Below are 57,671 nucleotides of genomic sequence, written 5' to 3'. Positions count from 1 at the left end.
AAAAATCAAAAAAATTATATTTGATAAACCTTATACGTTAAAATGAAAACAATTTATATTGTTCGTCACGCAAAATCTTCGTGGGAATATGAAGGGATTAAAGATATTGATCGACCTTTAAAAAAGCGCGGTATTAATGATGCTTATCTTGTTTCTGAAGCTTTAAGGAAGAAGATTGATACACCTTCTGTATTTGTTTCCAGTTGTGCGAACCGCGCATTGCATACGGCAATGATTTTCAGTTACACTTTTGATTATCCTCTGGCTTACCTTAAAATAAATAAATCTCTCTACAATTTTAGCGATGGTTATTTGATTAAAACCGTTAAAGCTTTGGACGATAGTTTTAACAGTGCCATCATTTTTAGTCACGATCACGGTATAAGTGATTTTGTGAATAAATTTGGCGACAAAGAGTTGGATCATGTACCAACTTGCGGCGTAGTAGGGATCAGTTTCAAAACAGATCATTGGAAAAATATCAAAAAAGGAAAAACTATTCTCACAGAATTTCCTAAATTTTATAAATCCAATTAAATGTTCATCAGGAAATATGGGGCGATCGATATTGGATCAAATGGTGTCCGCTTGCTCATTTCTAACATCATTGAATTCGACGAAAACCAAACTGAATTCAAAAAATCTGCGCTCATCCGCGTACCTATTCGTTTAGGTGAAGATGTCTTTAATACAGGTAAAATATCTGAAAAAAACATCCAAAGAATGTCAGACGCTATGAACTCATTTAGATTGATCATGCGTGTTTATGGCGTAGAAAAATTTAAAGCCTGTGCTACTTCCGCCATGCGAGAAGCAAAAAACAGCAAAAGTGCTGTGAAGAGAATTTTTGAAAACTCACAAATAAAAATTGAAGTAATAGACGGCCAAAAAGAAGCAGAAATTATTTCATATACAGAATTACACACCCTCTTAAAAAGCAATCGGTCTTATCTTTATGTGGACGTAGGAGGTGGTAGTACAGAGTTTACTTTTTTCTCAAAAGGAAAAAAAATAAACGCTAGATCTTTTCCCTTAGGTACAGTCAGGATTTTAGATGGAAAAGTAGATCAAAATACTTGGTCTGAGGCCGAAGATTGGATCAAAGAGAATAGTTCTTCACTTAAAAACTTATCACTTATAGGCTCAGGGGGAAATATCAACAAACTTTATAAAATGTCTGGAAAACTTCCAGGCAAATATTTAGATATCAAATATTTAGAAAATTATTACAATTTTTTATCTAACATGACCTATGAGGAAAGAATCAGTAAATTAGACCTCAATCCTGACAGGGCAGATGTCATCGTACCCGCGGCAAAAATATATCTCAATGCCTTGCAATGGTGCCAGGCTACCAAAATTTACGTGCCTAAATTTGGATTATCTGATGGCATTATCAGAGGATTATATGCCAATAAACTGAGTTGATCATTAACTCAGTGGTTTATTTAATGCTTTCAATACATCAGAATCTCTCTTGTATACATCTCGAATAAAAATCACTTTATTATTTTCATCTACAGAGGCTGTCCAATACAAAATATAAATATCTATTGGTTTATCTAATTTTATTCTCGTTGTCTTGCGTGATTTAATGACTTCGTCAATTTTTTCCTGAGTCCAGCCCTTATCTCCTAACAAGTTCAAAAATAAACCCCACTTATCATCTAATCTAATGCATCCGTGACTAAAGGCTCTATCTTGTTTTTCAAATAAACTCCTGGACGGAGTATCGTGAAGATAAATTGCATATTTGTTCGGAAACATAAATTTCACTTCTCCTAAAGCATTGTGAGCGCCCGGTTGTTGAACCAAAGTAAATGGAAAATTGCCTTTTGAATATTGATTGAGATCCAAGTTAGCCGGATTAACCAAATGACCACCTTTATCATAAATCAAAATGTTTTGGGAAGCTAAATAATTTGGATTATTTTTCATTTTAGGTAGAGTCTCATTCGTAGCAATAGAATACGGTATTGTCCATGTTGGATTGAGATCTACAAACTCCATTTCATCTTTAAAAACAGGGGATTTGTGTTGGTTTTTACCAACGATAACGCGAGAATAAAATACGCTTTTCCCATTGGTAATTCTGCGAAGATAGAAACCAGCAACATTTACAACCAAAAAATCATCGTTTAAGTCATGCAGCACCCAGCGAGATCTTTCTAAATTTACCCTAATTTGATCAATTCTATTTTCAACAGACACATTCATTTCAGCCAGCACACCTTTTCCTACAACACCATCCTGGGTCAAGCTAAATCTTTCTTGAAATTTCTTTACTGCATTTTCCAATTCGTCATCAAAAAGGTCTAAATTTCCTTTTGAATTATTTAAATCACCCGTTGCAGCTAAATAATTCCTCAACTCAAGCACACGTTCACCGCTCATTCCCTTCTTTAAAGTTTCACCTTCTGACATTTTTGGCCATCCTCCTCTCAGGGCTAAATTTTTATATTCTCTTAATGCAGCCTTTAACTCGTGGTATAAATACGTTTGAGGCTTTAAACTTTCCAATAACTTACTTATGTTCTTATTATGCAAAGTAACTGCTATTAAGCTATCAGGACTGTAGGGTAATGGGTTTCTTTCAACATTCCATTCATAATCAAGATCGGATTGATCTACTTTTCCAGAGTTTAAATGTGCTCCCAATTGAATGAACGCATCCGAAAAAATCAAATCTAGCTCTGCCTTTTTCTGCTCCTCGAGTTTGCTGTAATTCAATGCTGCCAACGTTTCAATCTCTTTGAGATGATAGTCCTCTGGATTTAAACCCTCATCGTCTGAAGCTCTGATATTATTCAATAGGCTTTCTCGATTCTCTTCCTCGGTCCACATTAACCGGTATTCCTGACCATTGTAAAAGGTAGGAATAACTCGTTTTGAAATCAAATTGGTTCCATTTGAAAGTACAATTGAACTGCCTTCTTGCTCTAAAATTGCTCTTAATGCAGCGCTTTCTTGAGCCGAGAGACAAATGGAACTCAACAGAAACAAAATTGCAATGTAAAAGCGAAATATATAAAAGTGTTTCATAGGTATGGTTTTTCTCTGTTTGGTCCTAATCAAAAATAGCTAAATCCTTTCTTCATATCTATTTTCAAAAGGGTCTCATAGATTAATTTAATAACATTTTCAACATCGTCTTTGTGTACCATCTCAACTGTCGTATGCATATAGCGCAAAGGCAATGAAATCAGTGCCGAAGGCACTCCACCGTTAGAATAGGCAAATGCGTCTGTATCTGTTCCAGTCCATCTGGATGCTGCCAAACGCTGAAAGGGAATCTTATTCTTCTCTGCCACAGAAAGAATTAATTCTCTTACATTATTCTGTACAGAAGGGGCATAAGAAATGACTGGACCTTTTCCTGATTTAATTTCACCTTCTTTTTTCTTATCAATCATCGGTGTGGTTGTATCATGACAAACATCTGTTACGATGGCCAAATTGGGCTTTATCGTTTCTGTAATCATTTCTGCCCCTTTCAAACCAATTTCTTCCTGCACTGCATTGGTAATATACAAGCCAAAATCGAGTTTCTTTTTGTTCTCATGCAACAATCTCGCAACTTCTGCAATCATAAAACCTCCCATTCTATTGTCTAACGCCCGACAAACAAAATTATGCCCATTCAAAATCATAAATTCATCCGGATAGGTAATAACACAACCCACATGAACTCCTAATTTTTCTACTTCTTCTTTTTTCTGACAACCAACATCAATAAAAATATTATCGATCTTAGGCATTTCTTCTTTGTCTTTCGTACGCGTATGAATCGCAGGCCAACCAAAAATCCCTTTCACGATTCCTTTTTTCGTATGAATATTCACGCGTTTGGATGGCGCGATGATATGATCACTACCTCCATTTCTTATCACATAAATCAATCCATCCTCAGTTATGTAATTCACATACCAAGAAATCTCATCCGCATGGCCTTCTATCACAACTTTATAGGAAGCATCAGGATTTATGACCCCTACACAGTTTCCATAATGATCTGTGATAAACTCATCAACATAAGGTTTTAAATAATTCATCCAAATTTTTTGTCCTTCAGATTCATATCCGGTCGGCGATGCATTATTTAAATATTTCTCTAAAAAATCCATAGATTTTTTCTTGAAGACAGTCGGTTTTGCCATGTGTGATATTTTTTAGCTAAAATAAGAATATTCACATAACTTTAGTAGTTATACTTGTTCATATTCGTAATTTTGTGGCCTGAAACACCTTATGTTTTCATGAAAAAAATTGTTTTGAGTCTTTTTATTTTTTTTCCTGTTCTTCTATTTGCGCAGGAAGGAAGAACAATACTTCCACAGGATTTGTATCGTGTTGAAAATGATTCGGTCACTATTGATCTGGATGAAGTTATCGTGCTGAAAAACAGAAATTTTAATGACACAAAAGAAAAAAAATACTACTACTGGTATTATAAAAAAGTTCAAAAAGCCTATCCATATGCGGTTTTAGCTTCAGATAAAATTAATGAATTGAATGAAGAGATTGCGAAGTTACCCAATAACCGCAAACGAAGAAAGTTTATTCGAAAGAAGCAGGAATTCTTTGAAAACGAGTTCGCCGATGAGCTAAAAACACTTACGAGAACTGAAGGAAGAATTTTGATCAAACTCATTCATAGGCAAACCGGAGTAAGTTTTTACGATTTAATTAAAGATTACCGCAGCGATTGGAAAGCCTTTTGGTACAATTCTTCTGCTAAATTTTTTAAACTCAATTTAAAATCTGAATATCATCCCGAAAGTGACGCGCTGGATTTTATTATTGAAGACATTTTAAATCGTTCATTTTCAAATGGTTCTTTAGAGAGACGCGAAGCTAAAATACCTATAGACTATTTTCAACTCAATGAAAATTGGGCTTCGTTAAATTTTTACGATGAAATCAATGCCTATATAGAAAAGTACAAGTAGATCAATGGTCTGACTCTACATGTACATTTTTATCTTGATCATTCATAAAGTTTTCAAAATCTTTTAATGAATCTTGTATGGCTTTATCGATAACCTTCTTATTTGTGTTGTATTTTAAATCTGCTCCTTTCTTTTCCGGAAATTGTTCGATGATTAATGTTGAAGAAGGAAATGCAAATTCGACCCCCAAGGCTTTTGCCAATCTTACAATGGCCATATGTAATCGATGCTTAGAAGACTGTTCTTCTCCCCAATCCAGTTGTTTAAAATATACATTGACCAATATCAAAAGTGACGAATCGGCGAAGCCCGTAAATTCCACATTGTAAGATTCATCACGGGTATCAGGATGAGCCTTGACAATTTCACGAACACCATTCACAAAACCTTGTATCAACTCAGGTGGTGTATCATAACGTATACCTAATTCTGTCTGATATCTTCTATAAATTCTCAAACCTTTATTATTAATTTCTACTTCCGCAACTTTACTGTTTGGAATCTGAAACACAGAAGTGTCTGCCGCTCTAATGACTGTAGATCTCAAACCCACCTTTTCAACTGTTCCAATCACCGATCCAATCTCGACCCAATCCCCAATATGGAAGGGTTTATCGAGAAAAATGACAAAAGTTCCAATTAAGTTCTTCACCGAATCCTGAGCAGCGAAGGCTACAGCAATACCACCAATCGATGCACCGGCGAGAACCGTGGCCGGATCAACACCAAAAAGCGTAAGTAAATGCAAGAAGCCAACCAGGATTATAAAACTATTCAAGACCTTAATAACAATCGGTGATAATTGTTCCTGAAGGCGGTTATCTGTGATGAAATTTTTACTGTTATAATACCAAACCACAAATTTCAACAAATTGATACTAAAAAATACCCAAAAAACAGTCTCGGCAATATTTAAAAATAGGAACAAGGTATTGTTAATCCTAAGCAATTGTAAAGAAGGCAGAATCCTTTTTAAATATTCTATAATGATTATAAAAATAAGGGGTCGTCTTATCCTTTTTAAATTATCTATCACTTCGGGATTTGCCTGACTTTTAAAGACTAATCTATTCAACAACTTGAATATCAAATTCATAAGAAATCTAAGCAAATAGAAAATAAGAATACATATACCAATTATACCTATTAAAACGATAGGTTTCCATAAGGGAACCCCTTTAAAACTCTTTGAAAATATCTCAGGAAACCCCCTTTCCAAATAGGTAAAATCATACTTGAATATGGTACTGTACAATTTATCGACATTCTCTGTTGTTTCATCAGAATACACCCATTTATTACCGGATTTAACCAGATATACCAAGGGCAATTCCTTTTGATTAGGATAATATTTCTGTTCAATTTTCACAAAACCACTCAAAGGATCTTTTATGGTGTCTTTGAAGTTTGGATCAGTTGGTATTTTTGAGAATTGCAACATGATTCCCTTTCCGTCGTATATCTTTTTTAGTTTAATCGCCAGTTCTATGGCGTCTCCCTTTTCCTTTTTTGCGATAACCAAGGCAGCCTTTTCCGGTTCATAAGTGTCCTGCTGCAGAAAATACATATGCGTATATAAGGCAGAATTCGGATTGCTTAAGTCTGGTTGAAATTTTGTCTGAGCAAAATTAAAAACAGGCACAAACAGAAATAGAAAAATCAACTTTCTCATAAAATATGCTTTGAAAAACAAAAGTAATAATTAGCGCTCGTAAAAGTATGTGATAAATCCCTATCTTCTTTTAGTCGAATGTTTTTTGCCTTGAAAAATACTTTTATAACCTTCTTCTGTCTTATTTTTTGGATTATTTTTTGCTTTGTTCTTTTTTTGAGTGTTTCTCAACACATCCGCAGGTAATAACTTTTCTAACAGATCATTCCTGTTCACCTTTTGCAGGGTGTTTCTAATCCAATCCCGATTTTCCTTTTTGTACCAAAAAAAGAACTGATGTTGCTCTTTCTTATCGCGACTAGTCTTTGGTGTATAGACTTTTTTAAGCGTATATGGATGGTATCCACTGTAGTAAATTACGGTTGCCACTGTCATAGGTGTTGGCGTAAACCCCTGAACCTGTTCTAGTTGAAAACCCATGTCTTTTGTCTCTGCCGCTAAATTGGCCATGTCTTCAAGTTCACAAGCTGGGTGACTTGAAATAAAATAAGGTATCAATTGCAAATTCAACCTCTTTTTTAAATTAATTTGATCAAATCTTTTTTTGAACTTGTGAAAATATTTAAAAGATGGTTTCCTCATTATTTTGAGAACGGCATCGGAAGTATGTTCTGGGGCCACTTTGAGTCTGCCGGAAACATGGTTGGTTATGACCTCTTCTGTATAAGCATCGAGTTCTTTTGGATCTGCATTTTTATTGAATTCGGGCACAAGCATATCGTACCTTATTCCGGAACCTATAAACGATTTTTTCACTTTCGGATGTGCGTCAACAGATTGATATATATCTGTCAAAGGCTGGTGTGAAGTATCCAAATTATGGCAGATCACAGGAGAAATACAAGAGGGCGCCACACATTTATCACAAATACTTTGCACCTTTCCTTTCATTTTATACATATTGGCTGAAGGTCCACCAATATCGGATAAATAACCTTTAAAACCAGGCATTTGTGTAACCTTGTCTACCTCAGAAAGAATAGATTCTTTACTCCTACTGGCTATAAATTTACCTTGATGCGCCGAGATGGTACAAAAACTACAACCTCCAAAACAACCTCTGTGAATATTGATGGAAAATTTGATCATCTCATAGGCAGGTATCGGACCTCTCTTATTGTACTTTGGATGTGGCAATCTGGTATAAGGTAGATCATATGAATGATCGATCTCACTCTCGGTCATCGTTGGAAATGGAGGATTTATCACCAATATATCGTCCTTTACCTGTTGGAGTATTCTCCTCCCGAAAACCTTATTAGATTCTTGCTCTATTACCTTAAAATTGGAGGCGTAAATCAATTTATCTTTTAAACAGTCTTCATGACTACCTATTTCTACATCCTCCCAGTTTTTATTTTTAGGCAAATCTTCTTGTTTGGTTTGTAAAAAAGCCGTTTGTTTGATGGTTTTTAGCGATGAAAAGGGTACGCCTCTTTGCAATAAATTTACCAATTCTTTTAAGGGTTGTTCTCCCATTCCATACACCAATAAATCGGCTCCGGATTCAGTCAAAATATTGGGTTTTAAAGTATCACTCCAATAATCGTAATGCGTTACTCTGCGCAATGAAGCCTCAATCCCTCCTATTAACACAGGTACATTTGGAAATTTATCTTTAAGAATTTTTGTATATACGGTGACGGCGTAATCTGGTCTAAAACCAATATCCCCATTAGGCGTATAAGCATCTTTATCTCGTTTTCTTTTGCTGGCTGTATAGTTACTTACCATAGAATCCATGGCACCAGAGGTAACCGCGAAAAATAAATTTGGTGCTCCTAATTTGGTAAAATCCTGTAGATTATCATTAACATTCGGTTGAGGGATCACAGCAACAGTTAACCCGTAAGATTCTAAAATTCTTCCTAAAACACCACTGCCAAAAGCGGGATGATCAATATAAGCATCTCCACTGATGATGATTACATCCACATTTTCCCAACCACGAATTTGCATTTCCTTCTTTGTAGTTGGTAACCAATCAGATAATTGATACGTTTTTTCCATGCTGCAAAAATAGTCTAAAATAGCTAGATAATAATTGACTTAATTTTTTGACCTTATCATCATCCGTTAAAATATTGCTAAAAAGCAGATCTTATTAAACCTTTTAAAAAACTGATTGTCATAATAGTAAATCCTAAAATTAAAAAATATGAAAAAATTAGTGCTTTTATTAGCTTTGGTCATCACTACTTTTGGCTTTGCCCAAAAACAGAACCAAAGAAAAGGAGATTTTAAAAATTTAACTCCTGAACAACAAGCTACTTTGCAAACCAAACAAATGGCATTAGACCTATCTTTAAATGATTCTCAAATGAATAGTTTGATGACTTTGAACAAAAAACAGGCAGAACAAAGAAATTTACATAGAGGTAAAATGGAAAAACTGAAAGAAAAGGGAGAAGTCAGCGCCGACGATCATTTCAAAATGAAGAACGAAATGCTCGATATGCAATTGGCTTACCAAAATAACTTGAAAAAAATATTGAATGATGAGCAATTTGAAAAATGGACAAAAACGAATCATCACCGAAAAGAAAAAATGAAAAGAAAACAGTACGCAAAGGGACAAAAGCCACCTCAACCCAATCAACAATAAAACCATTTTTTTTAAAGGCATCTCTATCGGGATGCCTTTTTTAGTCCAGGTAGATTTTTTGTCCGATGTTTAAATTATTGGTTGTCAAAGAATTCAAAGCCTTTATTCGCTCTACAGTTGTGCTATTATTCTTTGCAATAGAATACAATGTATCTCCCTTATTTACTATGATATAATTGTTACTTACAACCTCTTCTTCACTTTTTCGTTTACGCTTTTTATCGTTATCCACACCCAAAACAAGATCATCGTACTCATATAATTTATACTCTTCAATAATCTTTATTAACTTATCCGGATACTTTCTATCGGTGGCATAACCTGCATTTTTCAAACCTTTTGCCCATGCCTTATAATCATCTGCATCTAGTTCGAATAAACCCGCATACCTGGATCGAGTGGTTAGAAACATAGAATGATCGTCAAAAGATTCTTCAGGATAGTTGTATTTTCTAAAACACTCATGCTTTTCATCATCATCGTGATGTACTTTTTTCCCTTCCCAACCTTTATGACATTTTATACCAAAATGGTTATTGGCTTTCCGTGTAAGTTCGCTTCTCCCATTTCCGGATTCCAGAACACCTTGTGCTAATGTAATACTCGCAGGAATTTTATATTCCATCATTTTCTTTACCGCAATATTTTTATAATTATCAATATAATTAAGGGTATGAGCATTTAAGGATGAACCCAATTTTGCTTCGAGTTTGTCAAAAACCTCATCACCCATGGCTGTAATTTGTCTAAGTTGATCTTTCTCTTTTGAAGTTGAAATTTCATCTTTTACAATAACTTTGGGTTGAGTATTTTTATAGGAAACTGCCTTTTTGCTACTATTACAACTTGCAAAAATTAAAATTACTGACAATAAAAAACCTATTTTCAATAGCCTATTCATAAATTTTAAGCGGTATTTTTTTTCTTTCAAATTGTTTATTCATTCCTTTTATCCCCTGTAAACCACCAGTATGCACGACAAGTATTTTTGCGCCTTTAAAAAAAAATCCTTTTTTAATCAATTCAAAAATACCGTAAAACATTTTTCCTGTATAAATTGGATCTAATGGAATATTTTTATCAAATCTAAATTTATTGATAAAATTAATCAAATCTTCATTAACTTTTCCATAACCACCAAAATGATAGTCATTTATTAAACTCCAACTCCCCATTCTTATTGTATATTTCTCAATTTCTTCTGTCAAAAAATCTCCTTTTAAAGCAGGAAATCCGAGTACTTTTTGGTGAATTGACGAGGAATTGATAACTCCGGCTATTGTGCCACCAGTGCCCACTGCGACACAGATATAATCGAATATTTCATCTTTTTCTGTCAATATTTCCTCACAACCTTTTATCGCCAATTCATTCGTTCCTCCTTCTGGAATTAAATAGAACTCACCAAATTTTTTACCTAAACTGTTGATGAAAGTTTCATTTTCCTTTTCTCTGTACAATGGCCTGGAAACAAATTCAAAAACCATTCCTTGTTCTGAAGCCAATTTTAAGGTAGGATTTTGGTCAAAAGTATATTGTAAGTTCTGCCCTAATTCATCGCCTCTGATTACACCAATCGTTTTAAAGCCAAATTCATGACCCAAGGAAGCTACCGCACTGATATGATTTGAATAGGCTCCACCAAAAGTAAGCAGTTGCTTAAAACCTTTCTCCTTGGCATCGAAAAAATTGTACTTTAACTTCCTGAATTTGTTACCAGATATGAAAGGATGAATCTTATCCTCTCTTTTAACAAACAAAGAAACATCAAAATTGGGTGTAAAATCAAGCTCAATTTCAGTAGTCTCAATCTTGTGGTCCTTCAAAAATAATTCAGAAAACTCCAAAACTTTCTCTCTAATAAATAATTCAAATTCTGTTCATTTGCATAAGCCTCCTTTTCAAAACTAATAGCTTTGTATGCCTTCAAAAAATTTCTGTATTTCATAAAATGAAACAAAAACTCAAGTAAATACCAAATAAAATAAAACAACCAAAGCATTTCTACTTGCTGTTTTAAATGAATTTTTTCATGGTTCATGATAATTTCATCATCCTTTAATTTTTTGTATTTAAGAATAATAAAAGGCCAAATCGCAAGGGCGTTAAAATGAGGGAGAAATAAATATTTTGAAAATATTAACATGAAAACAGCCTAATAAAAAGGCAATTAAAAATACCTTTACGCATGCAATTTAACAATAATTTAGACACAGAAGACTATTATATCTCTGAACAAGGCTTTAAGGTTTTTACTGAAAAATACCACCTAAAAAGAGGGTTTTGTTGTAAAAACAATTGTCGACATTGTCCCTATGGGTTTGACCCTAAAAAGCCAAATTATTAGAAAAATCTCCTCTTCATGAAAACATTTCAAGACTCCATCATTCAAGGCATTCCGGATATTTTACCAAAAAAGAAAGCCTTCAATCCTAAATTAAACCACGCGCCAAAAAGAAAGGATATCTTATCTGAAGATGAAAAAAAACTAGCTGTAAAAAACGCTTTGCGCTATTTTAAAAAAGATCATCATATTGTTTTGGCTAAGGAATTTCGTGAAGAACTAGACAACTACGGAAGAATCTATATGTATAGATTTATTCCGGATTATGAGATGTATGCTCGACCCATAGACGAATACCCTGGAAAATGTCTTCAAGCGAAAGCCATCATGCATATGATTCAAAATAATTTGGACCATAGAGTGGCTCAGCACCCGCATGAGTTAATAACTTATGGCGGAAATGGAGCCGTATTTCAAAATTGGGCGCAATACGCACTTACCATGAAGTATTTATCTCTGATGGAGGAAGATCAAACCTTGGTGATGTATTCGGGTCATCCATTGGGCCTGTTTCCTTCTCATACTGAGGCGCCGAGAGTTGTAGTAACCAATGGAATGATGATACCTAATTATTCAAAACAAGACGATTGGGAAAAATACAATGCCTTGGGCGTAACACAATACGGACAAATGACCGCTGGAAGTTATATGTACATAGGCCCTCAAGGTATAGTGCACGGCACCACCATCACCGTTTTAAATGCAGGTAGAATGATTGCCAAACACAATGAAGGATTAGCTGGAAAATTATTTGTCACCTCTGGTTTAGGAGGAATGAGTGGTGCTCAGCCCAAGGCTGGCAATATTACGGGGTGTATAACGGTATGTGCAGAAATAAATCCGAAAGTAGTTCAAACAAGATTTGAGCAAAAATGGGTAGATATCGTTTGCACTGATCTAGATGAGCTTACAAAAACGGTGCGAAAAGCCCAAAAGGAAAAATCAGTAAGATCTATTGCTTACCTTGGAAATATTGTAGATGTTTGGGAAAAATTCAATAAAGAAGGTTTAAAAGTAGATTTAGGGAGTGATCAAACCTCGTTGCATAATCCTTGGTCTGGAGGATACTACCCCGTAGGTTTGACGTATGAAGAATCAAATAAACTTATGCGTGATGATCCTGATAAATTCAAACAGGCCGTAAAGAATTCCTTAAAAAGACAAACCTCAGCCATCAATCAGCAAGCCAAAAATGGCATGTATTTCTTCGACTATGGAAATGCATTTTTATTGGAAGCTTCAAGGGCCGGCGCAGATATTTTGAATGAGGCAGGGGATAAATTCAGATATCCTTCATATGTTGAAGATATTATGGGTCCCATGTGCTTTGATTACGGATTTGGCCCGTTTAGATGGGTCTGTACGTCGGGAAACCAAGAAGATTTAGACAAAACAGACCGAATTGCCCTAGAGGTATTAAAAGATATTCAAAAGAACTCTCCAGAGGAAATCAAAGAGCAACTACTAGACAACATACATTGGATAGCCAATGCTAAAGAAAACAACCTGGTCGTAGGTTCAAAAGCGAGAATTTTATACGCCGACGCTGTAGGAAGAATAAGAATAGCTGAAGCTTTTAATCAGGCCATAAAGAATAATGAAATAAAAGCTCCTGTCGTACTTGGTAGAGATCATCATGATGTATCCGGAACAGATTCTCCCTACAGAGAAACAGCAAATATCTACGATGGGTCAAGTTTTACGGCAGATATGGCCATTCAAAATGTAATTGGAGATAGTTTTAGAGGCGCGACATGGGTTTCAATTCATAATGGCGGTGGCGTGGGCTGGGGCGAAGTGATTAATGGCGGATTTGGTATGGTTCTTGATGGTTCAGACAATGCAAGCAAACGATTAAAATCGATGCTCTTTTGGGATGTGAATAATGGTATCGCCAGAAGGGGTTGGGCAAGAAATCAAGGAGCTATCCATACGGCTATAAAAGCGATGGAAATGGAACCGAAACTCACTGTAACGCTGCCCAATGAAGTAGATGATCGATTGCTTTAATTTAAAACCAACGATTCATGAAAATTTTTAGAAGTACGATAATTTTAAGTTTTCTTGCCGCCCTAATGTTTTCTTGTTCATCAGTCTCGATTTCGAGTGATTATGACAAAACGGTTGATTTTAGTCAATACAAAACTTATGCATTTTATAAAAAAGGCATAGATAAATTAGAAATTTCAGACTTAGACAAAAGAAGAATATTACGTGCTGTTGAAAGTGAAATGGCCGCAAAAGGAATCGAAAAATCTGAAGATCCAGATTTACTGGTAAATATCTTTGCGAAGTCTAAAGAGCGAATTGATGTATACAACAATGGCTACATGGGTTGGTACCCTTGGTATTATGGCTGGGGCTGGGGAGGTTTTGGTCCTGGACTCGGTTGGGGTTATGGACCCGGTTACACCAATGTAGTTCAGTCCACCGAAGGAACATTATTTATCGATCTGATTGATATGAAAAGAAAAGAATTAGCTTGGCAAGGAATGGGAACTTCCGTGCTATCCGATTATAAAAATGTAGACAAAAAAGAAGCAAAAATTAATGAGTTTGTCAATAAAATACTTACCCAATATCCTCCTGCACTTGATTAGTTAATTGGCCTTTGTTTTAATGTTTCTTATGGTTTTGGTTTATTTTGATCAGCAGGAAGGCATCTCAAAGAAAATTGTTTAAATTTTCTTTGAGATTTTTTATTCCATTTCCAATTGTATTTTTTCCCATTCCTCCATTAATTCAGAAAGTTTCAGCTTGTATGCTTCGTATTGAAGAAAGAAATTAGAATCTTTAATTGCATCAATTTTTCCTTGGCTCAATTCTTCATCCATCACTTTGATCTCACCCTCTACTTTCCCAATTTCATTTTCTACTTTTTTTAACCTGTTCTGAAGTTGCTTATTCTCTTTTTGATTCCTTTTTTCTGGTTTTTTTGCAGGAGTTACATCTTTAGACTTACCTTTTTGATAGTTTTTTTCAACTTCTCTAAAATTGTCCATTTGATATTCTTCCAAAAAATAATTGATATCACCCAAATATTCTTTGATATGCTCATCTTTAAACTCGTATACTTTTGAAGTGAGTTCTTGTAAAAAATCTCTGTCGTGAGAAACCACAATCAAAGTGCCTTCAAACTTTTGAAGTGCCTGTTTTAATACGTGTTTCGAAGCTATATCTAAATGATTAGTAGGTTCGTCCATCACTAATACATTAAAAGGCTGTAATAACATTTTGCACAATGCCAGACGGTTTTTCTCCCCACCCGAAAGCACTTTTACTTTTTTCTCCACTTCATCTCCCCGAAACAAAAATGCTCCCAGCATATCGCGAACTTTTGAACGATTTGTGTCGTTTGCCGCATCTTCCATGGTTTGTAAAAGTGTGATTTCTCCATCTAAATACTCAGACTGATTTTGTGCGAAATAACCGATTTGGACATTGTGCCCCAGTTTCAGTTTCCCTTTATGGTCTAGCTCGCCAACAATAATTTTAGCCAAAGTGGATTTTCCCTGACCGTTTTGACCAACAAATGCAATTCGGGCACCGCGCTCAATAGACAAATCTATCCCTTCTAATACATGTTTATCGCCATAAGATTTTGATAAATTTTCAGTTTCTACGACAACCTTTCCCGGAGCAATCGACATAGGAAAATGAACTTTCATCACAGAAGTATCTTCAGCATCAACTTCTATTCTTTCAACTCTATTTAACTTTTTGATCAGTGATTGGGCCATGCTTGCTTTATTGGCTTTAGCCCTAAACTTTTCAATTAATTGCTCGGTTTGCTTAATTTCCTTTTCCTGATTTTTTTGTGCTTGTAATTGTTTTTCGCGTATTTCTCCTCTCACAAGCAAATATTCAGAATAAGGTTTTTTGTAGTCGTAAATACTACCCAAGGATATTTCTATGGTTCTATTGGTCACATTATCCAAAAACATTTTGTCGTGAGAAACCAGTAATACCGCCCCGTTAAATCCCTTTAAAAAATTCTCAAACCAAATGATAGACTCGATATCCAAGTGATTTGTTGGTTCATCAAGTAATAAAATATCGTGGTTTTGCAATAGTAATTTAGCCAACTCGATCCTCATTCTCCAGCCCCCGGAAAAGGTTTCTGTCTTTTTGTCAAAATCTCTCGATTTAAACCCTAGTCCTGTTAGGATTTTTTCAGTTTCTCCCTGATAGCTATAGCCTCCAAGAACCTCATATCGATGAGTCAAAACATCAAGTTCATGAATCAGATCATGATAATATTCACTTTCATAATCTGTTCGTTCTGCCAATGCAGTATTTACCTTAAACAGCTTTTCTTCTATTTCTCTAATTTCTACAAAAGCCTCATAAGATTCTTCCAGAACGGTTCTGCCCTCTACAAAATCAATGTCCTGCTTGAGGAAACCGATACTCAGATCTCTCTCCATAGCCAAACTTCCTCGATCATATTCTTGCTCTCCTGAAATAATTTTTAGAAGGGTAGATTTTCCGGCTCCATTCTTACCGACCAAACCAACTCTATCTCCACTATTTAATTTAAATGTGATACTTGAAAATAAGTCTTCTCCGGCAAATGAAATTGTAAGATCGTGAATATTGAGCATGAAGGTAGTTTTGTGGTTTTTAAATTTTAAATTTGCAAAACTAATATAATTCAGGCTTTTGAATGGTTAAAAAAGGCTCAAAACTTTACAGTATTGTCAACAACAAATGTCCGAAATGCCAGGAAGGAGATTTTTTTGTGACTAAAAATCCTTTAAAACTCAATAAAAATCTGGCAATACATGAGAATTGTTCTTCTTGTGGATTAAAATATATGATAGAACCTTCTTTTTTTTATGGGGCCATGTATGTTTCCTATGGAATTACCGTAGCTTTATCTATCATTACTTTTATCATTCTCTATTCACTCGGACTTGAATTATTGCAAATTTTTATCGGAATTATTATTGCACTAATAATATTTACGCCGCTAACCTTAAAACTTTCACGATTGATCTACATCAATATTTTCGTGCATTATAAAAAGGATCCTAAGGATTAAATCTTTTTCTAAATCGCAGGATATCTGCCTCCTTTGGCAAAGGTAAATCGGATTCCAAATGATCGATCAATTGTTTTGATAACAAAGGTGAGATCATCACTCCCCTTGTCCCCAATCCATTAAACACGACCAATTCTGGGTGCATTGGATGCTTACCCAATAGCGGTCTTCTATCTGCTACTGTAGGCCTTATCCCTGCTTTTTGATCAATGATTTCAAATGGAATTTTGATAAAATCCCTAACTTTTTCTACTAGTTCTGTTTTACCAGCATCGCTTACCTCATTTGTTTTATCTTGCCAATTAAACGTTGCTCCAACCTTATATAGATCCTCTCCCAAAGGCATAATAAATACACCTGATTTAACAAGTTGCTGGAGATTTAAATTTGGGGCTTTAATGGTAATAACTTCTCCTTTTAAACCTTGCATGGGCAAATAATTAAAAAAGGGATTTCCCATCAAACCAAAACCCTCACAAAAAATGATTCTTTTCGCACAAATTTGGTCGTACTTAACTTCGCCCTGATCAAAATCTATGCGAGAATAATCAAAAGTAGCTTGAATAATAAGGCCCCTTTTCTCTAGTTCTCTTTTGTAATCCGCCAATAATAATTCAATATTCACTCTACCTGTGTGATTCATTTTGCCAAAACCTAATGGCGCAGAGATATATGGGGAATTATTCGGCAAAATTTTGGTTGTCAGGTAAGGTGCCATAGCAGGATGATCTGCGCTGCTAAACCAGTTGTTCTGTTCTTCAATCGATTTAAAAATTCTTAGAATTTCTAAAGGATAAATATATTTCTGTTTAAAAAACGACTCTAGTGATTCATAAAATGGTAAGGCATAGTCTAATTGCTCCATGGCATTCCAAACCGGTGTAAACCTTTTTAGAATAACTGGGTTGTAAACACCACCTGCCACCCAGGAAGAGGTTTGTGATTCATTCTCGACAACGAGAAAATTTTTATTCTTCCTTTTTAAATGCTCGGCAACTGTCAATCCGGCGATACCTAGACCGACGATGAGATAATCAATTTTCATGATACAAAAATAAAAAACTCCCACCGTGGTGAGAGTTTTTCTTGATTTAAATTACTAGCAACTAGTAATTCCACATATCCAATTCTTTATCTCGAATAGATTCTTTTAACGATTCAGATTCTAATACCTGAAAAAGTGAATTTCCTTTGATATATTCTGCTACATCTCTGTTTCCATAGATATTTTCTTCTCTGTAAATGATGGAATTAAATCTCCTTGCATTCAGTAAATGATCAAATGACAAAGGATAAGCTGAATTTTTTTGATTGAACACTTTCATATCGAAGGTTGTATCACGAGCTCCGGGATACCAAACCCAGAACAATTCAACAACTTCATCTTCAGCTCCGGCATTATCAATAAAATTCACATCGGGTGCTACGGGTGCTACACCTAATAATCTGTATTTTAATTCGCCTTGACGCTTGTCGAAATACCACACTCCTTTGATTCTAAAGCCTTGAATATCAGAAGATGTTATATCTCTTCTGTCTACATATTCGTCGGTTAGCTCTTCTCCGGCGTTCAATCGCTCCATACCTGCATTTGAGGTATCAATACGAGATAAACGGTTTTGAATATCCCTCATGGTCAATTTATCTTCGAAGTAAGAATCATCATATACATCGATAATTTCTCCACTTTTTATGCCTCTTAACAAGGTGTCAAACAAAGATCTCCTTGTTGAACTTATATTACTTGTATCTACCGGATAGTAATAAGGCATATTGATCTTTTCGTTCAAATCTACATACTCCCAAACTACCTTCGACCAAAGTATATCCCGATCATCTATATAGCCATAGGGTAAAGGCCGATCGTTATCTGCTGCCAATTGTTCCGGTGTCTTCATACCAACCTGCTCTGGAATAGTAGCATTCAATAAATTGGCCTGGGCACTAACATAGCCCACCGAGAACAAAGAAATTGCTATTATTAAACTTTTGATTCTCATTGTATTTATTTTAGTTTGTTATTTCTACGTTAACTGGTGACGCATTTTTAAGGTAATAACTTGAATTACCTGAAAGACTTTGTTTTAAATCAAAGATAACAACTACATCACCCGGTCTGGCTCTTTGTAATACTCTGATTGCCGCTGCATCAAATTTATCACCTTTTACAATAACAGTAGGCTGGCCAGGAACTTTTACACTAAATCCGCTGGTATTGATGGTTAAATCAAAAACGAAATCTGGTAATACTGAACTGATCGTTGCTTTTTGTAAAGTACTTTTTGGCATTTTAATCATACCGTACTCTCCTCGAACAGCAGCTACTGGTGCTGGAATATCTTTAATTCTGAATACCTGACTTGAGGAAATTGGTGTTCCGTCTGGTAATTTTCCATTGACAACAATATTCACTTCATTTCCTTTACCTGGACTCATGGAGTATTTCCCGATACCTTGAACTTTCTTTAATCCTGGGGCCGTAGCATTCACAGCATTGTCAGCTACACCTGGAATAGAAACTGTAATTGGGTTTTCAACTCCTCTATAGACCACATTCATCTTATCGGCAGAAATCACAGCTGCATTTGGTTTTGCTACAACGTTATACGACGTTTCAATAGGAATTTCTACAGGCTCTCCATTCTCCATAAAGATAAACTTACCTTTGATTTCATTCTCTCCCACATTACCGGCAGGGAATTCTAAAACAGCACCACCATCTTTGAAATTAGTAATTTCCTTTCCGTTTACCACAACTTTCTCTGGTCTCAAAGAACCGTCATAACGACCTAACACAATGGTACCTTTAAAGTTCTCTCCTTGCAAAGTTGCAGGGGTATTTGGAATAAGGATAGTTTGATAATTGCTCATCGAAACATCACTAGACATTTGCCCTTGGAGCATTGCTGCAAGTACTTCAGATTCTGAAGTTTTGATATCCGCCTGAATCTGTGTCAATTTTGTCAAAGAAGCTACCAATGGAAAACCTTTGTAGTTGTAATCTAGCCAGAAACGTTCTTTTCCTTCTCTATCAGTTACTTTTTCTGTAGAAAATCTATTAGCAATATCTGCACTTACATTTTTAAATTCAGGACCTAAAATAGAACTGATCTGTGTGCCGTAATTTGCCATGTTATTTAAGAAAACCTGACCTTCTTCTTGATATACGCCATCATCTCCTTTAAAGAACCTATCATCTAAGAAAGTACCCTTGTCCATCGTCTCGTAATCGGTTGGATCATCAACAGTAGCTTTCATTTCGTTCTTTAAATTTTCGATATAGTTGTAATAATCATCCGATAATTTTTTGATCTGTTCTGCTTTTGCTTTTTCATCGGCATATTTCTCCGATTGCTCAACAGCTTTTAATTTAAGATCCTCATAGGAAAGATTATTTCTTTTTGTTGCTGCCGCATTAGCAGAAACTAATTTTTCGTCCATTAAACCAAAGGCTTGTAAGACCTCCTTAGACATGTTCATTGCTAACATTGCAATGAAAACCAGGTACATAAGGTTGATCATTTTCTGCCTCGGTGATAATTTGCCTCCTGCCATCTTTTATAATTTAGAGTTAATAATTAGGTTTTGGTCTGTATTATCCTTTATTGGACATCGCAGACAACATTCCTCCATAAACTCCATTCAAAGATGACAAGTTTGTAGCCAAAGACTCCATTTGTTCTTTCAATCGTTTTGCGTTCTCAACAGTTTCGTCATTCAATTCAGTTTGCAATTGTGCGTGCTCAAACTGAACTTTATATAAGCTGTTCAGTGATTCCATATGACTAGCTGCCAAAGACAACTGATCCGCATATTTAGTTGTTGCAGTAATAGAATCGGCAGCAGGTTTAATATTTTCTGCGGCTCCTGCAAAATTTTCTATACTTGAAGCTAAACGAGACATTTTTGCTGAGTCTAAGTTTGCTTCTTTTAAAAGATCATCTAATTTTTGAGAAAGCAATCCTTGTGGTTCAGATTCTACTAACTGACTTCTATTACTTCCTTCTCCTCCTGCTAATTCAGGATAAACTTTTGTCCAATCATACTCATCTTCTACGGGTTCAAAAGCAGACAATGCGAATACTGCAGCTTCCACTATCATACCAATCGTTAGAATGGTTGTACCTCCTGGCCAGTGTGCAATTTTAAAAAGTGCTCCTAAAATTACTACTGACGCCCCTAGCCCGTAGGCCATGTTAAATAATTTCTTTTTGTTTTTTGATTGTGCCATTGTGTTAAATTTTAATTGGTTTTTTTGATTTTTTTAGACTATTTATTTGCTTTCATTTTGGTTCCCATATAATCTTGTACTGTTCTAAATCCGATGTAGCTTCTAGCAGAATCACCGTATTCATAATCTCTGGTTCCTACTTCTAAGAAGTATGCAACGTCTTTCCAAGATCCACCTCTAATTACTTTACGCTTGTTCATTTCATCTTCAACATTTGGATTCATCGTAGAACCTAAATAATAAGAAGATGGGTTGTAAGCGGTGTTTGTCCATTCGGCAACATTACCTGCCATATTGTACAGACCGTAATCATTTGGATTATAAGATTTTGCTTCTACTGTATAAAGTGCGCCATCAGATGCATAATTACCTCTTTCGGGCTTGAAATTTGCTAAGAAGCAACCTCTATCAGTAGTGGTGTAAGGACCTCCCCAAGGGTATTTTGCATATTCCAGACCACCTCTTGCGGCATATTCCCATTCAGCTTCTGTTGGCAATCTAAAGTTTGGTTCTCTACCGGTACTTTTCTTCTTACCTGCTAAATAGTTATTTCTTTTTTCTGTTCTGTAATGACAAAATGCTTTAGCTTGTTTCCAGGTAACACCCACTACAGGGTAGTCGTCGTAAGCCTGGTGCCAGAAATAATCTTGGTGCATTGGATCATTATATGAATAGTTAAAATCTTTAACCCAAACGGTAGTATCCGGATAGATCTCTACAACGTCCTTTTTCAAATAATCTTTTAACGATCCGTTACCTTTGGCAGCTTCTTCATTGTCTAACCAAACATAAGTATATTTTAATTTTCTTGTATCTATTTTCCTTTTTGCACTTGCAGACTCATCAATAGGCAAATACAAACTGTCCATTGCTTCGGCATAATACTCATCAGGAAATTGTGAAGGGTCCCAAACTAGATCCACATCCCAATTCAAATAGCGCCCCTCAGTAGGAGAATTCACATCGCCCAAACTACCATAATTATCCATCATGTATTTGTAGTAGGCGTTGTCGGTACTATCTTGTTGTTTAAAACTGTACTTAGAGATACCACTCATATCTCCTTTCTTTTGCTCGATTGGAGCGCCTCCACCAATATTCGCTTCCTCTGCTAAAATGGCCAATTTTGTTCTAATGATTGAATCTCTCACCCTAAAAACAAATTCTCGATATTCACTATTAGTGATCTCGGTTTCGTCCATATAAAATGGTCGTACTGTAACTGTTCTTGGAGGTGCACTGAAAGAACCGGCAACATCTTCATCTTCTTTTCCCATGGTAAAAGATCCACCAGGGATCAATGCCATTCCGTAAGGTTTTTCAGGGAAAAATTTCTTTTTAGCTTTTGCGCCAGTTAACTGTCCTTGATCATTACCAGATTTACAACTCACCAAAAGCGACATTGTAACGAGTACGAATAATAACGTTAACTTTTTCATAATTTTAATTTTTTCTAACAAGACTTGGATTATGTGTTATTAATTACTTTTAAAAAATTCTAAGGAGTTTTGCTCATTAAAATCTACTCTTCGTTCCTTCAAACGATAAAAAATTCTGTTTAGTGTATTTCAACTTAATTTTCTGAATGTTTTTAACCATCGTTCCGGAAATACCTGATTATTCGCTGTCAAATAATCCTGATATGTACAAGGTATTAACGTGGTTTTCTTTATTTTATTATGGAAGTACATTATTTCCATCCACCAACGCTCACTCCGGTTACTTTTATAAAAAACGATTGTATCCTGCTCTATAGGAACGATGTATTTCTGAAAAGCGTCTTTTTCCGCAAAAGGATCTTCTTCAATCCTATAATTATACCCTTCGATGAAATACCAGATCATTTGAGCGATTAAATGGGACGTTTGCTCATCTCTATCTTTTTTTGAATTGAATTCATAGATCCCAAATGACTTATTCTTATGGCTTATTCCGGCGTACCTAGACAAGGCACATATTTCATCTCCATAGAACCCATTTGGCGTAGCATTCATGTTTCCTGGTGCTTCACTCATTCTTACCGCTCCAATATCTACACTTATCATATCCGCATCTCTAAAAACAGGCTCCAGAATTTTTAAATCGGGAGTAACTTCACCTAAACGATAAGCATCAAAATGTAATTTATCAATCAGTTCAATCTGATCCTGTGCATTAAAATAGGTTTGAAAACCGATATTCGTATAATGAAAAAGATTATTGGGTTGATCCAAAATTATCCGATGCATGAAATTTTGAGCGTGCATTTTATCTTCTACAAGCCCCAAATCAAATCGATGGTCTATGGCTACCATATTTACTCCTTGCGCCACACTTTCATAAGCCGCATATTGCGCATAAGTTAGGTCTTGCCCTCCCCCAATGACAATAGGTGTAATATTTTGCCGCATCAATTCTCTGAGTATGCTTTTGACAGCAAAATAAGTATCTTCTATCTTTTCTCCAGCTTCAATATTTCCTAGGTCTAGGATATCTACAAACCAATTTCCCGGAAAGAGCTGATAGATATGTTTTCTAATCTTTTCCAGTCCATTTCCGGTTCCGGCATTATCGACTGTACCGCGATCCTCCTTAACACCAATAATGGCAATCTGAGCCCTATCCAGCTCGGGTAGACCGTTTTTTTTGGTATGGATCTTAATCTTTTTCCCTAAGCTAAACTCAGATAACAGGGTATTGTGAGCAACGGCAATATCTTCTACCGGCTTTAGCAGTTCTAAAATCATATGTATTAAACATCAAAAATTGTAGTGGTCGATCAATAGAATTGATTTATTTTTTGGTTGATGTTCTTTTTCTAGCAGTTTTTGGTTTCTTATTCTTTTCGAGAATATCCATTACTTCTTGCAAAGTTAAACTTTCTGCATCAATTGTCTTAGGGATTTCTATTTTTGTTTTTCCTTGAATGATATGATGTCTTCCCCAACGCGCTTTTTCTACCCGAATATCCTCTTCCTTCCAATGATGAATTAATTTCTCTTTATCCTTTTTTAGTTTATCTTCAATAAGTTGATTAACATCATCTGCAGATAAATTATCAAAATCATATTTCTTATTGACATTAATAAACATATTGTTCCACTTGATAAATGGACCAAATCTTCCTACTCCTTTTTGTACAGGCAAACCTTTATATTCAGCGATAGGTGCATCTGCCCTTTCCCTTTCCTCGATCAACTCTTTTGCCCGTGCGATATCAACAGCAGCGGGGTTTTCATCTTTCGGAAGAGAAATAAACTTTTTTCCAAATCTGATAAATGGACCAAATCGACCTACTGCCACAACGACTTCCTCGCCTTTGTAAGTTCCTAAATCTTTTGGTAACTTAAACAGGTCTAAAGCCTCTTCAAAGGTAATGGTATCTAGGGTCTGACTGGCCAATAAACTGGCAAATTTTGGCTTTTCTTCATCTGTTGCCTCGCCTATTTGCACCATGGCTCCGAATCTTCCCAACCTTGAATAAATATTTTTTCCAGATTCTGGATCTACCCCTAATAATCTTTCTCCTTTTGCTCTCTCAGCATTTTCTGCTACATCTTCTACATTTTTATGAAAATCGGCGTAAAAATTTTTCATCATTTTTGTCCAATCTTCTTTCCCCTCTGCAATTTCATCAAAATCTTCCTCTACCTTGGCCGTAAACCCGTAATCTAAAATTCGCTCAAAATTCTCAACCAAGAAGTCATTTACGATTTTCCCTATATCAGTTGGCACCAATTTCCCTTTGTCAGAGCCCACTTTTTCTGTCAGTTCAACTTCTTTAATTGCTCCTTTTTTTAGGGTGAGCTGCTTGTAATTTCTTTCGGTCCCATCTACACTGCCTTTTACAACATAATCTCGATTTTGAATCGTTGAAATCGTGGGCGCATAAGTAGAAGGTCTTCCAATACCCAATTCTTCTAATTGCTTTACCAATGAAGCCTCAGTATATCGATAAGGAGGTCTGGAATATCTTTCTGTAGCAATAATATAATTATTTTTGAGCTCCTCACCAACCTTTAAGGCAGGCAATAAAGTTTCATCTCCGACTTCTTCATTATCTGTACCCTCTATATATACCCTCAAAAAACCATCGAATATAATAACTTCACCAACAGCTGTAAAAAGTTTTTCGTTCTTATTATTCTTTATTTTGAGATTGGTTCTTTCCAGTTTGGCATCGCTCATCTGTGAAGCAATTGTTCTTTTCCAAATCAATTCGTACAACCTGCTCTGATCCCTGTCTATCATCAAATTTGAGATAGCCATATCTGTTGGTCTGATAGCCTCATGTGCTTCCTGCGCTCCTTTTGCTTTGGTTTTATAATCGCGCGGTTGCGTGTAATTTAAGCCAAAAGATCTCTCGATCTCATCTTGGCAAGCTGCTTTTGCCTCTTTCGACAAATTCACACTATCTGTTCGCATGTAGGTAATATGTCCTGCCTCGTATAACCTTTGTGCAACCATCATGGTTTTAGAAACCGAAAATGACAACTTTCTAGCAGCTTCTTGCTGCAAAGTGGAAGTTGTGAAAGGTGCGGCCGGTGTTTTCTTTGTCGGTGTTTTACTTACCGCATCTACATGAAAAATAGCTTCAGCACAAGAATTCAAAAATATTTTTGCTTCTTTTTCTGTTTTAAAATTCTGCGGCAAACTAGCTTTAATTTTTGACCCTGAACTAATCTGCTTAAATTCGGCTGTTACTTTAAAAGAAGCCTCACTTTTAAAATTCTCTATCTCTCGCTCTCGTTCTACAATTAACCGAACTGCAACAGATTGTACTCTTCCTGCCGATAATCCTCCTTTGATCTTCTTCCATAACACAGGTGAAAGTTCGTAACCTACCAAACGGTCTAATACTCTTCTCGCCTGCTGAGCATTTACTAAATTGTAATCAATCGTTCTTGGATTATCAATGGCTTTCAGAATGGCATTCTTGGTAATCTCATGAAAAACAATTCTTTTTGTCTTTTCTTCTTTCAAATTTAATTGCTCAAATAAATGCCAGGCAATGGCCTCTCCTTCCCGATCCTCATCACTTGCGAGCCAAACCCATTCAGATTTTTTTGCAAGATCTTTCAACTTAGCAACCACCGCCTTTTTGTCTGAAGAGACTTTATATTTAGGTGTGAAGTCTCCTTCCAGATCAACTCCTATTTCCTTTGAGGGTAAATCGGCTATATGGCCAAAACTAGACTCTACCTGAAAATCTTTACCAAGAAATTTCTCTAGTGTTTTTGCTTTTGCAGGCGACTCAACGATTACTAAATTTTTAGCCATAATAATTTTTTAGATTAGATTTTTCCCGAAACCAAACGCTATTTTTTGTCTAAAATTATCATACAATTCGGGTATGCAAAATTAGAGAGTTTTTTTTAAATCAAAATTTTAATCTGAAAAAAGTCTAAAACTAAGGTATTTCTCCTTAAAAATACTCCTGACAATATGTCATAAAAATAAATTTTAGGTTGTATATTTGCATCCCAAAATATTGAAAATGTCGAGCGAACATATTATAGAAGAAAAAAAACAGGGTCAAGCGTTGATAACAGATCAGATTCAAGGAAATACCAAAAAACTTTTCATAGAAAGTTACGGATGCCAAATGAATTTGAACGATAGTGAAATTGTGGCTTCCATACTTTCTAAAGAGGGTTATAATACAACCCACATGCTGGAGGATGCCGATCTGGTATTGGTAAATACTTGTTCTATCAGGGAAAAAGCAGAACAAACTATTCGAAAAAGATTGCAGCAATACAACCATGTTCGAAAGATAAATCCAAACTTAAAAATTGGTGTAATGGGCTGTATGGCCGAAAGGCTAAAAGCAAAATTTTTGGAAGAAGAAAAAATGATTGACCTGGTAGTAGGCCCGGATGCCTATAGAGATCTTCCTAACCTGGTACAGCAAATTGATGAAGGTAGAGAAGCAGTCAATGTAATCCTTTCTAAAGAAGAGACCTATGGTGACGTATCTCCCATTCGTTTAAACTCAAATGGTGTTTCAGCTTTCATTTCTATTACGAGAGGGTGTGACAATATGTGTACTTTTTGTGTCGTGCCATTTACACGAGGCCGAGAAAGAAGTAGAGATCCAAAAAGTATTGTAGATGAAGCTTTAGATTTAGCCTCAAAAGGGTATAAAGAAATTACACTTTTAGGACAAAATGTTGATTCTTACCTATGGTTTGGCGGCGGATTGAAAAAAGATTTCGACAAAGCATCTGACATCGCCAAAGCAAGTGCGGTAGATTTTGCGAAACTTTTGGAGATTGTTGCATTGGCAGTACCAGAAATGAGAATTCGTTTTGCGACCTCCAATCCTCAAGATATGAAAGTTGAGGTGCTTCATACGATGGCAAAATTTGACAATATCTGTAAATATATCCATCTACCTGTGCAGTCAGGGAGTTCGCGAATTTTAAAGCGAATGAACAGACAGCATACCCGTGAAGAATACATGGAATTAATCGATAATGTTCGAAAAATTATCCCGAACTGTGCAATTTCTCAGGATATGATTACAGGTTTTTGCGGAGAAACTGAAGAAGATCATCAGGATACTTTATCGTTGATGGAATATGTAAAATACGACTTTGGTTTTATGTTTGCTTATTCTGAAAGACCTGGAACTCTCGCCGCTAAGAAACTAGAAGACGATGTTCCGATGGAAACAAAAAAGAGAAGACTTTCTGAGATCATTCATCTTCAACAAAAGCACGGTCTTTATAGAATGGAACAATTTGTAGACCAAACGGTTGAAGTACTCATTGAAGGTAATTCTAAAAAAAGTGAAGCACATTGGATGGGAAGAAATACGCAAAATGCGGTCGTAGTTTTTCCTAAAACCGGTCAAAATATCGGAGATTTTGTTCAAGTAAAAGTAACAGGATGTACATCGGCAACCTTAATTGGAGAAGCTGTTTAATTTAAATATCAAAAACTAAACCTTTGGAATCACTACAAACCATCAAACAAAGATTTGGCATCATAGGAAATAATCCTATGTTAAATGTAGCCCTGCAAAAGGCAATTCGCGTTGCACCCACAGATATTTCTGTACTGGTAACCGGAGAAAGTGGGGTGGGAAAAGAGAGCATTCCGAAAATAATTCATCATTTATCGCATCGAAAACACAATAAATATATTGCCGTAAACTGTGGTGCAATTCCGGAAGGAACCATAGATAGTGAATTGTTCGGTCATGAAAAAGGATCATTTACCGGAGCTACACAAACCCGCAGCGGTTATTTCGAAGAGGCCGATGGTGGAACAATTTTTTTGGACGAAGTAGGCGAATTACCCTTGCCTACACAAGTTAGATTGTTACGTGTTTTAGAGACCGGTGAATATATGAAGGTGGGTTCTTCTAAAGCGGAAAAAACTGACGTGCGAATTGTGGCTGCAACCAATGTGAATATGATGGATGCGATTCATAAGGGTAAATTTAGGGAAGATTTGTATTACAGGCTGAGTACTGTAGAAATTTACTTGCCCCCACTCAGAGAAAGACCAGACGATACGCATTTACTTTTTCGAAAATTTGCCTCAGATTTTGCGCAAAAATATAAAATGCCCACCATAAAATTAGAAGAAGAGGCCTTACCTGTTTTACTGAACTATTCTTGGAACGGAAACATTAGACAGTTAAAAAATATTACAGAGCAAATTTCTGTTATAGAACAAAATCGATCTATAACAAAAGAGGTTTTAAAATCATATTTACCTGATTATCAATCTAACCTTCCGGCGATTATAAAAAAGTCATCACTCGAATCTGATTTTTCAAATGAACGAGAGATTTTGTATAAGGTATTATTTGATATGCGAAATGATATTAATGATCTGAAAAAGCTAACTCAATCCTTAATGAAAGAGGAAGGCAAACAAAAGAATACCGAAAACACCCAATATTTGATCAATAAAATATATGGTAAGGAGTATGAAGATGTGGAAGATGACATGGAAATTATTCGCCCTCCAATCGCAGAACCTTATCCTAAAGCACCCCATATCAATAGCTATGACGATATTGAAACAGTTGATGAGTCTGTTTCATTACAGGAAAAAGAATACGAAATGATCAAAAAGTCATTAGACAGAAATAAAGGTAAAAGAAAGTTAGCGGCTAAGGAATTGGGCATTTCCGAAAGAACCTTATATCGTAAAATAAAGCAATACGACTTGTAATTCTAGTTTGGTTGTTGTTAATTTGTTTCATTGAGAAAAAATAATAGATTGAATAAAATAGCGCCTTTAATTCTGCTTATTGCCCTATTAACTACTCATGCCTGTGGCGTTTACTCATTCACAGGTGGAAGTACCGGGGACGCAAAAACAATTCAAATTGACAACTTTCCTAATAATGCACAATTGGTGGAGCCAGGGTTGAGCCAGGAATTTACTTTAGCGCTTCAAGACCGTTTTTTAAGACAAACCAATTTAAAATTGACAAATGCCGGAGGTGATCTTCACTTCGAAGGTGAAATAACACAATACAGAGTAATCCCGATTGCAGCCACTGCAGAACAAACTGCGGCTCAAAATAGATTGACAATTGCTGTCAGAGTGAGATTTTACAATAGATTGATAGAAGAAGATAATTTTGACAGAACATTTTCTTTCTTTAGCGATTTTGACGCCAATGCACAGTTAGGAGGTGCTGTACTGGAGGCCGCCTATACAGAAATTTTTGAAAGAATTACCCAGGATATTTTTAATGCTTCCGTAGCAAAATGGTAAATTATGGCCATTAACTTAATAGATCTCACCGTCTTCCTCGATAATCCTCATCTTATTGATAAAGAGGCTACGAAAGATTTGGAGGAAATTACACATGAATTTCCCTATTTTCAGGCAGCTCGGGCAATACATTTACATGGTCTACATAAACAAAATAGCTACAAATATAACCTAGCCCTCAAACAGACGGCTGCCCACACCACGGATAGACAAATTCTATTTGATTTAATTACCTCAGACAAATTCCAAGTAGATCAGGTATATCCGGGTAGCAAAGTGATTAAAACGCTCGCCAATTCAGAAGATGATTCTCCAAAGATTCCATCAATCCTCGGCGAAGAGGAGGATAGACAAAACACAGAAAATGAATTAATGGTTGGTAGACCGATTCATTTTAAGTCTGATGATCAGCTATCTTTTTATGAATGGATGCAGTTATCTAATTTAAAACCAATTGAGCGAGAAGATAAAACGATGAAAGACTCTTCAAATCTAAAGAGCGCTTCGAAAAACGAGAATTTCGCACTCATTGAGAAGTTTATTAGCAAGAACCCTAAAATTGGGCAAATAGAGGAATTAGAAAGTCCAATAATACACGATACGAGTACTGTTGAAAATGAACAGCTCATGACAGAAACTTTGGCCCATGTTTATTTAGAGCAAAAAAAATATAAAAAAGCCATAACAGCTTTTCAAATTTTAAGTTTGAAATATCCGGAAAAAAGTAGTTTCTTTGCACACCAAATTGATAAAATAAAAGATTTACAATCATATAACTAGTACATTATGTCTTATACCTTATTTTTAATATTGATCTTCATTGTGGCAATTTTGTTGATCTTGGTAATTATGGTGCAGAATCCAAAAGGCGGAGGTCTGTCTTCCTCATTTGGAGGTGGTCAAAACATGGGTGGCGTTCAAAATACCAACGACTTTTTAGATAAAAGTACTTGGACACTAGCCACTGTTTTATTTGCCTTAATTTTACTTTCTAATTTTGCAATTCCGAGAACGAATTCAGTCGATACAAGATCAGAAACAGAGGGAATTATCAATGAAAGAGATGCTAATCTTGATGCACCTGCAACACTTGATACAAACACAGAATTAGACACTACTCAATAATTCGTGACTAAAAAATCATTGAAAAATGCCAACGCAATGACACGTTGGCATTTTTTTTTACAATTTGTCATAGAATATAGAATGGCAATGTATTTGCTTATTCAGGAGCAGTAAAACAAATCATAAAAAATTTATACATATGAGCAAATTGAATATCACCCCCTTATCAGATAGGGTAATTATCAAGGCACTTGAAGCAGAAACAAAAACAGCTTCTGGTATTATCATTCCCGATTCAGCAAAAGAAAAACCACAACAAGGAATTGTTGTTGCTGTAGGCAAAGGAACCAAAGATGAACCCATCACAGTAAAAGTTGGTGACAAAGTACTTTATGGAAAATATGCCGGTACTGAGTTAAAATTTGATGGAACAGATTATTTAATTATGCGCGAAAATGAAATTTTTGCGATCATTTAATTTTACTAACCCCGAAAAAATTAAAAAACAAATTTAATTATGGCAAAAGATATAATTTTTGATATAGAATCAAGAGAAGGACTTAAACGCGGAGTTGATGCTTTAGCAAATGCGGTAAAAGTTACTTTAGGACCAAAAGGAAGAAACGTTGTAATTGGAAAGGCCTTTGGAGGTCCTCAGATTACAAAGGATGGTGTTTCTGTGGCAAAAGAAATCGAATTAGAAGATGCGCTTGAAAACATGGGAGCACAAATGGTAAAGGAAGTTGCTTCTAAAACCAGTGATTTGGCCGGTGATGGTACAACAACCGCTACTGTACTAGCACAAGCAATTGTAAAAGAAGGTTTGAAAAACGTCGCTGCAGGTGCAAATCCATTAGACCTTAAAAAAGGAATTGATAAAGCAGTCAGCACGATCGTAGAAGATTTAGCTTCACAATCTGAGGTGGTTGGAAGTAAAATGGAAAAAATCAAACAAGTTGCAGCTATTTCTGCCAATAATGATGATTCTATTGGTGAGTTAATCGCCAAAGCATTTGACAAAGTTGGTAAAGAAGGAGTAATTACCGTAGAAGAATCTAAGGGTACTGAAACTTATGTGGATATCGTAGAAGGTATGCAGTTTGACAGAGGTTACTTATCTCCATATTTCATTACAGATGCAGATAAAATGATCGCAGAACTAGATTCTCCATACATCTTATTGTATGAGAAAAAAATCTCTTCTATGAAAGATCTTTTACCAGTTCTCGAGCCTGTTGCACAAAGCGGGAAACCACTTTTGATCATCGCAGAAGATGTGGATGGTGAAGCTTTGGCTACCTTGGTTGTCAATAAATTAAGAGGTTCTCTTAAAATTGCTGCTGTAAAAGCACCTGGTTTCGGTGACAGAAGAAAAGCAATGCTAGAGGATATAGCAGTTTTGACAGGAGGTACTGTGATAGCTGAAGAAAGAGGTTTTACCTTGGAAAACACAACCATGGATATGCTCGGTCAAGCGGATAGAGTTAGCATTGACAAAGACAATACTACTGTTGTTAATGGAAATGGCGCTTCAGCTGATATCAAAGCACGCGTAAACCAAATCAAATCTCAGATCGAAACCACGACTTCTGATTACGACAGAGAAAAATTACAAGAGCGTTTGGCTAAATTAGCCGGAGGAGTAGCTGTATTGTATGTTGGGGCTGCCAGTGAAGTTGAAATGAAAGAGAAAAAGGATCGCGTTGAGGATGCATTACATGCAACCAGAGCCGCGGTGGAAGAAGGAATTGTTGCCGGTGGTGGTGTTGCTTTGATCAGAGCAAAAGCAGCTTTGGCAAAAATTAAAACAGAAAATGCCGATGAAGCAACTGGTGTTCAAATCGTTTCTAGAGCCATTGAAGAACCATTGCGCACCATTGTAGAGAACGCAGGTAGCGAAGGTTCTGTTGTAGCTTCAAAAGTATTAGAAGGCAAGAAAGACTTTGGTTTTAACGCGAAAACTGGAGAATATGTTCATATGATGAAGGCTGGAATTATAGATCCGAAAAAAGTAACTCGTATCGCGATCGAAAATGCAGCATCTGTTGCAGGTATGATCTTGACAACCGAATGTGCTTTGGTGGATATTAAAGAAGAAGGACCAGCTGGAGGCGGTATGCCACCAATGGGTGGTGGAATGCCCGGAATGATGTAAAATCATTTTTCTTAGAAATAAAAAAGTCGCTCTTGAGCGACTTTTTTTATGTCACAACATTTTTAGTTAAAGGTATTTTTTGATCTCATCAAAATCAGAGCGATTTTTGTAATCAGGGTCGAATTGTACATACATAATTTTGCCATCATTCCCAATAAGATAAGTGGCTGGAACCGGCAAAACCATATTATCCATGCCATTGTTTTCTGCCACTTTTTTAGAAACAGCTTCGAAATAATTAGGCACATTCATTTTGTTTACTTCGAAAGCCACATGGTAAGCCTCCATGATTTTATTATCTGTATCGTGCAAAATAGAATAAGTCGCCTCCCACTTGTTACTTGTTTCTTTAGTTTTTTCTACTGTTTCCGGTGTAACCACAATTACTTTCACCTTTTTATTTGATATTTCAACGATATTATCCTGCAGTTTTGCCAAATGTATTTGACAATGAGGACACCAATTTCCTCGGTAAAATATCAGTAAGATTTTTTGATCGGGCAATATCTCAGTTGAATTAATACTTTTTCCGAATTGATCTGTCCCTGAGATGACAGGAGCCATCTCACCTATCTTCAAAGGTTTTAAATCGATCTGACCATAAGTAAACGTAGTAATAAGTAGGAACAAAAAAATTGATGATTTCATAAGTATATTTATAATTGATATTCCATTCAACGAAGAAATAGTTCATTCTTACAAGAGATCTTTCTTTCCATCAAATGAAATTTTTCCGGCCAGAAGTTGAAAAAACATCTTAAAATCAGAGAATAAACTCCACAAAGGATATTTAAAGGTAGCTGGCTTATTCTTTTCAAAGAAAAAATGACCAACCCAGGCAAAACCATAACCTACCGCAGGAACAGCAATCCATAGTTTTGGAATATCTAAATATATGGCTAAAAATGCCAAAACAAAGACTAGGCCGGTACCTATAAAATGAAGTATTCTGCATGTCATATTTTGGTGCTCACTCAAATAAAAAGTGTAAAAAGTGCCATAATTCTTTATTCTTTCTGTCATAATTTATGAATTGTTTTCAAGTGCTTCGGCGAAAAAAGAACGGATTTCCCCCGCAGATGTATAATAGTCTAGCACCAAATTGATCAAATCTGAACGAAGTATAGTTTCCGGGTCTAAATGCGAAAAATAATACCATTGCTTATTCAATAATAAAGGTATTTCTTTAGCTGAATCTGTAAAATCTTTTGGTATCCTCTTGCTCTTTTCACCTCTTAATCCTCCGTACTTTTTCACGAAGTCTTGGTCTTGAATCAATTTGATAAATACATTTTTATGTGCAGCCATATAATTCCTTACTTGCTGAATCTCTTTAGAATTAGGCATATACAAACCTCCGTAAATACCAAAATACTCAGGACCTAACTCAATATACAAACCGGGATAACTCTTGTCCTTTTTACCGTATTTAGAAATCACGGCACTACTCTGCAGTTTGTATGGTGTTTTATCTTTAGAAAACCGTATATCTCTGTTGATTCTAAAAATTGCATCTTTGGGTTCAATCTGAATTTCCTTATCAACCTTATTCAGCGCAAAAATCAAATCCTTTACAAAAACCTGCATAGGAATTTTCACGCTTTTCTCATAGCGTTTTCTATGGATATCAAACCATTCCTTATGATTATTTCCGGCTAAATCCTTAAAAAACGCAAGGTAATCTTTATCAAAATAGACCATGTTGCTCTGGTTTAGTAATTGAGCTTTTAATTTATTAATTAAATTTGACTTAATTATCATAAAGAAAATGCCATGAAGCTAATTTCTACTTTTTTAATCATTTTTCTATTCTCCTATTTTGTTCATGCACAAACTGAAGTATCGGGATATGACCAAAAACTTGCTAACGAACTTAAAGCAGATGACTACGGAATGAAAACATATGTTATGGCTTTCTTAAAATCTGGACCAAATAGAAGTAAAGATTCTATCACACGGGTAAAGCTGCAGAGAGCACATTTAGATAATATAACGAAAATGGCAAAAGAGGGAACACTGGTACTCGCAGGTCCCTTTTTAGATGATGGAGAATTTCGGGGCATCTATATCTTCAATGTGGAAACAGTGGAGGAAGCTAAAAAATTAACCGAAACCGACCCTCTTATTAAATCAGGGGGATTAATCATGGAATTACATCCGTGGTACGGAAGTGCTGCCGTGCAAAAAATTGGTGAAATTCATAAAAAAATACAGAAAAAAGAGATCTAATTTATTTAAATACATAACTCAGACCTGCCAAGAAATTAAATTCAGGCATGGGTACAAGATTTGTTTCTGTATATGCTTCACTGAAAATATTATTAAACGCGGCACTAATTTCAAATCCCCTTATACTCCCTGTAAGTTTAGCGTCAACCACTTTATAATTGGTTCCATCAGGTCTTTCAACAAATCTAAAAGCAATGCTTTGTTGTAACCAATTAATTAATTGAGACTCTAAGGATAAATTAACCTGATGTTTCATCGAATTTAAAGAATACTGAGAAAAATTAAAGTCAGAGTTCTTAATATCATCTTCCAAATAAGCATAGCCAATCCTTATTAATTGAGGATATTTCAAAAGACTAAATCTATAATCTACTGTTGATTCAAGCCCTAATGTTGATACATTCTGTATATTTTGAGATTGCCATGGATCATCTTCATTTTCTTTGACATAGTCAATCAAATTATCAGCACTTCTATAAAATGCAGCGAAATCAATATAAAATCGACCCGAATTCCATTTTAACCCTAATTCCTCAGTCAAAGCACTTTCTGGTTCTAATTCTTCATTTCCAATTGTAGTTGGTGAGGTATAATAAAGGTCTGTATAGGTTGGAATACGGTAAGTAGAACCCATATTTGCATATATTTTAAAGTTTGCCTTTATCTCATATCCAAGATCTATTCCCGGAAATGCATGAAAACCAAAATCAGAAAAATAAGTTGCCGCTATTCCAGGGGTCACATCAAATTTGTCATCAAAAAAATGAAACCTGTGCTCCAAAAATCCTGTCACCATGGTCCGATCATGATCCCCTAAATTATTACTGGCTATAGATACCCTTGCCAAATCTAATCCTATACCTGTTATACCTAAGTTGGATCGGTAAGATGCATCTACGGCTCCTCCTATTTTATTGGTAATGTGTAAATTTCTGTAGATTTCAGGTTTATCACGAATAAATTCATACATATCCTGCCCTCTTGTCCAATACAATTTTGACTTTAAAACTATATTGTGCGTTTCAAAATTAGAGGACAATCCGATAAGAGATGCTTGTGTTTCTTCGTACTGATCTTTGGCCGCCGGACTTGCATAGAAACCATTTGCCCCAAAATTTCTTTCCATAAATGTCGCAATCAAATCAACAGGAATTCCTTGGGTATTCCATTTGCTTTTTAAAAAGACATTCTGGTTTTTAAAATCTGTATTGTAGCGATAACCATCTGAAGAAATATTTGAATAATGAATTTGATGCGCAGAATTGTCAAAATTTACCGCACCGGTCAATTCATATCTCTGCTGTCCAAATGAACCAAATCCAACATCACCTTTTACTGAAGTTTCGACCTGTTTTTTTGTTACGATGTTGATTGCTCCTGTAAACGCATTCTGACCATAAACTCGTGCTGCCGGACCTTTAATTACTTCGATCCTTTCAATATTTTCAATTGGGATCATCATATTCATGGTATGATGACCCGTTTGAGGATTTTCTGTTTTTATTCCATCGATTAGTACCAATGTTTGATCAAAACTTCCTCCCCTGATATAAAGATCGGCTTGCGTCCCTTCTACTCCCCTTCTACGCACATCTATCCCGGCGTATTGCTGTAGTAATTCTGCTACATTACTGGCCGTACTTTTTTGTATATCCTCTTTGGTAATTAACTGAATAGTTCTTGAATTTTCTGAGAAAGGAATTTCTATTCTTTCTGAAGTAAGTAAAACTTCATTTAAATTTTGAACTTCCAAATCTTGACCAGAAACAAACTGAACAACAAAAAAACACAATAGTGCACACCGCAAATATATTCCCATTTTGATTTTTTTAGCAGGCGCAAAAATAGAAAATCCTATTAGAATAATAGATTAAAAATAAAAAAACCGAGCAATCTCGGTTTTTTATGCTTTCCCTGTGGGTCCAAAACTCATAGGAATCGGCGGCACATCGTAATCCTTAATTTCTCCATGTGCATTCTCAAATCGCTGTATATTGTCTGCCAATGCTTTCATAAACCTTTTGGCGTGCTGCGGCGTTAAAATTATTCTCGATTTCACCTTAGCTTTTGGGGCTCCGGGCATGATATTGATAAAATCAATAACAAACTCCGAAACTGAATGGTTGATGATAGCAAGATTGGCATAAGTACCATCAGACATCTGTTCGTCTAACTCAATGTTTATTTGTCCTTTATGTTCCTTTTTTTCCATAACGATAAAAAAAGGCCAAGATGAACTTGGCCTTTAAAATTTATTCTTCTATTGAAACTGTCATATCTTCTTTACTTCCCACAATAATATGGTCGTAATCATGGATACCAGTACCTGCCGGAATTCTCTTACCAACAATTACATTCTCCTTCAAACCTTCAAGATAGTCTTCTTTACCGCTTACCGCAGCTTCGTTTAGCACTTTTGTTGTTTCTTGGAACGATGCAGCAGAAATAAACGATTTTGTTTGTAAAGACGCTCTCGTAATACCCTGTAAGATTGGCTCTGCAGTTGCAGGGAAAGCATCTCTAGCTTCAACCAAATTCTTATCGTTTCTGATCAAGATCGAATTTTCATCTCTTAATTGACGAGCTGAGATAATTTGACCTGGTTTAAGATCAGAGTCTCCCGGATCTTCTACTACCTTCATTCCGTACATCTTATCATTTTGTTCGATAAAATCATCTTTATGAACCAATTGATCTTCCAGGAATAAGGTATCACCTGAATCTACAATTCTCACTTTTCTCATCATCTGGCGAACGATCACCTCAAAGTGCTTGTCATTGATTTTCACACCTTGTAAACGATATACTTCCTGAATTTCATTTACCAAATATTCCTGAACTTTAGAAGGTCCTTGGATATTTAATATATCTGAAGGTGTAATCGCACCGTCTGACAAAGGCATACCTGCTTTTACAAAATCATTTTCTTGTACAAGAATCTGATTAGATAATTTCACCAAATACTTCTTGATATCACCCAATTTCGATTCTACAATAACTTCACGATTTCCTCTCTTAATTTTACCTAAAGAAACAACACCGTCTATCTCAGAAACCACTGCCGGGTTTGATGGATCACGGGCTTCGAATAACTCTGTTACTCTTGGAAGTCCACCGGTAATATCTCCTGCTTTTCCAGATCTTCTAGGTATCTTCACCAAAATCTTACCAGACTTGATTTTTTCTCCATCTTCAACCAATAAGTGAGCCCCTACCGGTAAACTGTAGGATTGAAGTACTTCACCCGACTTATCTTTGATCAATAGGTTCGGTGCAACTTTTTTCTTTTTGAAATCGGCGATTACCTTTTCTCTAAATCCGGTTTGCTCATCAATTTCAACTTTATAGGTAACACCTTCTAAAATATCCTCAAATTCAACTTTTCCTTCAAATTCAGAAACAATCACACCGTTGTATGGATCCCATTTACAAATTGAAGTTCCTCTTTTAACCATATCTCCGTCATTGACAAAAATGAATGATCCATAAGGAATATTATTGGCACTCAAAGTAAGCTCTGTTCTTGGGTCGATAATTTTTGCTTCTGCCGTTCTGGAAATTACTACGTCAAACTCGTTCCCTTCTCCATCAAGACCTTTCACAGTCTTTAAGTCGTCTATTTGAATCTTACCTGAGAAGTTCGCGATCATTTCACTTTCTTCAGAAATATTACCCGCAATACCTCCTACGTGGAAAGTACGCAATGTTAACTGAGTACCTGGTTCACCAATAGATTGAGCTGCTACAACACCAACAGCTTCACCTTTTTGAACCATTTTGTTCGTAGACAAGTTAATACCATAACATTTGGCACAAATACCTTGCTTGGATTCACAGGTCAAGGCTGAACGCACTTCAATCGATTCTAAACCAGTTTCATTAACTTTAGCAACTTCTTCTTCATTAAAATATTCTCCAGATTTGATGATCAATTCATCCGTTTCAGGATCATAAACATCGTGAAGCGAAACTCTACCCAAAATCCTTTCTCCTAGAGATTCTACGATCTCATCATTCTTTTTCAATGGATATACTTGCAAACCTCTTAGCGTTTCACAATCTACTTCATTGATGATCACATCTTGCGCAACATCCACCAAACGACGTGTTAAATAACCCGCATCCGCTGTTTTCAATGCCGTATCCGCTAAACCTTTACGAGCACCGTGTGTAGAGATAAAATACTCCAAAATAGAAAGTCCTTCCTTAAAGTTAGAAAGGATTGGGTTTTCAATAATCTCTCCACCGCTGGCTGTAGATTTCTTAGGTTTTGCCATTAAACCACGCATACCTGTTAACTGACGAATTTGCTCTTTAGAACCCCTTGCACCAGAATCTAACATCATATATACTGAGTTAAATCCTTGTTGATCTTCCCTCAATCGTTTCATAGAAAGCTCTGTCAACCTGTTATTGGTTGAACTCCATACGTCAATTACCTGGTTATATCTTTCCTTATTGGTAAGCATACCCATGTTATAACTAGCCATAATATTATCTACCTGACCATTGGCAGATTCGATCATGCTGTGCTTTTCTTCCGGAATAATAATATCTCCTAAACTAAAAGATAGTCCACCTTTAAAAGCGAAACGATAACCCATATCTTTGATAGAATCCAAGAATTTACCTGTGGTAGGTACGTCTGTCACTTTTAAAATCTTGCCAATAATATCTCTTAAAGATCTTTTGGTCAATACTTCGTTAATATAACCTGCAGCAGGAGGCACTACCTCGTTAAATAAAACTCTTCCTACAGTAGTTTCAATTAGCCTAGGAGCAATTTCTCCTTTCTCATTGATATCGTTCGTCCTTACTTTGATAATGGCATTGAGATCAACCTTCTTCTCATTAAAGGCAATTTCGACCTCTTCAAGAGAGTAAAAAGTAGTTCCTTCTCCTTTTACTTTATGCTCAGGTGTAGATTTTCTTTCTTTGGTCATATAGTACAGACCCAAAACCATATCCTGAGAAGGTACTGTAATTGGAGAACCGTTTGCCGGATTCAAAATATTGTGAGAGGCGAGCATCAATAATTGCGCTTCCAAAATAGCTTCATTACCTAAAGGTAAATGCACCGCCATCTGGTCACCATCAAAGTCGGCGTTAAACGCGGTACACACCAAGGGGTGTAACTGAATCGCTTTACCTTCGATTAATTTTGGCTGAAATGCTTGAATACCCAAACGGTGCAACGTTGGGGCCCTGTTTAATAATACAGGATGTCCTTTTAGCACATTTTCTAAAATATCCCAAACTACTGGCTCTCTCTTATCAATTATTTTTTTTGCCGATTTTACTGTTTTTACAATTCCTCTTTCAATCAGTTTTCTGATGATGAATGGTTTGTACAATTCAGCTGCCATATCTTTTGGCAAACCGCATTCGTATAATTTTAATTCAGGTCCAACAACAATAACCGAACGAGCCGAATAATCTACACGCTTACCTAATAAGTTTTGACGGAATCTACCTTGTTTACCTTTTAATGAGTCTGAAAGAGATTTTAAAGGTCTATTGGATTCTGTTTTTACAGCGGAAGCCTTTCTCGTATTGTCGAATAATGAATCTACAGATTCTTGCAACATACGTTTCTCATTGCGCAAGATTACCTCTGGCGCTTTGATTTCCATCAGTCTTTTCAAACGATTATTTCTGATAATAACCCTTCTATAAAGGTCATTCAAATCAGAAGTAGCAAATCTACCTCCATCCAATGGAACTAAAGGACGCAATTCCGGCGGAATAACAGGAACTACTTTCATAATCATCCATTCCGGTAAATTCTCCTTTCTCTTATTTGCTTCTCTGAGGGCTTCAACAACATTCAAACGCTTGAGCGCTTCCATTTTACGTTGTTTACTTGTCTCAGTATTTGCGCTATGTCTTAATTGATATGATAGTTCATCAAGATCAATTCTATGAAGTAACTCGATCAAACACTCAGCACCCATCTTTGCGATGAACTTGTTTGGATCACTATCGTCCAAATATTGATTGTCTTGTGAAAGTTCTTCTAAAATATCAAGATATTCCTCCTCTGTTAAGAAATCAAGTTTCTGTAGAGGTTCACCATCTGCGTTTTTAGCCAATCCAGGTTGGATAACTACATAACGTTCATAGTAAATGATCATGTCTAATTTTTTGGATGGTAATCCTAAAAGGTATCCAATTTTATTAGGCAATGATCTGAAATACCATATATGTGCTACAGGAACTACCAAATTGATATGACCTACTCTGTCTCTTCTAACTTTTTTCTCAGTTACTTCAACCCCGCAACGGTCGCAAATAATTCCTTTGTAACGAATTCTTTTATATTTACCACAAGCACATTCATAATCCTTTACAGGACCAAAAATACGCTCACAGAACAAACCATCTCGCTCAGGTTTATGGGTTCTGTAATTAATGGTTTCAGGTTTTAAAACTTCTCCTCTAGATTTCTCTAAAATCGTTTCAGGAGATGCCAAACCGATGGTTATTTTATTAAATTTTTTTACCGTGTATTTATCCTTTTGTCTTGCCATGGTGATGGTTAAGATTTTTTTTATGTGAAAAATGAAACACAGTACCCCGCAGGGTACTGTTGTAAAAATATTATTCTTCTAATCGTACGTCTAAACCTAGACCCATTAGTTCGTGCATCAATACATTGAAAGATTCTGGTAAACCAGGTTCTGGCATAGGTTCGCCTTTTACGATTGATTCGTAAGTTTTGGCTCTACCCATCACATCATCCGATTTAACGGTTAAGATTTCTCTCAAGGTTGCCGAAGCACCATAGGCTTCTAGAGCCCAAACCTCCATCTCTCCAAATCTCTGACCTCCAAACTGAGCTTTACCTCCTAATGGTTGCTGTGTAATTAAAGAGTAAGGTCCTATAGATCTGGCATGCATCTTATCTTCAATCATGTGACCCAGTTTGATCATATAAATAACACCCACTGTAGCTGGCTGATCAAATCTTTCTCCTGTACCTCCATCAAATAAATAAGTGTGACCAAATTCTGGGATACCGGCTTTATTAGTTAAGGCCGTGATTTGATCAATATTTGCACCATCAAAAATTGGTGTAGCATATTTCTCTCCCAAATTTTGACCTGCCCAACCGAGCACAGTTTCATAGATCTGACCAATGTTCATACGAGATGGTACACCAAGTGGGTTCAATACAATATCAACCGGCGTTCCGTCTTCCAAAAACGGCATATCTTCTCTACGAACAATTTTAGCAACAATACCTTTGTTTCCGTGACGACCTGCCATTTTATCACCAACTTTTAACTTACGTTTTTTAGCTACGTAAATTTTGGCTAGCTTCAAAATTCCTTTTGGCAACTCATCTCCAATAGTAATTGTAAACTTCTTTCTTCTGAGTGCTCCTTGTAAATCACTCAATTTGATCTTATAGTTGTGGATTAACTGACTGATCAAAGCATTTACATCGCTGTCAGTTGTCCATACACCTTTGGTTAAATGCTCAAAATCCATCACAGAGTTCAACATCTTTAAGGTGTATTTCTTTCCTTTTGCAAAAATTTCCTCTCCAAGATCATTGTGAACACCCTGCGACGTTTTACCGTTGACCAAATGGAATAATTTCTCGATCAATTGCTCTTTAAGATTATCGATTTTCACAGTATATTCTGCTTCTAATCGAGCAATGTCATTGGTTTCTTTTGCTTTTTTAACTTTATCTTTTATCGTTCTCTGGAACAATTTCTTATCGATAACAACACCGTGTAATGAAGGAGAGGCTTTTAAAGAAGCATCCTTTACATCGCCCGCATTATCTCCAAAGATTGCTCTTAGTAATTTTTCTTCCGGAGTTGGATCAGATTCTCCTTTTGGTGTTATCTTACCAATCAAGATATCGCCTGGCTTAATTTCAGCACCAATGCGGATCATTCCATTCTCGTCTAAATCTTTAGTCGCCTCTTCACTCACATTTGGAATGTCTGCAGTCAATTCTTCAGCTCCTAATTTAGTATCCCTTACTTCAAGTGAATACTCGTCGATATGAATTGATGTAAAAATATCTTCGCGTACTACCTTTTCTGAAATCACAATAGCATCCTCGAAATTGTAACCTTTCCAAGGCATAAAAGCAACTTTCAAGTTTCTACCTAAAGCGAGCTCACCATTTTCTGTAGCATAGCCCTCACAAAGCACTTGCCCTTTGGTTACCTTATCCCCTTTTTTAACAATAGGATGTAAGTTGATCGCCGTTCCTTGGTTTGTTTTTCTAAACTTGATTAGGTTATAAGATTTCGAATCATCTTCAAAACTAACCAATCTCTCTTCATCAGTTCTTTCATACTTAATCTCAATTCTATTGGAATCAACATAAGTTACGACACCATCATCTTCAGCGTTCATCAGAATTCTTGAATCAGTAGCTACTCGTCTCTCTAATCCGGTACCAACAATCGGTGCCTCAGGCTTCATTAAAGGAACAGCCTGACGCATCATGTTAGACCCCATCAATGCACGGTTTGCATCATCGTGCTCTAGAAAAGGAATTAAAGAAGCAGAAATTGAAGCGATCTGGTTCGGCGCAACGTCCATGTAATTGATCTCTTGAGGCTCTACCAAAGGAAAATCTCCCTCTTCTCTGGCCACAACTTTTTCTGCAGTGATTTTTCCTTTTGCATCCACATCTAAATTTGACTGTGCAATCTTCTGACCTTCTTCCTCTTCGGCACTCAAATAGATCGGCGCCTTTGTAACATCCAGACCTCCATCATGAATCTCTCTATAAGGAGTTTCGATAAAACCTAGATTATTCACTTTGGCATAGACGGCCAAAGAAGATATCAAACCAATATTTGGACCTTCAGGCGTTTCGATCGGACAAAGTCTTCCGTAATGTGTATAGTGAACGTCTCGTACCTCAAACCCTGCTCTTTCTCTTGAAAGTCCACCTGGGCCTAAAGCTGACAACCTTCTTTTATGTGTAATCTCCGCCAATGGATTCGTTTGATCCATAAACTGAGATAACTGATTCGTACCAAAAAATGAATTGATGACAGACGATAAAGTCTTGGCATTGATCAAATCAATTGGTGTAAATACTTCATTGTCCCGCACATTCATTCGTTCGCGAATGGTTCTTGCCATTCTGGCCAAACCAACACCAAACTGTCCGGACAATTGCTCTCCTACCGTTCTTACACGACGGTTAGACAAGTGGTCAATATCATCTACCTCCGCTTTTGAATTCACTAAGTTGATCAAATTCTTTACGATTGTAATGATATCCAATTGGGTAAGTACTTTTTCCTCAATACCTACTTCCAGACCCAATTTTTTATTCATTCTGTAACGACCAACTTCCCCTAAATTATAACGTTGATCAGAGAAAAACAATTTTTGAATTACTCCTTTCGCCGTTTCATAATCTGGTGGTTCTGCGTTACGCAACTGTCTGTATATGTATTCAACTGCCTCTTTTTCAGAGTTAGTTGGATCCTTTTGAAGGGTATTATGGATAATGGCATAATCCCCTGTTTCATTATCTAATTTATGTAATAAAATGGTCTTAGCTCCAGAATCAACGATCTCATCAATATGCTCTTTTTCAAGCACCGTATCACGATCTAGAACAATTTCATTTCTTTCGATAGAAATTACCTCACCTGTATCTTCATCAACAAAATCCTCAAACCAAGTTTTAAGAACTCTCGCTGCGAGTTTTCTATCTAAGTATTTTTTCAATCCGCTTTTTGACACTTTTACCTCTTCAGCAAGGTCAAAAATTTCAAGGATATCTTTATCTCTTTCAAATCCGATAGATCTGAAAAGAGTAGTTACTGGTAATTTTTTCTTTCTGTCGATGTATGCATACATCACTTGGTTAATATCCGTTGCGAATTCAATCCATGAACCTTTAAACGGAATAACTCTTGCAGAGTACAATTTTGTTCCATTCGCGTGAAAAGACTGACCGAAAAATACGCCAGGAGATCTGTGCAACTGAGAAACTACTACTCTTTCTGCTCCGTTGATCACAAAAGTACCACTTGGAGTCATATAAGGAATAGTCCCCAAATAAACATCTTGTACAATCGTTTCAAAGTCTTCGTGTTCTTCGTCTGTACAATATAATTTTAATCGGGCTTTTAATGGCACACTGTAAGTTAACCCTCTTTCAATACATTCTTGAATGCTATATCTTGGTGGGTCAACGAAATAATCTAAAAACTCTAAAACAAAGTTATTACGGGTATCAGTAATTGGAAAGTTGTCCTGAAAGGTCTGGAACAAACCTTCGTCACTACGTTCATCAGATTTTGTTTCTAACTGGAAAAAATCCTGGAAAGACTTAACTTGTATATCGAGAAAGTCGGGATAATCAGTGAACAATTTGGTTGATGAAAAGTTTACTCTTTGGTTATCTTTTTTCGTTGCCAATGGAGAAAAATTTAAATTAAAATCTAAGAAAGAATATATATGCAAAAATGGTTTAGGCTTTAGGGATTACACCCTAAAGTCCTAAACCTTAGATATTTAAGTAGAATAATTATTTAAGCTCTACTTCAGCTCCTGCTTCTTCTAAAGAAGCTTTTAATCCTTCAGCTTCGTCTTTAGAGATACCTTCTTTAATTGGAGCAGGTGCGCTATCAACGATTTCTTTAGCTTCTTTTAATCCTAAACCGGTTAATTCTTTAACCAATTTTACTACTGCTAATTTAGATCCACCAGCTGCTTTTAAGATTACATCAAATTCTGATTTTTCTTCAGCAGCAGCCTCTCCACCACCAGCCGCAGGACCAGCAACAGCTACAGCAGCAGCTGCAGGCTCAATACCATATTCTTCTTTTAAGATATTTGCCAACTCATTAACTTCTTTTACTGTTAAGTTAACTAATTGTTCTGCGAATTCTTTTAAATCTGCCATTTTCTTTAAATTTAAATTTTTTATTATTTTAGTTTTAGTGTGTACTTATTCTTTTTCTGATAAGGTCTTCAAAATACCGGCTAATTTACCTCCACCAGATTTCAATGCAGAAACTACATTCTTAGCTGGTGATTGTAACAATCCGATTACATCTCCAATTACCTCTTCTTTAGATTTGATGTTCACCAAAGCATCCAATTGGTCATCGCCAACATAGATAGATTCTTCAACAAATGCTCCTTTAAGAACAGGTTTGTCAGACTTCTTTCTAAATTCCTTAATTACTTTTGCAGGAGCATTACTCACCTCTGCAATCATAATAGAAGTATTTCCTTTTAAAATTGTAGGAAGGTCTCCAAAGTCTTTATCAGATTTTTCCATTGCCTTTGAAAGCAATGTGTTTTTAACAACAGCAAGTTTAATATTTGCTTTAAAACATGCTCTTCTTAAGTTCGATGTATCAGTCGCATTGAGGCCTGAAATATCTGCAAGATAGATGACATTATTCTCGGTTAATTTACCGGTTAATTCATCTATTACTAACGCTTTATCTTCTCTTGTCATTATTCGGTCGATTTAACTGATTAAACTGTTTTTGTATCAATCGCTACCGAAGGACTCATGGTACTCGATAGAAAAATACTCTTGATATAAGAACCTTTTACAGTAGAAGGTTTCAATTTAACAAGGGTTTGTACTAATTCATGTGCATTTTCGGCTAACTTTTCAGCTTCAAACGAAACCTTTCCGATAGAAGCATGAACAATACCTGTCTTATCCACCTTAAAGTCGATCTTACCTCCCTTTACATCTTGTACTGCCTTAGCGACATCCATTGTTACTGTACCCGTCTTTGGGTTTGGCATTAAACCTCTAGGACCTAAAATTCTTCCTAAAGGACCTAATTTACCCATCACACTTGGTAAAGTGACAATTACGTCAACATCTGTCCATCCTTCTTTAATTTTTTGAAGGTAATCGTCTAATCCTACATAATCAGCACCTGCCTCCTTTACTTCAGCTTCCTTATCCGGAGTTACCAAAGCCAAAACACGTACTTCTTTACCGGTTCCGTGCGGTAGTGTAACTACCCCTCTTACCATTTGATTTGCTTTTCTTGGATCTACACCTAAACGCACTGCAATATCAACACTTGCGTCAAAATTTACGTTGGTGATTTCTTTAACCAAAGTTGAAGCGTCCATTAAATTATGGGCAACATTTACATCAACTTTAGCTTTCGCCTCTTTTTGTTTTTTTGTCAACTTTGCCATAATTATGCGTTTTTAACTGGAGCATCTCCTTTAATTCTAATTCCCATAGAACGTGCAGTTCCTGCTACCATCAACATCGCAGATTCAATTTCAAATGCATTTAAATCTTGCATTTTATCCTCTGCAATTGCTTTAACTTGGTCCCAGGTTACTGTAGCCACTTTCTTTCTGTTTGGTTCTCCTGAACCACTCTTCAATTTAGCTGCTTCTAATAATTGTGTAGCTGCCGGTGCGGTCTTCACTATAAACTCGAAAGATTTGTCCTTGTAAACGGTAATTACTACCGGACAAATTTTACCAGCCTTATCCTGAGTTCTGGCATTGAATTGCTTACAGAACTCCATAATGTTAACCCCGGCAGAACCCAATGCAGGTCCTACAGGTGGTGAAGGGTTTGCGGCGCCTCCACGTACTTGTAATTTAACTATTTTACTAACTTCTTTTGCCATTTTTAATCATGTTTTAGATTACCCTATGTGGAAGCCAGGGAAACCTCAGTTCGCGTAACAGTTATGATATTTTTTCTACTTGCATGTAATTCAATTCCAATGGCGTTTTTCTGCCAAAGATTTTTACCATTACTTCAAGTTTGCGCTTTTCTTCGTTTATTTTTTCAATAGTACCGTCAAATCCGTTAAATGGACCATCGATTACTTTTACAGTTTCACCTTTAATAAATGGTATGGCCACATTTTCATTCTGTACAGCCAATTCATCTACCGTACCTAACATTCTATTTACCTCAGATTGTCTTAATGGAATAGGATCACCACCTTTGGTTTCACCTAAAAACCCAATCACGCCCGTAACTGATTTAATCACGTGTGGCACCTCACCACTTAAATTAGCCTCAACCATAATATAACCCGGAAAAAACACCTTTTCCTTATTATATTTTTTCCCATTTCGGATCTGAATAACTTTTTCAGTTGGTACTAAAACCTGTTGTACATAGTCTGATAAGCCTAATCGAGCAATTTCATTTTCGATATAGGTTTTGATCTTATTTTCTTGACCGCCGATAGCTCTGACGGCATACCATTTCATTACATTATCAGACATCTTATTCTTTTAGTTAAATAAATCGAAATATTTTTCGAATCCAAATTGAAAAGTCTTATCTACCAAAAACACTGCCACTGCGAAAATCACAGTAAACACAGCCACAACAACAGTTGTTCTTTGCGCTTCTGGCCATGACATCCAAGTCACATGCGTTCTTAGTTCTTCAAAGGACTCTTTGATATAAGTTACTAAATTCATCCTAGTATTTTTATGCACGGGTGGAGAGGCTCGAACTCCCGACACCTGGTTTTGGAGACCAGTGCTCTACCAACTGAGCTACACCCGTATAAAAGTGCGCTAATTAATCATTATCAAAATTGAGATAAGAGCACTTTAATTTGTAAATACACTATGTTAACAAAGGTTTCCGTCGGGCTATACCCAACAGAAACCTTTAATGTATTTATAAGAAATTCATTCCTTAGTCTAAAATCTCAGTTACCTGACCAGCACCTACTGTTCTACCTCCTTCACGGATAGCGAATCTCAAACCAACATTCAACGCGATAGTTTGAAGTAATTCTACTGTAACAGTTAAGTTATCACCTGGCATTACCATTTCAACACCATCAGGTAAACTAATAGTTCCTGTAACGTCTGTTGTTCTTACATAGAACTGAGGACGGTAGTTTTTGTGGAATGGAGTGTGACGACCACCTTCTTCTTTTTTCAAGATATACACCTCAGCTTTGAAATGTTTGTGTGGTTTTACAGAACCTGGCTTACAGATTACCATACCTCTTTTGATATCTTCTTTATCGATACCTCTTAACAAAAGACCTACGTTATCTCCAGCTTCACCTCTATCTAATATTTTACGGAACATTTCAACTCCTGTGATAGTCGAAGTTAATTTTTCAGCACCCATACCGATGATCTCTACTGGATCTCCAGTGTTTGCTACACCAGTTTCAATTCTACCAGTAGCAACAGTACCACGACCAGTAATAGAGAATACATCTTCAACAGGCATCAAGAATGGCTTATCTACATCTCTTTGAGGTAATTCAATCCAAGAATCAACAGCATCCATTAATTCCATTACTGTATTCACCCATTTTTCCTCTCCGTTTAAAGCACCCAAAGCAGAACCTTGAATTACAGGACCGTTATCTCCATCATAATCGTAGAAAGACAATAAGTCTCTTACTTCCATTTCAACCAACTCTAACAATTCAGCATCATCCACCATATCAACTTTGTTCATGAAAACAACGATTCTTGGGATACCTACCTGACGACCTAATAAGATGTGCTCACGAGTTTGTGGCATTGGACCATCAGTAGCAGCAACAACTAAAATCGCACCGTCCATCTGAGCAGCACCCGTAACCATGTTCTTTACATAATCCGCGTGACCTGGACAATCTACGTGTGCATAGTGACGATTTGCAGTTGAATATTCAACGTGCGCTGTGTTAATAGTAATACCTCTTTCCTTCTCTTCTGGAGCATTGTCAATTTGGTCAAATGATTTTACTTCAGAAAGACCTTGATCTGCTAAAACTTTTGTGATAGCAGCAGTTAATGTAGTTTTACCGTGATCTACGTGTCCAATTGTACCAATATTAAGGTGTGGTTTTGAACGATCAAAAGTTGCTTTTGCCATGATTGTTTAATTTTATGTCTTAGTTATTTATTGTGTTAAAATTTATTTTCGTAGTGAAATTTATCGAAGATTTAGTAGAAATGTATGCTCCTAGTCAGTCTCATTTAAACTTTCTCTACAAAATCAAGAGCCAATGACGGGATTTGAACCCGTGACCTCTTCCTTACCAAGGAAACGCTCTACCCCTGAGCTACACCGGCTTATGCTTCATAAGGCACCCGGTATATAACTTAACTTAAGAGTAAAAGGTATACCGCCTTTGCTTTTCCTAATATAGAGCGAGAGACGGGACTCGAACCCGCGACATTCAGCTTGGAAGGCTGAAGCTCTACCAACTGAGCTACTCTCGCATTCAAATTAAAGTGGGGAGAGCAGGATTCGAACCTACGAAGGTTGCCCAACAGAGTTACAGTCTGTCCTCGTTGACCGCTTGAGTATCTCCCCAACATTTTTTTATCTCAAAGAACGAGCCGGTAGAGGGGCTCGAACCCACGACCTGCTGATTACAAATCAGCTGCTCTAGCCAACTGAGCTACACCGGCAATTGCTTTTTTGTCTTTTTATCTCCGTGTAAACACTATCATTACATAAAAAAACAAACCGCTCTTTCAAACGGTTTGCAAATGTATAAAGTTTTATGTTTTCTGCAAAACTTTTTTCAAATATTTTCTAAAATTTTACGCTCTCTGTTTTTCCTTCCTTTTAAGTAGTTGCCTTCTCAATGATTCTACCGCCAAGCTTATGCCCTCTTCAAAGGTTTTACTCTCCTTTTTCACCACGACATCATTACCAGGAATATTGATTTTTACTTCAGATATCTTATTCTCTTTGTCACTAGTATTTTGAACTTTCAAAAATACCTCAGCATCAATAATTTTCTCGTTGAATTTTTCCAGGTTCGACACCTTCTTTTCTATAAAGTCAACCAATGTTTGATCAATATTAAAATTAACTGATTGCACAAATACTTTCATAGTTAATGGTTTTTAACGCTCCTTGGGTGAGCTTGGTTATACATTTTTTTTAATTCACTTAAGCTGTTTTGAGTATACACTTGAGTAGATGCTAAACTGGAATGCCCAAGCAATTCTTTTACCGAATTTAGATCAGCTCCTTCATTTAATAAATGTGTTGCAAAAGAATGCCTCAAAGTATGTGGACTCTTTTTAACCTTGCTAGACACTTGACTAAAATAATCATTTATCAAACGATAAACTAATGTAGGATATATTTTCTCACCTTTTTCTGTCATAAAAAAATAGTCTCCCTTTGGATGATTGGCTTCCCTCAAAAAATTATATTTTTCAATACTTGGCCGCAATGAGTTTAATAACGGAATAAATCTTTCCTTATTTCTTTTGCCTAGCACCTTAATCAAAGAACCTGCTAAATCTATATCAGAAGTTTTTAAATTGATCAACTCCGCTCGCCTCATTCCAGTACTGTAAAGCAATTCCACGATCAGGGCATTTCTGACAGAAATAAAATCCTCCGCTTCTCTCATCATCTGAAGCACCTCCTCAATTTCCCTTTGGTTAAATGGAACACTTACCCGTTTTGCTATTTTTAATGGTTTATGATGTTTCATGGGATTTTCAGAAATCATTTTTGATTTCATCAAGAAAGTGTAGTAAGATCTCAGGGCACTCATTTTTCTATTTACGGACCTATTACTCACCTCGTTATCGACTAGATCAACAATCCAATGCCTGATAATGGTGTAATCTAAATTTTCTAAATCTTCTCTGTGAAAAGTCTTTTTACAATAGAAAGAAAAAGCCTCGAGATCTGTGCCATATGCCAAAACTGTATTGGGAGAATATTTCTTCTCAAAAACCAGATAGTCTAAAAATGCTTTGATGGTCAAAGGGTATATTTTAGGAAGAATAATTGATTCGTTGATTTTTGTTTCTAACAAATTTAACCATTTTTAAACTGATAAAATGTTAAAAATAAAAAAACCGCTTTACTCAAGCGGTTTTTCATGTATTTAACAAAATTTATCCTTTTTCTTCTTCGGTTCTAATACCTTGAATATATTTGGCTTTCAATTTTTGTTGTCTTTTCAATACAGATGGTTTTGTGAATTGCTTACGCTCACGCAAGTTCTTCATTGTCTTAGTGCTGTCAAATTTTCTTTTGAATTTTTTTAAAGCCCTATCTATGTTCTCACCATCCTTTACCGGGATTATTAACATTGCGATGCACCTCCTTTCATCTGTCCGCTTTTAATTGTTTATATACGTTTTTGAGGCCGCAAATGTACAAATTATTATCAATTATGAGTAAAACAAAGTGATATTTTAATTACTTTTAACAATAATAAATCAGAATAATGGAAAATATCATACCAAAGGAGATCAAACCCATGAGTCCCACCGATTGGGCCATTACAGTTTTTATCACCTCTCTTCCCTTAGTTGGACTCATTATGCTTTTGATTTGGGCTTTCGGAGACCAGAGTAATATACATCGACAAAACTATGCCAAAGGTAGTTTGATTGTTATGTTGATCGGCTTAGGACTTGCCATTATATTCCTAACCATTTTTGGAGGTATAGCGCTTATGGCTAATATTTTTGATTGATTCAATTCCTTTTCTTGAACAATTTCTTAAAAAAAGATTCTTTTTTCTTGGTTTCTTTTTGGGCTTTTTTTGCTGCCTTTTCTGAAGTCATCTCCGGATTATTAAAAATTTTATCAAAGAATTTTTCAAAGTCGCTGTCCTCTATATAATCCTCGCAAATAAAACTTTCTAGTGCTTCTTCAGACATAGGAGCAAAATTTGTCAAATACTGACTGGATAACTTTTTATTTCCTTGCAGATTTCTAAACGTATACCCCACTAATGGCAATGCCAACTTACCCCCAGACCCCAATGCACCCGTATTAAAATGTAAGCTGGGAGAATTACAACCCACACGAGAAACCAATACTAGATTTGGAGTAAACCCTGCAAACCAAGCGTCTGCATAATCCTGTGAGGTACCTGTTTTACCCGCTATTTCTTTGGTTACACCAAATTGGGAAGAAATTGCCTTACCCGTTCCTTCACTTACTGCTTTTCTGAGCATAGCTGTCATCATCATACTTGTGCTTTCACTCATGACTTGTTCATCATTTTTGACATCCTTATACTGATAAATAGTTTCTCCTTCTGCAGACTTAATTGAAACTATACCATAGGGTTGAATTTTTTTTCCGCCATTCGCAAAAGCAGCATAGGCTCGTGTGAGCTCATATATACTAGCGATAGATGTGCCTAAGGCCACCGATGGATTGGTCTCCAGATGTTGACTAAAACCCAGATCGTTCCACATGGTGTGAAGTTCTGCAAAGGGCAAAGACAAAAACAGCCTCACTGTGGGTATATTCATCGATTTGGCTAGAGCGGCGGCCACAGAATACTTTCCACCAAATGAGTTATCATAATTTTTAGGCGTCCAGTTGTCAAAATCCGTCAGCACCAAGCTATCGTTGCTAATATAATTACAGGGATTTATTCCGTTCTCCAATGCTGCCGCATATAAAATTGGTTTAAAGGTAGAAGCAATCTGCCTCTGAGCAAAAATCTGGTCATAAGGATATCTTCTAAAGTCTATGCCACCTACCCACACTTTGATCGCTCCTGTATTCGGTTCTAATCCTAACATACCGGCATGCAGTACACTTAAATCGCGTCTGATACTGTCTAAAACAGTAATTGAATCAGACCTAAACCCTTCCCATGAAAAAATTTCTCTTTTCTTTCTCTTACCAACATCTTGAAAATTTCCCTTGTTCAAAATTTCTTCAGACAAAGATGTCAGTATTTTTTTATCCGATCCCTTGCTGTATTGCCGATCCAACAAGGGTTGCATTTTTGAAAGATGCTTTTGATATGCAGTAAGAGCATAGAGTTGCATCTCTAGGTTCAAACTAGTCTGTACGATTAAACCATCGGTGTAGATATTGTAACTCGTGCCCTCTTTTAGATTGATGCTGTCTATAATTTTCTCTAATTCTCGCTTTATATGTACCAAGAAATAATTAGCTTTTCCTTGATTTTTTAAATTGGCATAATCCAGACGAATAGGTAATAATTGAAGAGAATCTTTTTCCCGTTCATCTATAAAATCGTACTTAAACATTTGGTCTAGTACAGTATTTCTTCGTTGCAGGGCATGTTCAGGATATAACCTAGGATTGTAATAGGTATTGGCCTTTAACATACCGACCAATACAGCACTCTCCTCCTGATTTAATTCTTCAACCTGCTTATTGAAATAACGCCGTGCAGCACTTTCAACACCGTAAATATCCTCCCCAAAAGGAACAGTATTGAGGTACAGCTGTAAAATATCCTGCTTATTGTAAAGTTCCTCCAATCTGTTGGCAAGAATAATTTCTTTTGATTTATTTACGGCAGTTGTCAGTGGACCAAAACTTTTTCTGCCGTACATGTTTTTAGCCAATTGTTGCGTTAGCGTACTTCCGCCACCGGCACTTTCCTGTTGAAAAATAATACTCTTTACCAGAACCCTCATTAAACTGCGGGCATCTACACCTTCATGTTCGTAAAACCGCACGTCTTCGGTGGCCAAAAGAGCGTTGATTAAATGTGTCGGGATTTGATGGAATTTGACATTTGTTCTGTTCTGAACAAAATATTTGCCCAGTAATTCTCCATTCTCCGCCAGCACCAGAGAGGCCGACTCATTTTTAAAATCTCGTAGTTCTTCTTTGGTATATAAGTGACCAAAAACACCAAAGTAAACTCCGGCAAAGAAGATGCCTGCGCTACAAACTATGGCAAGAATAAAAAGCAAACTATATTTAACGATCTTTTTCAACCCCTCAAAATTTTGCCAAATGTAAGACCAAAAAAAAGAAGAACCTTTTGAGTTCTTCTTCTTTTAACAAAAATTAAAGATTTACTTTAACTTCCTTTGAATTTTGTCGATGGCATTTTCAATTGACTTTTCAGGTTCTATGATATTGTATTCTCCCCAAAAATCGGGATCAGTAAAACCTGAGGTTTTATCAACCAAAATAACATTAGATCTCAACTTTTCACTATTTTTCAAACTGATTCCTTCTGTATTATTCTTCCAATCTGTAATCGCCATCTCAATGTTTACAGCGTAATTGGAATTAAATAATTTCTTTTTCCAATTCACCTTAAATCCCAATTCTAAGCGACTGTAACTTTGAAACCATCTGCCATTATTTTCTCTGTAATCTATTTGATAATTGGCCACCGTTGGCGTGACCTCAGCATTAGAAGGTTTCTTTTTAACAAAGAATCTGCTGGCCAATGCCTCATTTTCAAGATTTAAACTTATATCTACTTTTGTAATGGCGTAACTTTGAACATCTATATAAAGTTTGCCATAGAACATAGGCTCCTCGATACTAGGTAATTGTCTAAAGCTGATGATGTGGGTTGGGCGGTTATTCAAATTCGTCAGGTTGGCATAGGAAAATGAGTAATTTTTCAAACTTTCCTCATCCAATATCAGACTCTTGTTTTTGGCAATATCAAAGCGCATGGTATTATAAGGTCCTCCTTGCAATTTAAGCACAAGTGTATCGAGCTTCTTATAATCTGTACTTTTTCTAGATTTGAACAAGCGCGCATAATCCTCTACATTTGACGTATAAGGCTGTTTGTAAATTTCGACCACAGCTTCTGAAAGTGAGGCATATTTTTTTCCTTTACTTATTGACTCTCTATAAAAGGCAGTCATAATTAAGGGATCATCTGTATAATTATTCTTGATTCTGGCTACTGCCTCTCTCACTATCTTTTCCGGATCTCTTGTAGTGACATTTACTTCTCTGAGCTGTTCAATAGATTCTGTCAATTCTATTCTGGTTTTTCCCGATCCTAAACTCTCCAGGGAAACTTCTTTATTGTTGTAGCCCAAATAGGCAATCAACAAATTGTTAGTCCTTAAGTCTAAAGGTACTTTTATGGAAAATTCTCCTTCGCTATTACTAACAGTAGAAATATTTGAACCGACTAGTGAAATACTCGCGTATTCCAGTGTTTTCCCTGTTTTACCAGAAACAATCGTACCTGTAAACTCAATAAAATCATCCGTTTGTGCATAGACATTCATCTGAAATGCAAAAATAAAGCCTAAAAAAAGTAAAACTGATGTCCTTTGAACAGGTGCCATTTTTTGGATTTTTATATATTGTATCATGTTCGTGAGCTTTAAATGTATTGATTTACTAAAATACAAAATGATTGAGACTTTCTTTAGAAATTAAGGCCAATAAATGTTAACGAAATGATAATTATTGATTTCTGCTGTACATCAAAGGGCTAAATGCCATCGCTGCGAGGAGAACTGTGTCTCCGATCTTAAAACGAGCACTATCAGCTTCTTCTCCAACAACTTTTACAATTTCTTGTCCGGTTAAAACCGTAAAAATAGTCAGAAAATCCTGTTTTTCTATATTCAACACCTTACCCGTTAATTGAAATTTTCCACTAACGTTACTTTTAAATAAAAGTGATTTTGGATTTCCCATTTCTTTAATCCTACCCTTTTCCAAAACAATCAATACATCAGACATTTTAACAATTTCACCAATGTCGTGACTGATCATAATCGTTGTGAGATCAAATTTTTTGTGGAGCAACAAGATATAATCTTGTAGTTCTTGTCTCATTTCTTGATCTAAAGCTGACAGAGGTTCGTCTAAAATCAAAATTTCCGGTTTCTGTGCCAGTGCTCTCGCAACCGCAACGCGTTGTTTTTGCCCTCCCGATAAAAATTCAGGTTTTCTATGTGCTAATTCACCTAAATCAGACACCTCAATCAACTCCTCAATCATACTTAGATTACCATATCTCGAAGCGTAAACCAAGTTTTCCTTAACGGTCATATTTGGAAAAAGAGCATAATCTTGAAAAACAAATCCTATATTCCTTTTCTGTGGTTCCAGATGTATTTTTTTCTTAGCGTCAAACCAAATTTGATTTTTCACATTAATTTCACCGGAATCAGGTGGCATCAAACCCGCAAGTACTTTTAAAAGCGATGTTTTACCTGCTCCCGATTTTCCGTAAATACTGACAAAATTTCCTTTTTCGATACGAAGTTCAACCTGTAGGTCAAAATGACCATTGGCCGCATGTAATTCTTTATTGATAGACAGTTCAATCATCACCAAATACTTTTAGAAGATTTTCTGTTTACAAAATACACAAATAACAAAATGAAAAAAGTGAGCGCAAACAAAATAAAAGAATAGGTATTTGCCTCAGCATAATGAAGTGCTTCCACTTTATCATAAATGGCAATTGAGGCTACTTTTGTTTTTTCAGGTATGTTTCCTCCGATCATCAGGACTACCCCAAACTCTCCTATGGTATGTGCAAAAGCTAGTACTATACCCGTTAGTAAAGAAGCCTTAATATTAGGTAACATGACTTTTCTTAGGGTAGTAAACTTAGATTTCCCCATTAAGTAGGAAGCCTCTTTCAGATCTACAGGTATATTTGAAAACCCAGCCTGAATAGGGTGTACCATAAAAGGTAAACTGTAAATAATCGATGCCAAAACAAGCCCTTCAAAAGAAAAAACAAAGCGTAATCCTAGATATTCATCCAAAAAACCACCAAAGAAGTTGGCAGGACTAAAAGCGACCAACATATAAAAACCGATCACCGTAGGAGGTAAAACCAAAGGCATACTAACCAAAGCTTCAAAAACGGGCTTCCATTTGGTCTTCGTTTCAGAGAGCCAATATGCCAATGGAATAGAGATGAGCAACAAAAGAAAGGTAGTAATTGCCGCCAGTTTAAA

The 57,671-nt window shown here is 36.1% G+C and carries 52 protein-coding genes and 5 tRNA genes (1 of these 57 only partly in view); 17 read left to right on the top strand and 40 right to left on the bottom strand.

From position 1 onward, the window contains the following. The first annotated feature begins 42 nt into the window (after positions 1–42). Positions 43–537, top strand: coding sequence for a SixA phosphatase family protein (locus ACFQ39_RS08060; RefSeq protein WP_377177860.1), 495 nt, complete (start codon positions 43–45; stop codon positions 535–537). Then, positions 538–1,428, top strand: a complete 891-nt coding sequence (locus ACFQ39_RS08055) for a Ppx/GppA phosphatase family protein (RefSeq protein ID WP_377177858.1) — start codon at positions 538–540, stop codon at positions 1,426–1,428. A 3-nt stretch (positions 1,429–1,431) separates the two neighbouring features. On the opposite strand, the gene ACFQ39_RS08050 is transcribed toward ACFQ39_RS08055, so the two are convergent. Beyond that, positions 1,432–3,042 (bottom strand): L,D-transpeptidase family protein, encoded by a 1,611-nt coding sequence (locus ACFQ39_RS08050; protein ID WP_377177856.1) that lies wholly within the window; start codon positions 3,040–3,042, stop codon positions 1,432–1,434. Positions 3,043–3,071: 29 nt separating this feature from the next. Beyond that, entirely contained in the window at positions 3,072–4,157 is a 1,086-nt protein-coding gene (locus tag ACFQ39_RS08045) for a M42 family metallopeptidase (protein WP_377177854.1), read from the bottom strand. Between the two features lie 99 nt (positions 4,158–4,256). Between ACFQ39_RS08045 and ACFQ39_RS08040 the strand changes: the two genes are divergently transcribed. Beyond that, positions 4,257–4,949, top strand: a complete 693-nt coding sequence (locus ACFQ39_RS08040; RefSeq protein WP_377177852.1) for a DUF4294 domain-containing protein — start codon at positions 4,257–4,259, stop codon at positions 4,947–4,949. Position 4,950: 1 nt separating this feature from the next. Here the strand turns inward: ACFQ39_RS08040 and ACFQ39_RS08035 are convergent, their stop codons facing one another. Together ACFQ39_RS08035 and ACFQ39_RS08030 are read right to left on the bottom strand one after the other, a co-directional pair. Next, complete coding sequence (locus ACFQ39_RS08035; protein ID WP_377177850.1) at positions 4,951–6,621, bottom strand: mechanosensitive ion channel family protein; 1,671 nt, start codon at positions 6,619–6,621, stop codon at positions 4,951–4,953. Between the two features lie 60 nt (positions 6,622–6,681). Next, the gene (locus tag ACFQ39_RS08030) at positions 6,682–8,631 is read right to left on the bottom strand and encodes a YgiQ family radical SAM protein (protein ID WP_377177849.1); all 1,950 of its coding nucleotides are present in this window, start codon (positions 8,629–8,631) and stop codon (positions 6,682–6,684) included. Between the two features lie 148 nt (positions 8,632–8,779). On the opposite strand from ACFQ39_RS08030, the gene ACFQ39_RS08025 reads away from it, so the two are divergent. After that, a complete protein-coding gene (locus tag ACFQ39_RS08025) occupies positions 8,780–9,226 on the top strand; it encodes a DUF4890 domain-containing protein (protein ID WP_377177847.1) in 447 nt (148 codons plus the stop codon). 40 nt (positions 9,227–9,266) lie between these two features. Here ACFQ39_RS08025 and ACFQ39_RS08020 read toward each other — a convergent pair whose 3' ends face one another. Both ACFQ39_RS08020 and ACFQ39_RS08015 read right to left on the bottom strand, forming a co-directional pair. Continuing rightward, on the bottom strand, positions 9,267–10,127 hold the full coding sequence (locus ACFQ39_RS08020; protein ID WP_377177845.1) for a glucosaminidase domain-containing protein: 861 nt from the start codon (positions 10,125–10,127) through the stop codon (positions 9,267–9,269). Further along, complete coding sequence (locus ACFQ39_RS08015; RefSeq protein ID WP_377179973.1) at positions 10,120–11,037, bottom strand: 1-aminocyclopropane-1-carboxylate deaminase/D-cysteine desulfhydrase; 918 nt, start codon at positions 11,035–11,037, stop codon at positions 10,120–10,122. The genes ACFQ39_RS08020 and ACFQ39_RS08015 overlap by 8 nt, the downstream gene beginning before the upstream one ends. Before the next feature lie 377 nt (positions 11,038–11,414). Here ACFQ39_RS08015 and ACFQ39_RS08010 point away from each other — a divergent pair, with 377 nt between their 5' ends. Genes ACFQ39_RS08010 through ACFQ39_RS08000 form a run of 3 tightly spaced genes read left to right on the top strand, consistent with a single transcriptional unit; the run spans position 11,415 to position 14,170 of the window. Next, positions 11,415–11,573 (top strand): DUF5522 domain-containing protein, encoded by a 159-nt coding sequence (locus ACFQ39_RS08010; RefSeq protein WP_377177843.1) that lies wholly within the window; start codon positions 11,415–11,417, stop codon positions 11,571–11,573. Positions 11,574–11,588: 15 nt separating this feature from the next. Beyond that, the gene (locus tag ACFQ39_RS08005; RefSeq protein ID WP_377177841.1) at positions 11,589–13,580 is read left to right on the top strand and encodes a urocanate hydratase; all 1,992 of its coding nucleotides are present in this window, start codon (positions 11,589–11,591) and stop codon (positions 13,578–13,580) included. Between the two features lie 17 nt (positions 13,581–13,597). Continuing rightward, positions 13,598–14,170: a DUF4136 domain-containing protein gene (locus tag ACFQ39_RS08000; RefSeq protein WP_377177839.1), complete on the top strand. Its 573-nt coding sequence runs from the start codon at positions 13,598–13,600 to the stop codon at positions 14,168–14,170. A 99-nt stretch (positions 14,171–14,269) separates the two neighbouring features. On the opposite strand, the gene ACFQ39_RS07995 is transcribed toward ACFQ39_RS08000, so the two are convergent. Further along, a complete protein-coding gene (locus ACFQ39_RS07995) occupies positions 14,270–16,174 on the bottom strand; it encodes an ABC-F family ATP-binding cassette domain-containing protein (RefSeq protein ID WP_377177837.1) in 1,905 nt (634 codons plus the stop codon). A 62-nt stretch (positions 16,175–16,236) separates the two neighbouring features. Here ACFQ39_RS07995 and ACFQ39_RS07990 point away from each other — a divergent pair, with 62 nt between their 5' ends. Continuing rightward, positions 16,237–16,614 carry a DUF983 domain-containing protein gene (locus ACFQ39_RS07990; RefSeq protein ID WP_377177835.1) on the top strand — a complete coding sequence of 126 codons (378 nt, stop codon included), beginning with the start codon at positions 16,237–16,239 and terminating at the stop codon, positions 16,612–16,614. Here the strand turns inward: ACFQ39_RS07990 and ACFQ39_RS07985 are convergent. The 7 genes from ACFQ39_RS07985 to topA all read right to left on the bottom strand — a co-directional run bounded on the left by ACFQ39_RS07985 (position 16,604) and on the right by topA (position 26,104). Next, on the bottom strand, positions 16,604–17,659 hold the full coding sequence (locus tag ACFQ39_RS07985; RefSeq protein WP_377177833.1) for an NAD(P)/FAD-dependent oxidoreductase: 1,056 nt from the start codon (positions 17,657–17,659) through the stop codon (positions 16,604–16,606). The genes ACFQ39_RS07990 and ACFQ39_RS07985 overlap by 11 nt on opposite strands. Before the next feature lie 61 nt (positions 17,660–17,720). Further along, complete coding sequence (gene porN / locus ACFQ39_RS07980; protein WP_377177831.1) at positions 17,721–18,614, bottom strand: type IX secretion system ring subunit PorN/GldN; 894 nt, start codon at positions 18,612–18,614, stop codon at positions 17,721–17,723. Between the two features lie 10 nt (positions 18,615–18,624). Continuing rightward, entirely contained in the window at positions 18,625–20,169 is a 1,545-nt protein-coding gene (gene porM / locus ACFQ39_RS07975; protein ID WP_377177829.1) for a type IX secretion system motor protein PorM/GldM, read from the bottom strand. 40 nt (positions 20,170–20,209) lie between these two features. Further along, positions 20,210–20,845 carry a type IX secretion system motor protein PorL/GldL gene (porL, locus tag ACFQ39_RS07970; RefSeq protein WP_377177827.1) on the bottom strand — a complete coding sequence of 212 codons (636 nt, stop codon included), beginning with the start codon at positions 20,843–20,845 and terminating at the stop codon, positions 20,210–20,212. A 38-nt stretch (positions 20,846–20,883) separates the two neighbouring features. Continuing rightward, positions 20,884–22,284 carry a T9SS ring complex lipoprotein PorK/GldK gene (gene porK, locus ACFQ39_RS07965; protein ID WP_377177825.1) on the bottom strand — a complete coding sequence of 467 codons (1,401 nt, stop codon included), beginning with the start codon at positions 22,282–22,284 and terminating at the stop codon, positions 20,884–20,886. A gap of 129 nt (positions 22,285–22,413) precedes the next feature. Further along, positions 22,414–23,571: a formimidoylglutamase gene (locus ACFQ39_RS07960; RefSeq protein WP_377177823.1), complete on the bottom strand. Its 1,158-nt coding sequence runs from the start codon at positions 23,569–23,571 to the stop codon at positions 22,414–22,416. A 46-nt stretch (positions 23,572–23,617) separates the two neighbouring features. Then, the gene (gene topA / locus ACFQ39_RS07955; protein ID WP_377177821.1) at positions 23,618–26,104 is read right to left on the bottom strand and encodes a type I DNA topoisomerase; all 2,487 of its coding nucleotides are present in this window, start codon (positions 26,102–26,104) and stop codon (positions 23,618–23,620) included. 217 nt (positions 26,105–26,321) lie between these two features. On the opposite strand from topA, the gene miaB reads away from it, so the two are divergent. The 7 genes from miaB to groL all read left to right on the top strand — a co-directional run bounded on the left by miaB (position 26,322) and on the right by groL (position 32,789). Beyond that, positions 26,322–27,755, top strand: coding sequence for a tRNA (N6-isopentenyl adenosine(37)-C2)-methylthiotransferase MiaB (gene miaB, locus ACFQ39_RS07950; protein WP_377177819.1), 1,434 nt, complete (start codon positions 26,322–26,324; stop codon positions 27,753–27,755). 23 nt (positions 27,756–27,778) lie between these two features. Next, positions 27,779–29,017 (top strand): sigma-54 interaction domain-containing protein, encoded by a 1,239-nt coding sequence (locus ACFQ39_RS07945; protein WP_377177817.1) that lies wholly within the window; start codon positions 27,779–27,781, stop codon positions 29,015–29,017. 48 nt (positions 29,018–29,065) lie between these two features. Beyond that, positions 29,066–29,569 carry an LptE family protein gene (locus ACFQ39_RS07940; RefSeq protein ID WP_377177816.1) on the top strand — a complete coding sequence of 168 codons (504 nt, stop codon included), beginning with the start codon at positions 29,066–29,068 and terminating at the stop codon, positions 29,567–29,569. A 3-nt stretch (positions 29,570–29,572) separates the two neighbouring features. Beyond that, positions 29,573–30,349 carry a hypothetical protein gene (locus ACFQ39_RS07935; protein ID WP_377177814.1) on the top strand — a complete coding sequence of 259 codons (777 nt, stop codon included), beginning with the start codon at positions 29,573–29,575 and terminating at the stop codon, positions 30,347–30,349. Between the two features lie 6 nt (positions 30,350–30,355). Beyond that, positions 30,356–30,694 carry a preprotein translocase subunit SecG gene (secG, locus tag ACFQ39_RS07930; RefSeq protein WP_377177812.1) on the top strand — a complete coding sequence of 113 codons (339 nt, stop codon included), beginning with the start codon at positions 30,356–30,358 and terminating at the stop codon, positions 30,692–30,694. 139 nt (positions 30,695–30,833) lie between these two features. Continuing rightward, on the top strand, positions 30,834–31,112 hold the full coding sequence (locus ACFQ39_RS07925) for a co-chaperone GroES (protein WP_377177810.1): 279 nt from the start codon (positions 30,834–30,836) through the stop codon (positions 31,110–31,112). Between the two features lie 39 nt (positions 31,113–31,151). Further along, the gene (gene groL / locus ACFQ39_RS07920) at positions 31,152–32,789 is read left to right on the top strand and encodes a chaperonin GroEL (RefSeq protein ID WP_377177808.1); all 1,638 of its coding nucleotides are present in this window, start codon (positions 31,152–31,154) and stop codon (positions 32,787–32,789) included. A gap of 66 nt (positions 32,790–32,855) precedes the next feature. Here the strand turns inward: groL and ACFQ39_RS07915 are convergent, their stop codons facing one another. Genes ACFQ39_RS07915 through ACFQ39_RS07905 form a run of 3 tightly spaced genes read right to left on the bottom strand, consistent with a single transcriptional unit; the run spans position 32,856 to position 34,490 of the window. Beyond that, a complete protein-coding gene (locus tag ACFQ39_RS07915) occupies positions 32,856–33,437 on the bottom strand; it encodes a peroxiredoxin-like family protein (RefSeq protein WP_377177806.1) in 582 nt (193 codons plus the stop codon). Positions 33,438–33,485: 48 nt separating this feature from the next. Then, positions 33,486–33,812 carry an Mpo1-like protein gene (locus ACFQ39_RS07910; RefSeq protein ID WP_377177804.1) on the bottom strand — a complete coding sequence of 109 codons (327 nt, stop codon included), beginning with the start codon at positions 33,810–33,812 and terminating at the stop codon, positions 33,486–33,488. Between the two features lie 3 nt (positions 33,813–33,815). After that, positions 33,816–34,490: a DUF2461 domain-containing protein gene (locus ACFQ39_RS07905; RefSeq protein ID WP_377177802.1), complete on the bottom strand. Its 675-nt coding sequence runs from the start codon at positions 34,488–34,490 to the stop codon at positions 33,816–33,818. A 72-nt stretch (positions 34,491–34,562) separates the two neighbouring features. Here ACFQ39_RS07905 and ACFQ39_RS07900 point away from each other — a divergent pair, with 72 nt between their 5' ends. Further along, positions 34,563–35,018, top strand: a complete 456-nt coding sequence (locus tag ACFQ39_RS07900; RefSeq protein ID WP_377177800.1) for a YciI family protein — start codon at positions 34,563–34,565, stop codon at positions 35,016–35,018. Between the two features lies 1 nt (position 35,019). Here the strand turns inward: ACFQ39_RS07900 and ACFQ39_RS07895 are convergent, their stop codons facing one another. The 19 genes from ACFQ39_RS07895 to rpsU form a co-directional block, all read right to left on the bottom strand. Further along, entirely contained in the window at positions 35,020–36,837 is a 1,818-nt protein-coding gene (locus tag ACFQ39_RS07895; RefSeq protein WP_377177798.1) for a TonB-dependent receptor plug domain-containing protein, read from the bottom strand. 84 nt (positions 36,838–36,921) lie between these two features. After that, positions 36,922–37,230: a DUF3467 domain-containing protein gene (locus ACFQ39_RS07890; RefSeq protein WP_377177797.1), complete on the bottom strand. Its 309-nt coding sequence runs from the start codon at positions 37,228–37,230 to the stop codon at positions 36,922–36,924. 40 nt (positions 37,231–37,270) lie between these two features. Continuing rightward, entirely contained in the window at positions 37,271–41,548 is a 4,278-nt protein-coding gene (rpoC, locus tag ACFQ39_RS07885; protein WP_377177795.1) for a DNA-directed RNA polymerase subunit beta', read from the bottom strand. Positions 41,549–41,618: 70 nt separating this feature from the next. Continuing rightward, positions 41,619–45,434, bottom strand: coding sequence for a DNA-directed RNA polymerase subunit beta (rpoB, locus tag ACFQ39_RS07880; protein ID WP_377177793.1), 3,816 nt, complete (start codon positions 45,432–45,434; stop codon positions 41,619–41,621). Positions 45,435–45,543: 109 nt separating this feature from the next. Continuing rightward, positions 45,544–45,921 carry a 50S ribosomal protein L7/L12 gene (gene rplL / locus ACFQ39_RS07875; protein WP_377177791.1) on the bottom strand — a complete coding sequence of 126 codons (378 nt, stop codon included), beginning with the start codon at positions 45,919–45,921 and terminating at the stop codon, positions 45,544–45,546. A 45-nt stretch (positions 45,922–45,966) separates the two neighbouring features. After that, positions 45,967–46,485, bottom strand: coding sequence for a 50S ribosomal protein L10 (gene rplJ, locus ACFQ39_RS07870; RefSeq protein WP_377177789.1), 519 nt, complete (start codon positions 46,483–46,485; stop codon positions 45,967–45,969). A 20-nt stretch (positions 46,486–46,505) separates the two neighbouring features. Beyond that, the gene (rplA, locus tag ACFQ39_RS07865) at positions 46,506–47,195 is read right to left on the bottom strand and encodes a 50S ribosomal protein L1 (protein WP_377177787.1); all 690 of its coding nucleotides are present in this window, start codon (positions 47,193–47,195) and stop codon (positions 46,506–46,508) included. A 2-nt stretch (positions 47,196–47,197) separates the two neighbouring features. Continuing rightward, positions 47,198–47,644 (bottom strand): 50S ribosomal protein L11, encoded by a 447-nt coding sequence (gene rplK / locus ACFQ39_RS07860; protein WP_377177785.1) that lies wholly within the window; start codon positions 47,642–47,644, stop codon positions 47,198–47,200. A 61-nt stretch (positions 47,645–47,705) separates the two neighbouring features. Next, positions 47,706–48,257: a transcription termination/antitermination protein NusG gene (gene nusG / locus ACFQ39_RS07855; protein WP_377177783.1), complete on the bottom strand. Its 552-nt coding sequence runs from the start codon at positions 48,255–48,257 to the stop codon at positions 47,706–47,708. A 9-nt stretch (positions 48,258–48,266) separates the two neighbouring features. Then, a complete protein-coding gene (gene secE / locus ACFQ39_RS07850) occupies positions 48,267–48,458 on the bottom strand; it encodes a preprotein translocase subunit SecE (RefSeq protein ID WP_377177781.1) in 192 nt (63 codons plus the stop codon). Positions 48,459–48,473: 15 nt separating this feature from the next. Further along, positions 48,474–48,546: transfer RNA gene (locus ACFQ39_RS07845), tRNA-Trp, on the bottom strand. Positions 48,547–48,681: 135 nt separating this feature from the next. Next, positions 48,682–49,869 (bottom strand): elongation factor Tu, encoded by a 1,188-nt coding sequence (gene tuf / locus ACFQ39_RS07840; protein WP_377177779.1) that lies wholly within the window; start codon positions 49,867–49,869, stop codon positions 48,682–48,684. Between the two features lie 128 nt (positions 49,870–49,997). Then, positions 49,998–50,069, bottom strand: a tRNA-Thr gene (locus ACFQ39_RS07835). A gap of 77 nt (positions 50,070–50,146) precedes the next feature. Further along, positions 50,147–50,219, bottom strand: a tRNA-Gly gene (locus tag ACFQ39_RS07830). Positions 50,220–50,232: 13 nt separating this feature from the next. Next, a tRNA-Tyr gene (locus tag ACFQ39_RS07825) sits at positions 50,233–50,313 on the bottom strand. 24 nt (positions 50,314–50,337) lie between these two features. Further along, a tRNA-Thr gene (locus tag ACFQ39_RS07820) sits at positions 50,338–50,411 on the bottom strand. A 135-nt stretch (positions 50,412–50,546) separates the two neighbouring features. Continuing rightward, entirely contained in the window at positions 50,547–50,843 is a 297-nt protein-coding gene (gene hpf / locus ACFQ39_RS07815) for a ribosome hibernation-promoting factor, HPF/YfiA family (protein WP_377177777.1), read from the bottom strand. Between the two features lie 2 nt (positions 50,844–50,845). Further along, on the bottom strand, positions 50,846–51,787 hold the full coding sequence (locus tag ACFQ39_RS07810) for a tyrosine-type recombinase/integrase (protein ID WP_377177775.1): 942 nt from the start codon (positions 51,785–51,787) through the stop codon (positions 50,846–50,848). Positions 51,788–51,869: 82 nt separating this feature from the next. Continuing rightward, complete coding sequence (gene rpsU / locus ACFQ39_RS07805; RefSeq protein ID WP_377177773.1) at positions 51,870–52,067, bottom strand: 30S ribosomal protein S21; 198 nt, start codon at positions 52,065–52,067, stop codon at positions 51,870–51,872. 137 nt (positions 52,068–52,204) lie between these two features. Between rpsU and ACFQ39_RS07800 the strand changes: the two genes are divergently transcribed. Next, positions 52,205–52,456 (top strand): hypothetical protein, encoded by a 252-nt coding sequence (locus ACFQ39_RS07800; protein ID WP_377177771.1) that lies wholly within the window; start codon positions 52,205–52,207, stop codon positions 52,454–52,456. Between the two features lies 1 nt (position 52,457). Here ACFQ39_RS07800 and ACFQ39_RS07795 read toward each other — a convergent pair whose 3' ends face one another. The 4 genes from ACFQ39_RS07795 to modB all read right to left on the bottom strand — a co-directional run. Then, positions 52,458–54,701, bottom strand: coding sequence for a transglycosylase domain-containing protein (locus ACFQ39_RS07795; protein WP_377177769.1), 2,244 nt, complete (start codon positions 54,699–54,701; stop codon positions 52,458–52,460). 81 nt (positions 54,702–54,782) lie between these two features. Then, positions 54,783–56,060, bottom strand: a complete 1,278-nt coding sequence (locus ACFQ39_RS07790) for a carboxypeptidase-like regulatory domain-containing protein (protein ID WP_377177767.1) — start codon at positions 56,058–56,060, stop codon at positions 54,783–54,785. Between the two features lie 94 nt (positions 56,061–56,154). After that, on the bottom strand, positions 56,155–57,030 hold the full coding sequence (locus tag ACFQ39_RS07785; RefSeq protein WP_377177765.1) for an ATP-binding cassette domain-containing protein: 876 nt from the start codon (positions 57,028–57,030) through the stop codon (positions 56,155–56,157). Further along, positions 57,030–57,671, bottom strand: partial view of a molybdate ABC transporter permease subunit gene (modB, locus tag ACFQ39_RS07780; protein WP_377177763.1) — the 3' portion only. It continues 30 nt past the right edge of the window; only the last 642 of its 672 coding nucleotides appear in the window; its start codon lies beyond the right edge, outside the window — the gene reads right to left on this strand; the stop codon is at positions 57,030–57,032. The genes ACFQ39_RS07785 and modB overlap by 1 nt, the downstream gene beginning before the upstream one ends.

Origin of the sequence: Namhaeicola litoreus (assembly GCF_042679565.1) — a bacterium.
Classification (GTDB): Bacteria; Bacteroidota; Bacteroidia; order Flavobacteriales; family Flavobacteriaceae; genus Namhaeicola; species Namhaeicola litoreus.
This window is presented reverse-complemented; position numbering and strand designations above follow the sequence as displayed.

Bases quoted from the DNA above. Each gene is read 5' to 3' on its own strand.
- hpf (WP_377177777.1), bottom strand. From the start codon at position 50,843: ATGAAAGTATTTGTGCAATCAGTTAATTTTAATATTGATCAAACATTG.
- ACFQ39_RS07960 (WP_377177823.1), bottom strand. From the start codon at position 23,571: ATGATTTTAGAACTGCTAAAGCCGGTAGAAGATATTGCCGTTGCTCAC.
- miaB (WP_377177819.1), top strand. From the start codon at position 26,322: ATGTCGAGCGAACATATTATAGAAGAAAAAAAACAGGGTCAAGCGTTG.
- topA (WP_377177821.1), bottom strand. From the start codon at position 26,104: ATGGCTAAAAATTTAGTAATCGTTGAGTCGCCTGCAAAAGCAAAAACA.
- ACFQ39_RS07900 (WP_377177800.1), top strand. From the start codon at position 34,563: ATGAAGCTAATTTCTACTTTTTTAATCATTTTTCTATTCTCCTATTTT.
- ACFQ39_RS07985 (WP_377177833.1), bottom strand. From the start codon at position 17,659: ATGAAAATTGATTATCTCATCGTCGGTCTAGGTATCGCCGGATTGACA.
- nusG (WP_377177783.1), bottom strand. From the start codon at position 48,257: ATGTCTGATAATGTAATGAAATGGTATGCCGTCAGAGCTATCGGCGGT.
- ACFQ39_RS08040 (WP_377177852.1), top strand. From the start codon at position 4,257: ATGAAAAAAATTGTTTTGAGTCTTTTTATTTTTTTTCCTGTTCTTCTA.
- ACFQ39_RS08045 (WP_377177854.1), bottom strand. From the start codon at position 4,157: ATGGCAAAACCGACTGTCTTCAAGAAAAAATCTATGGATTTTTTAGAG.
- rpsU (WP_377177773.1), bottom strand. From the start codon at position 52,067: ATGTTAATAATCCCGGTAAAGGATGGTGAGAACATAGATAGGGCTTTA.
- ACFQ39_RS07925 (WP_377177810.1), top strand. From the start codon at position 30,834: ATGAGCAAATTGAATATCACCCCCTTATCAGATAGGGTAATTATCAAG.
- rplA (WP_377177787.1), bottom strand. From the start codon at position 47,195: ATGGCAAAGTTGACAAAAAAACAAAAAGAGGCGAAAGCTAAAGTTGAT.
- tuf (WP_377177779.1), bottom strand. From the start codon at position 49,869: ATGGCAAAAGCAACTTTTGATCGTTCAAAACCACACCTTAATATTGGT.
- ACFQ39_RS07895 (WP_377177798.1), bottom strand. From the start codon at position 36,837: ATGGGAATATATTTGCGGTGTGCACTATTGTGTTTTTTTGTTGTTCAG.
- rplK (WP_377177785.1), bottom strand. From the start codon at position 47,644: ATGGCAAAAGAAGTTAGTAAAATAGTTAAATTACAAGTACGTGGAGGC.
- porL (WP_377177827.1), bottom strand. From the start codon at position 20,845: ATGGCACAATCAAAAAACAAAAAGAAATTATTTAACATGGCCTACGGG.
- ACFQ39_RS08050 (WP_377177856.1), bottom strand. From the start codon at position 3,042: ATGAAACACTTTTATATATTTCGCTTTTACATTGCAATTTTGTTTCTG.
- groL (WP_377177808.1), top strand. From the start codon at position 31,152: ATGGCAAAAGATATAATTTTTGATATAGAATCAAGAGAAGGACTTAAA.
- ACFQ39_RS07995 (WP_377177837.1), bottom strand. From the start codon at position 16,174: ATGCTCAATATTCACGATCTTACAATTTCATTTGCCGGAGAAGACTTA.
- ACFQ39_RS08055 (WP_377177858.1), top strand. From the start codon at position 538: ATGTTCATCAGGAAATATGGGGCGATCGATATTGGATCAAATGGTGTC.
- ACFQ39_RS08060 (WP_377177860.1), top strand. From the start codon at position 43: ATGAAAACAATTTATATTGTTCGTCACGCAAAATCTTCGTGGGAATAT.
- ACFQ39_RS07905 (WP_377177802.1), bottom strand. From the start codon at position 34,490: ATGGTCTATTTTGATAAAGATTACCTTGCGTTTTTTAAGGATTTAGCC.
- ACFQ39_RS07890 (WP_377177797.1), bottom strand. From the start codon at position 37,230: ATGGAAAAAAAGGAACATAAAGGACAAATAAACATTGAGTTAGACGAA.
- ACFQ39_RS08025 (WP_377177847.1), top strand. From the start codon at position 8,780: ATGAAAAAATTAGTGCTTTTATTAGCTTTGGTCATCACTACTTTTGGC.
- ACFQ39_RS07915 (WP_377177806.1), bottom strand. From the start codon at position 33,437: ATGAAATCATCAATTTTTTTGTTCCTACTTATTACTACGTTTACTTAT.
- ACFQ39_RS07910 (WP_377177804.1), bottom strand. From the start codon at position 33,812: ATGACAGAAAGAATAAAGAATTATGGCACTTTTTACACTTTTTATTTG.
- porM (WP_377177829.1), bottom strand. From the start codon at position 20,169: ATGGCAGGAGGCAAATTATCACCGAGGCAGAAAATGATCAACCTTATG.
- rplL (WP_377177791.1), bottom strand. From the start codon at position 45,921: ATGGCAGATTTAAAAGAATTCGCAGAACAATTAGTTAACTTAACAGTA.
- porK (WP_377177825.1), bottom strand. From the start codon at position 22,284: ATGAAAAAGTTAACGTTATTATTCGTACTCGTTACAATGTCGCTTTTG.
- ACFQ39_RS07800 (WP_377177771.1), top strand. From the start codon at position 52,205: ATGGAAAATATCATACCAAAGGAGATCAAACCCATGAGTCCCACCGAT.
- ACFQ39_RS07790 (WP_377177767.1), bottom strand. From the start codon at position 56,060: ATGATACAATATATAAAAATCCAAAAAATGGCACCTGTTCAAAGGACA.
- ACFQ39_RS07990 (WP_377177835.1), top strand. From the start codon at position 16,237: ATGGTTAAAAAAGGCTCAAAACTTTACAGTATTGTCAACAACAAATGT.
- ACFQ39_RS07935 (WP_377177814.1), top strand. From the start codon at position 29,573: ATGGCCATTAACTTAATAGATCTCACCGTCTTCCTCGATAATCCTCAT.
- ACFQ39_RS08020 (WP_377177845.1), bottom strand. From the start codon at position 10,127: ATGAATAGGCTATTGAAAATAGGTTTTTTATTGTCAGTAATTTTAATT.
- ACFQ39_RS08005 (WP_377177841.1), top strand. From the start codon at position 11,589: ATGAAAACATTTCAAGACTCCATCATTCAAGGCATTCCGGATATTTTA.
- secE (WP_377177781.1), bottom strand. From the start codon at position 48,458: ATGAATTTAGTAACTTATATCAAAGAGTCCTTTGAAGAACTAAGAACG.
- ACFQ39_RS08000 (WP_377177839.1), top strand. From the start codon at position 13,598: ATGAAAATTTTTAGAAGTACGATAATTTTAAGTTTTCTTGCCGCCCTA.
- secG (WP_377177812.1), top strand. From the start codon at position 30,356: ATGTCTTATACCTTATTTTTAATATTGATCTTCATTGTGGCAATTTTG.
- rplJ (WP_377177789.1), bottom strand. From the start codon at position 46,485: ATGACAAGAGAAGATAAAGCGTTAGTAATAGATGAATTAACCGGTAAA.
- ACFQ39_RS08010 (WP_377177843.1), top strand. From the start codon at position 11,415: ATGCAATTTAACAATAATTTAGACACAGAAGACTATTATATCTCTGAA.
- porN (WP_377177831.1), bottom strand. From the start codon at position 18,614: ATGAGAATCAAAAGTTTAATAATAGCAATTTCTTTGTTCTCGGTGGGC.
- ACFQ39_RS07785 (WP_377177765.1), bottom strand. From the start codon at position 57,030: ATGATTGAACTGTCTATCAATAAAGAATTACATGCGGCCAATGGTCAT.
- ACFQ39_RS08035 (WP_377177850.1), bottom strand. From the start codon at position 6,621: ATGAGAAAGTTGATTTTTCTATTTCTGTTTGTGCCTGTTTTTAATTTT.
- rpoC (WP_377177795.1), bottom strand. From the start codon at position 41,548: ATGGCAAGACAAAAGGATAAATACACGGTAAAAAAATTTAATAAAATA.
- ACFQ39_RS08030 (WP_377177849.1), bottom strand. From the start codon at position 8,631: ATGGAAAAAACGTATCAATTATCTGATTGGTTACCAACTACAAAGAAG.